Genomic DNA, 53,459 nt, shown 5'->3' with positions numbered 1-53,459 from the left:
CTAACGCCGCAACCCACTCAGCCGTGGTTTTGAACACGGTGGCCTGCCGGATTAACGGAATCAGCTCGGCACGATGTGCGACCCGCTGCTTATTCGTGGAAAAGCGCGGATCATCAGTCCACTGCGGATGCCCAGCCACTTCTGCGAATTTGCGGAACTGGCTGTCGTTCCCCACCGTGAGGATGAAATCGCCATCGGCAGTAGGGAAATCCTGATAGGGCACGATATTAGGGTGCGCATTACCCAGTCGCCTTGGCGATACGCCCGTCGTCAGGTAGTTCATCGCCTGATTCGCCAGGCAGGCGACCTGCACATCCAGCAACGCCATGTCGATGTGCTGACCAGGCCCTCCCTGATCCCGATGCGCCAGAGCAGCGAGAATCGCCGACGTCGAATACAGCCCTGTAAGAATATCCGTCAGCGCCACGCCGACCTTGACCGGTCCCGCGCCATCCTCCCCCTCGGGACGACCGGTAAGACTCATTAGCCCGCCGAGCCCCTGGATCATGAAATCGTAACCTGCGCGCTTGGCGTATGGCCCAGTCTGACCGAACCCGGTAATGGAGCAATAGATGAGCCTGGGGTTCTCCAGCTGCAGCGATTCGTAATCCAGACCATAGGCCTTCAGCCCGCCAACCTTGAAGTTCTCGATGACAATATCGGACTTCGCCGCCAGCTCCCGAACCAACTTCTGACCTTCAGGCTGAGTGAAGTCTATAGTGACGGACTGCTTATTACGGTTGGCTGACAGGTAGTACGCAGCTTCAGACGTATTTTCTCCACGCGGATCCTTCAGAAAGGGCGGCCCCCAGGCGCGCGTATCGTCGCCATTGCCCGGGCGCTCGATCTTGATGACCTCGGCGCCGAGGTCAGCCAGAATCTGCCCTGCCCACGGGCCCGCGAGCACCCGAGACAAGTCCAGCACACGCAAATGCGATAACGCGCCCATTGCAGGCTCCTTAGTAGAAGGCCTGGATGCCGGTCTGTGCGCGACCCAGGATGAGCGCATGGACGTCGTGAGTGCCTTCGTAGGTATTGACCACTTCCAGGTTAACCAGATGCCTGGCGATGCCGAACTCATCAGAAATGCCATTACCACCCAACATGTCACGCGCCATACGTGCGATGTCCAAGGACTTGCCGCAAGAGTTGCGCTTCATGATGGAGGTGATTTCGACCGCTGCGGTGCCCTCGTCTTTCATGCGGCCCAGACGCAGGCAGCCTTGAAGCGCCAGCGTGATCTCGGTCTGCATGTCAGCGAGCTTTTTCTGAATCAGCTGATTAGCTGCAAGCGGACGGCCAAACTGTTGACGGTCCAGCGTGTATTGACGCGCGGTGTGCCAGCAAAACTCGGCAGCCCCCAAGGCGCCCCAGGAGATGCCATAGCGGGCGGAGTTAAGGCACGTGAAAGGACCTTTGAGGCCACGGACATCCGGGAAAATATTCTCTTCCGGCACAAACACGTTGTCCATGACGATCTCGCCGGTGATCGAAGCGCGAAGGCCAACCTTGCCGTGAATCGCCGGAGCCGTCAGGCCTTGCCAGCCCTTTTCCAGTACAAAGCCGCGGATATCGCCAGCGTCATCTTTGCCCCAGACAACGAATACGTCGGCGATGGGGCTGTTGGTGATCCACATTTTGCTACCGGTCAGGCGGTAACCGCCTTCGACGCTCCGCGCACGGGTGATCATCGCACCCGGATCCGAACCATGATTGGGTTCGGTGAGGCCGAAGCAGCCAATCCACTCACCGGACGCGAGTTTGGGCAGGTACTTCTGTTTTTGCGCTTCAGTGCCGAATTCGTTGATCGGCACCATGACCAGGGAGGACTGCACGCTCATCATGGAGCGGTAACCTGAATCGACGCGCTCGACCTCGCGAGCGATCAAGCCGTAACACACGTAGTTCAGACCGCTACCGCCATACTGCTCCGGGATCGTGGCACCGAGGAGACCTATCTCACCCATCTCGCGGAAAATCGCTGGATCTGTCTTTTCATGCCGGAAGGCTTCAAGTACACGCGGCGCTAGCTTGTCCCTGGCGAACTGCTCGGCGCTGTCGCGAACCATGCGCTCTTCTTCGGTGAGCTGCTGGTCCAGCAACAGGGGGTCGATCCAACTGAAACTTGCCTTGCCGCTCATGATTCTCTCCTCACCAAGATGCGCTTCCGGACTCGCCGGAAAAGTAATGGAGCGAGCCTAGGCCTGGAACCATCAAGGGAGCAAACGACGATTTCGCATCGTCTTGTGCTAATTTGTCACTCCGAAGCACGCTAATCAGCAGCCTGTCCGTTCTTCTGAGTGAGGCAAAGGTACATGCGCCGTAAAATCCCGAGCACCACCGCGCTGGTAAGCTTCGAGGCCGCTGCGCGGCACGAGAGCTTCACAAAAGCTGCCGAAGAGCTTTCGCTGACCCAGAGCGCGATCTGCCGACAGATCGCCAGCCTGGAAGAGTTCTTGAATGTCGGCCTGTTCCGACGCTCGCGACGGGGTGTGAAGCTAACAGAGGCGGGCCTTTCCTACAGTCGGCGCATTGCAACGCAACTCGACGCCGTTGAACGTGACACGCTGTCAGTGATGGGTCACCAGGGCGTGAATGTGATCGAACTCGCGGTGGTGCCTACCTTCGGCACGCAATGGCTACTTCCGCGTTTAAAGGATTTTCAAAAGAAACACCCTGACGTCACTGTCAACCTGACGAACCGCACGCGGCCCTTTTTGTTCGCGGATACCGAATTCGACGCAGCGATTTATTTTGGCGATGCTGATTGGTCCGGTACCGAATCTCACAGACTGATGGGCGAGAACCCGATGCCGGTCTGCAGTCCGGCACTGCTTGGGGCACGGCACAGCATTAGCGCTCAAGAGTTGGCCGAGATGCCGCTGCTCCAGCAAACCACTCGGCCCTATGCCTGGCGGCAATGGTTCAACTCGCGAGACATGGGCGTGGCCCGCGACATGACAGGTCCTCGTTACGAGCTATTCTCCATGCTCGCGCAGGCAGCCATGCACGACATGGGTGTGGCGCTCATACCACCATTTCTAATTCAGCATGAACTGGCCGAGAAGCGCCTGGTGATTGCCAACCCCCATCAGCTTTCTAGCTCAAAGGCGTATTACTTGATGATTCCAGAGCGCAAAACGGAATCGGCGTCCCTGAAAGCGTTTCGGGACTGGCTGATTCAGCAGGCCGACACTTACTCGCTGCCTTAAACACCCATCTGCGTCTTGAAGACTTAATGTAGTACGCCTACTTCAGAACCTACAGATATCCTGAATTGTCGCATTGACGACACACTTCTCAGCTCTGACCTTAACGCCCCAATAGTCATACAAATAGGGCTCTCCAGCCGTTTTCAGGGCGTTTTATAATTTCGTCGTCGGAAGACCCCTGCGGGCTCATATTTCATAAAAGATCATGTACATCAGGCACTTGCGTGATTTTGTGCGTCAATCGGTCACAGGGTGACTTGTAGTACATTTTTCGTTCAGTTACAGAAACCCTTGAAGGCCTCTGACATCCCCTGCAAAATGCCGCGCCCGGCTGTTTTAACGGGCGTAGTGATCGCAATCCCAGCCCTCGGGCCGTAGCGCGCTGGCCTAATTAAGACAATAAGATCACGCAGGAGATTTGACGTGCACATTGGAGTCCCCCTCGAAACCCAGCTTGGTGAAACCCGGGTCGCCGCCACTCCCGAGACCATCAAAAAGCTCATCGCCCAAGGCCACACAGTGACCGTTCAGAACGGCGCGGGCATTGCAGCGAGCGTGACGGACAGTGCTTACGAGGCAGCAGGTGCATTGATCGGCAGCGCCGCCGATGCGTTCGGCGCTGAACTCATCCTCAAGGTCTCCGCTCCCGGCGATGCAGAGCTACCGCTGATAAAAAGCGGCGCCGTGGTAGTCGGGATGCTCAACCCGTTCAATAACGACATGATCGCCAAGCTGGCCGAACGCGGAATCGCCGCCTTTGCCCTCGAAGCTGCGCCACGCACCTCGCGCGCGCAAAGCCTTGACGTGCTTTCCTCCCAGGCCAATATCGCCGGCTATAAAGCTGTGTTGTTGGCGGCGCATCACTACCCGCGCTTTATGCCGATGCTGATGACTGCGGCCGGTACGGTGAAAGCAGCGCGAGTGCTGATTCTTGGCGCGGGCGTTGCGGGGCTGCAGGCCATCGCCACGGCCAAACGCCTGGGTGCAGTCATTGAGGCCTCTGACGTGCGTCCGGCCGTCAAGGAACAGATCGAGTCGCTAGGGGCCAAGTTCGTTGACGTGCCGTACGAAACTGACGAGGAGCGCGAGGCTGCTGTGGGCGTCGGCGGTTACGCCCGCCCGATGCCAGCCAGCTGGATGCAGCGTCAGGCAGTGGCCGTTCATGAGCGCGCCAGGCAGGCGGACATCGTGATTACCACGGCGCTGATCCCTGGTCGCAAGGCACCGGTGCTGTTGAGCGCTGAAACAGTCGCGCAAATGAAGCCCGGTTCGGTGGTGATTGATCTGGCTGCCGCGCAGGGCGGCAACTGCCCGCTTACGGTGGCGGATCAGGTGGTGGTCGAGCACGGCGTGACCATTGTCGGCCACACGAATCTCCCGGCCATGGTTGCGGCGGATGCATCGGCTCTTTATGCCCGCAACCTGCTGGACTTCATGAAGCTGCTTTTCAACCAGGAAGGGCAGTTCCAGATCAACCTCGAAGACGACATCGTTGCCGCGTGCCTTATGTGCCGCGATGGCCACGTCATCCGCAAGAACGGCTGAGGATAAAAATAATGGAAGAGTTCATCTCACCCGGCATCTACAACCTGATCATTTTCGTGCTCGCCATTTACGTCGGCTATCACGTGGTCTGGAACGTGACGCCTGCGCTGCACACGCCCCTGATGGCAGTTACAAACGCTATCTCGGCCATCGTTATCGTCGGCGCGATGCTCGCTGCAGCGCTGACAGTAACGCCACTGGGCAAAACCATGGGCACGCTGGCCGTCGCGCTGGCCGCCGTTAACGTCTTCGGCGGTTTTTTGGTCACCCGGCGCATGCTGGAGATGTTCAAAAAGAAAGCGCCCAGGGTTAAAGACGAGGTGGCCAAGTAATGAGCATGAACCTCGTCACATTGCTGTACCTCGTCTCCGCGATCTGCTTCATCCAGGCGCTGAAGGGCCTGTCTCATCCGACCACGTCGCGTCGAGGCAACCTGTTCGGCATGCTCGGCATGGGTCTGGCTGTTTTAACTACGGTCGGACTGGTCTTCAAACTGGCCGCGTTGTCCACGGACGGTGCCAGCGCAGGGATTGGTTATATCCTGATCGGTCTGCTGGTCGGCGGCACTGCCGGTTCGATCATGGCAAAGCGCGTCGAAATGACCAAGATGCCGGAACTGGTCGCCTTCATGCACAGCATGATCGGTCTGGCCGCCGTATTCATCGCCATTGCTGCCGTGGTCGAGCCACAGTCGCTGGGCATTGTTCACCACTTGGGTGATCCGATTCCGGCGGGCAATCGTCTGGAGTTGTTCCTTGGCGCAGCGATTGGTGCGATCACCTTCTCCGGCTCCGTCATCGCTTTCGGCAAGCTGTCTGGCAAATACAAGTTCCGCTTGTTCCAGGGCGCACCGGTGCAGTTTGCCGGTCAGCACAAGCTCAATCTGATTTTGGGTCTGGCGACGCTGCTGTTCGGCATCACGTTCATGCTGACGGGTAGCCTGTTCGCGTTCAGCATTATGCTGATCCTCGCGTTCGTGATTGGCGTGCTGCTGATTATCCCGATTGGCGGCGCAGACATGCCGGTCGTGGTGTCGATGCTCAACAGTTATTCGGGCTGGGCGGCGGCGGGTATTGGCTTCTCGCTGAACAACTCGATGCTGATCATCGCCGGCTCTCTGGTCGGCTCTTCCGGCGCGATTCTGTCGTACATCATGTGCAAAGCGATGAACCGCTCGTTCTTCAACGTGATCGGCGGCGGCTTTGGTGGCGCTGCGGATACCGGTGCTGCAAGTGGCACCCAGGAAGCCCGCCCGGTCAAATCCGGATCAGCTGACGATGCGACCTTCCTGCTGACCAACGCCGACACTGTAATCATCGTGCCGGGTTACGGGCTGGCGGTCGCTCGAGCGCAGCACGCGCTGAAAGAGCTGACCGAAAAGCTGACCCACGCGGGCGTCACGGTGAAGTACGCGATCCACCCGGTGGCCGGCCGGATGCCGGGGCACATGAACGTGCTGCTGGCGGAAGCCGAGGTGCCTTACGATCAAGTGTTCGAGATGGAGGACATCAACTCCGAATTCGGTCAGGCGGACGTCGTCCTGGTGTTAGGCGCCAACGATGTGGTCAATCCCGCGGCCAAGAACGATCCCAAGTCGCCAATTGCCGGCATGCCAATTCTTGAGGCGTACAAAGCCAAGACCATCATCGTCAACAAGCGCTCCATGGCCAGCGGCTATGCCGGCCTGGATAACGAGCTGTTCTATCTGGACAAAACCATGATGGTGTTTGGTGACGCCAAAAAGGTCATCGAGGACATGGTCAAAGCGATCGAATAACGGTTGCAACCCGCGATAAAACAACCCTCGGCGCAGGTGATGGCCGAGGGTTTTTTACACCCCGGGTAAAAGTGTTTCTCGCGCAGAGGCGCTAATTAGAGCCCTTAGTGCGACCTTGGTAGCGGGACGAACACACTTCAAATCTCTAGACTTCGCTCACGCATCTTTGTCATGAGATTAAACAACATGCACCGTGAACGAATCCGTCTGCCCTCGCTGATGAGCAAGATAATGAGCGCGGCCGACGCCGCTTCCTTGATCAAGGACGGCATGACCGTTGGCATGAGCGGCTTCACCCGCGCAGGCGAAGCCAAGGCCGTGCCCCAGGCGCTGGCTGAACGCGCCAAAGCAGTTCCGCTGAAGATCAGCCTGATGACGGGCGCAAGCCTGGGCAACGATCTGGACAAGCAACTGACCGAAGCGGGCGTGCTGTCCCGCCGCATGCCTTTTCAGGTCGACAGCACTCTGCGCAAGGCCATCAACGACGGCAGCGTTATGTTCATCGACCAGCATCTGTCGGACACCGTCGAGCAACTGCGCAATCGTCAGATCAAGGCCGTGGATATCGCCGTGATTGAATGCGTGGCGATCACCGAAGAAGGGCACCTGGTGCTCAGCACGTCAGTCGGCAACTCGGCGAGCTTCGCCATTCTTGCGGAACACGTGATCATCGAGATCAACCTCGCCCAGCCCCTGGAGCTGGAAGGGCTGCATGACATCTATATACCCACTTACCGGCCGACGCGGCTGCCGATCCCGGTGCTTAAGACCGATACCCGAATCGGCAGTCAGGCCGTGAAGATCGATCCGGCCAAGATCGTCGGCATCGTGATCAGCAATCAACCCGACTCGCCGTCGTCGGTATTGCCGGCAGACACCGACACTCAGGCTATCGCGGGCCATTTGGTTGAGTTCTTCAAGAACGAAGTGCGGCTGAACCGCCTGACCAATCAGCTGATGCCGCTGCAGGCCGGGGTAGGCACGATCGCCAATGCCGTCATGACAGGGTTGATCGATTCACCCTTTCACGGCATGACGATGTATTCGGAAGTACTGCAGGATTCGACGTTCGACCTGTTCGAGGCGGGCAAGCTGGATTTTGCCTCGGGCTGTTCCATGACGCTGTCCGAGCGCAAGCACTCTGCGGTCTACGACAATCTGGAACAGTACAGATCCAGACTGTTACTGCGCCCTCAGGAAATTTCGAACCATCCAGAGGTCGTCCGCCGCCTGGGCATCATCGGGATCAACACCGCTCTGGAGTTCGACTTGTACGGAAACGTCAACTCCACCCATGTGGGCGGCACACGGATGATGAACGGGATAGGCGGGTCAGGCGACTTTGCACGGAATGCCCATCTCGCCATTTTCGTAACTAAGTCCATCGCCAAGGCCGGGGCGATCTCAAGCGTGGTGCCCATGGTCAGCCATGTGGACCATACCGAACACGACGTGGACATCCTGGTGACAGAGATAGGACTGGCCGATTTGCGAGGTCTGGCACCCCGGGAACGTGCGCGGGTCATCATCGACAACTGCGTGCATCCGGCTTACCGCGAGGCGCTGAATGATTATTTCCGCCGCGCCTGCGCAATTGGCGGCCACACCCCGCATGTGCTGCGGGATGCACTCAGCTGGCACCTTAACCTCGAAGAAACGGGACACATGTTGGCGATCTGAAAACACAGTTTGTCAGTGGCGGCAACCTTTCGTCATCACAGTTGGCAGCTTGAACGCAAATCCTGCAAAAACTGTACTGCTGTACGGGTTATATCGGGTAGGCCAAACGGGAAATGACCAGCGCAATCATCCAAAAAGCACACTTATGGTGCAGACCCGTACAGTTGCCCCACTTCTGAACAAAACAGTGTTGTTTAACAGTTAACTGGAGCAGCACAATACAAATGAACTGTGTCTAGAGAGAGGAGGGCAATGAGAGGAATATTGTCACCAATCAAGTCACTCTCTAATCCCGCCACAAGCGGAAGGAAGATGCATCATGGAACGCACCGTCAGTTCCGAACTGTTCTACGAAGACACCGCAAAAACCGCACAAGCCTCTTTGCCGCTGCGCATGTTCGCCAACCTGATGCTCTGGCAGCGTCGTCTGTCCAGCCGCCATCAACTGGCTCGTCTGGATGCACGTTTGCTGGCTGACGCCGGTATCAGCGAATCCCAGCGTTACGAAGAGCTGAGCAAGCCGTTCTGGCGCTAATGTAGCGTCTGCTGGTCCCAGGCAAAGCGCCTCTCGCCAGCAACCCGAATTGTTCAAACAAAACCCGTCAGCAGGGCACTGCTGACGGGTTTTGTCGTTTCAGGCCAGCGTACAGCTTGGCAACCAAAACCAGTACAGTTTGATTTTCTTCACGAAAACCCATACAGACCAATGTTTTCAGGCGATTTCAGCAGTAATGGTCCGCACGCCGGCTACTTGCGTAAGGCGAGGATGGTTAGCGGGCTCGCTTATAAGCTAATCTTGCGCCACCTTGACCACGCACTCGCGAGACAGCTAAGGCTGAGCTTCCGATTTAAGCGTCAGTGGTTTTCGAGTCCCGTTATTTTGGAGTGCCTGTATGTCTCGCGTTCGCCTGTTGAGTGCCGCTTTCCTGATCGTTGCCGCTACCGGGGCCCAGGCTTCCAGTTTCGTTGTTACAACCGACACCATCGTCCGTGCGCTGGATGCATCATCCAATGCCACGTCGAAAATCTCGTCCTCCTTTCATGACGACAAGATTGTCCTGGCCGCCCGCGACGACGCAGCAAGCTTCGTTGCCAGCGAAGGCGAGATCCGTGGCGTGAAGCTTCAAGGCGCGTTGCAACACATCCGCGAGGTTGCGCCAAGCCTGCAAGCGTCGGACGCGCAACTCGCGCAGGCGATTCTTGCCATCTGATTCAGTATCGCGACAGGTTTCTCCCGCCTACGCCTGGGTCTTTGCACTAGCTCTGACCCGGGTGTTGCGCTAGCCTTGCGACTCGTTTCGCAGAACCTGAACAGCCCTGAATAGCCATGCATTCGTTGTCTCGCCTAGCGCTTGCCGTCATCGCCACCTTGAGTATTTCCACTCAGGTTCTGGCGTTCGACGTGACCACACAAAGCCTGGTCAAAACCGGATACGCCACCAGCCAGGTGACGACCGGGCCTTTCGATAGCAAGTTGATAATTGCCGCCCAGGATGATGCAGCAGTGTTTGTTGCCAGTGATGGCCAACTGCGAGGAGCACGACTGGAATCGGCGCTGGCATACCTGCGTCAATCCCGCCCGAAACTTCATGCAAGCGACCTTGAACTGGCGCAGGCAATCCTCGTCCAATAGTCACTTTTTTGTAACTTCCGTATTTTGGAGACGTTCCATGCGTACCCCGTTGATCGCTGCCGCCCTCGGCCTGCTCTTGCTGACTGATATGGCACAGGCACAAACCCTGAAGGCCACCAGTAACATCGTCGTTCGCGCCCTCGGCCGCAGCATCGATTTCACCTCCGACACCACCTCATCCGTACGTAACTGGAAACTCGTACTCGAAGCGCGCGACGACGCCGCCAGCTATGTCGCCAGCAACGGCGATATCCATGGCGCACTGCTCGACGCAGCTTTCATGACGCTGCGCGACCGCCTGCCGGAGGCCCGCAACGCCAGTGACCAGGACCTCGCCGAGGCCATCCTCGCACTGTGAAACGCCTCGCTGTCTGGCTGCTGACGTCGGCGCTGTCGCTGATTTGCACGGGCGCCTTCGCCGATCTCAGGCTGTCGTTGCATGCAGACGGGCTCAGCCCTGCGCAACAAAAGGCCAGCCAGACATTGCTCGACGAAGCGATGGAGCACCTGCCGCCACTTTTCGTCAGCAAGCTCGATAGAAAGGTCGAAGTGCATTGGACGGATGACATGCCGTCCAATGCCTACGGCCGTGCAGACGGCCCTTACCGGCTGGACCTCAATGAGCACTTGCTCGCCGGCCTGACCGATGGCAGCGCCGCAACAACCCGAACCAACCGTCCTCACGGCACCGTGCGCGAAGAAATGCTCGCCACGGTTCTGCATGAGCTGACCCATATTTATGATCACGCGCAGCTCTGGTCCCCTGAAGACCGCAAGTTGATCGTTGCATGTACCCGGCAGGGCAAGAGCGTGGGAAAGGTTGGCCTGCGTGACAGCTGTCGGGGGCAGACCGACCGACGCTTCACGTTAAGTGATGATCCCCGCCTTCTGGATCTGGCGGGATGGCCACAGTACGTCGGCCGCCGCGGTGACAGGGAAGAGCGCAACGGCCAGGTCGCGCGCAGTCCGGACATCTACGAAATCAGCAGCCCGCTGGAGTTCGTTGCGGTGAACATGGAGTACTTCCTCCTCGATCCGGCCTACGCCTGTCGCCGTCCGGCACTCTACGACTATTACAAAGCTCGGTTCGACTGGGCGCCCGCGACGAAAGATCAGTGCCCGACGTCCTATCCTTACCTCAACGCCGGGAACGACTTTGCCCGAGAGCCACTGGGCAAGCTGGACCCCGAACGTGTGTACGAAGTCGATTACCTGCTGGCCGAGGCCAACCAGAATCTGGCGAGCCGTTGGGGCCATAGCATGCTTCGGCTGGTGATATGCAAGCCTGGTCGGCCGCGTGGCCCGGACTGTCGGCTGGATCTGGATCAGCACCTGGTGCTGTCGTATCGCGCCTTCGTCAACGACCTTCAGCTGTCCAGCTGGAGCGGCTTGACCGGGAAGTATCCCTCGCGCCTGTTTGTCCTGCCGCTGGGTCAGGTGATCGATGAGTACACCAAGACCGAACTGCGCGGCCTGGCCTCTGTCCCGCTGAAACTGTCCCGAGAGGAGATCAACGGTCTGGTTCAGCACGCTGCCGAGATGCACTGGGCCTATGACGGGGATTACTGGTTCCTGTCCAACAACTGCGCGGTGGAAAACCTGAAGCTGCTGCGCAGTGGCACCAACGATCCGCGGCTTGTCGGGTTGGACAGCATCATGCCCAATGGGCTGCTGGAAGTCCTCAAGGGCAGGGGGCTGGCGGACACCAGCGTGCTGGACGATCCGAAGAAAGCGCTGCGCATGGGATACCGCTTCGACTCGTACCGCGATCGTTATCAGGCGATGTTCGATGTACTGCGCAAGACTACTAGCGTCAAGCAGACCACGGTCGAGGATTGGCTGGCACTGACGCCCCAAGAGCGGCGCCCGTATTTCGCCAATGCTGATTTACGCACCAGCGCGGCAATGCTGCTGCTGGAACAGGCCGGGCTCCGTCGTCAGTTATTGCTCGCGCAGGATGAGGTCAAGCAGCGCTACCTCAGTGCTGTGGAGCAGAAGGACAACGGCGTCTCCAGGGCGACCGGCACGCTGCAGGACATTCTCGCCAACAGCGGATTCCTGAGTCGACCCGCAGAATTGCTCGGCAGCGGCGGCTACGGTCTGCCGCAGGAAGGCGAGTGGAAGCGCTTGGAGGACGAGAGCAGCCAGCGGCAGAAACAGCTTCAGCGGCTCAGCGGCGATCTGGACAAAGAGGTGAGGGCGCTGCTCGATCCCGACCGCGCCGCCGAGATCGCTGCAACCGAAGACAACCTCAAGCAGGTCGGTGAACACCTGCGGGCGCTGCACAAGGCAGCAGGCGGGCTGGAGCTGCCCTGATCGCTGCGCGCCCCTAAATGACTCAGGCAGTTTCCCCAGACTCACCTGGCAGATGCTCGTCGAGGTGCAGCCAGGGCAGGCGGCTGTCGGTCCAGATGTGTCGATCGGCAGGCGTCAGCTCCGGATGATCAAGGGTGGCAATAGTCACATCCATGGTCTCCGGGCTGTTCCGGCTGAACAGCGCGACCTGTGCCCCACAGTTATTGCAGAAATACCGCACGCATGTCGGGCCTGAATCATAGGTAGTCGGACTTCCCGCCAGCCATTTGAAAGCCTCGACCGGCACGCTGGTCCACGTCACGACGATCCCACCTGACGTGCGGCGACAAATCGAACAATGGCAGTGGGCGACGTCATCCACGGGGCCATCGAGCTGGTAACGCAGATTGCCGCAATGGCATCCGCCGGTCTGCAATTCACTCATGAGCACTCTCCAGGTTATGTAGGGGTCTGACCGCATCCTGGGGTCGATAACTCAAACTCCCGCTCGTCAAATTGCGACATGCAACGAAAGCTGGCTGAAAGCTTCCCCGTTTAGCATCACCTCACCGCCGGCGAAAGACCGGTCGGCCAGGACGAACGCGCTTGACGTTCTCCGGCCCATCTACAACAACAATTAGGTGATTTCCGATGCTTGCATGTGCCCTGCAGTACCCCCTTCGTAATCCCCGACTCCACGCGCCGCTCGTTTTGAGCTGATCGATTCGTCTCGTCCGTTCCCACGCCGCGTAACGCTGGAGTAATTGCTATGTTGACCTTCCTCGGCTTCGCCATGGTCGTCGCCTTCATGTACCTGATCATGAGCAAGCGCCTGTCCGCGCTGATTGCCTTGATCATTGTCCCTATCGTTTTTGCCTTGTTCGGTGGCTTCGCCTCGGAAATCGGCCCAATGATGCTTGCGGGCATCACCAAGCTAGCGCCAACAGGCGTAATGCTGATGTTCGCCATCCTTTATTTCGCACTGATGATCGACTCCGGGCTGTTCGACCCGGCCGTGCGCAAGATCCTCAAGCTGGTGAAAGGCGACCCGGTCAAGGTGTCGGTCGGTACGGCTGTGCTGGCGCTGGTTGTCTCGCTGGACGGTGATGGCGCCACGACGTACATGATCTGCGTGGCCGCCATGCTGCCGCTGTACAGCCGTCTGGGCATGAGCCCGCGCATCATGGCGGGCCTGATCATTCTGGCCGGCGGCGTGATGAACATGACGCCATGGGGCGGCCCGACCGCGCGGGCAGCGAGTGCCCTGCATGTCGATCCATCCGACATCTTCGTGCCAATGATTCCGGCGATGCTGGCAGGCGTTGTGGCGATTCTGCTGATCGCCTACTTCTACGGCAAACGCGAGCGTGCGCGCCTGGGCGAACTGCACCTGCCCGGTGACGAGGGCGATCACAGCGACATCAGCGTTTCGCAGTTTCCTGAAGCCCGCCGCCCCAAGCTGATCTGGTTCAACGCCGCACTGACGCTGGTGCTGATGGTGGCGCTGATCATGGGCCTGCTGCCGCTGCCGGTGCTGTTCATGATCGCATTCAGTATCGCGATGATCGTCAACTATCCGTGCCTGCAAGCACAGAAAGACCGTGTAGCGGCCCACGCCGGCAGCGTGCTGGCAGTGGTCGGACTGATTTTTGCTGCGGGGATCTTTACCGGTATCCTGTCCGGCACCGGAATGGTCGACGCGATGTCGAAGAGCCTGCTGGCCGTGATTCCTGAAGCGATGGGCCCTTATCTGGCCGTGATCACTGCAGTTGTCAGCATGCCGTTCACTTTCTTCATGTCCAACGACGCGTTCTACTATGGTGTGCTGCCAGTGCTGGCCGAAGCCGCTTCGCATTACGGCATCAGCCCGGTGGAGATGGCACGTGCCTCGATCGTCGGCCAGCCCGTCCACCTGTTGAGTCCGTTGGTGCCGTCGACGTATCTGCTGGTGGCACTGGCGGGCATCGAGTTCGGTGATCACCAGCGCTTTACCCTCAAATGGGCCGTGCTGGTGTGTGTATGCATTCTGATCGCTGCGCTGCTGATGGGAATTTTCCCGCTTTACAGCAGCCTATAACGCAACTCAACGCTCCCTCTGGCGTAACTGTGCCGGAGGGAAGACAAACGCTCAAAGGAATACGTAATGGAATGGCTGACCAACCCTGAGATCTGGGTTGCTTTCTTCACGCTGACCGCCCTGGAAATCGTGCTGGGTATCGACAACATCATCATGATCTCGATCCTGGTCAGCCGCATGCCTAAGGCGATGCAGCCACGCACCCGTATCTTCGGCCTGGCGCTGGCGATGGTGACGCGGATTCTGCTGCTGCTGTCGATCACCTGGGTCATGCGCCTCACCGACGACCTGTTCGTGGTCCTCGGCCAGGGCATTTCCGGACGTGACCTGATCCTGTTCTTCGGTGGTCTGTTTCTGTTGTGGAAGAGCTCGCAAGAGATCTACCACGGCATGGAAGGCGAGGAAGAATCGCTGGATGAGCCGAAAGGCAAGGGCGGCATGTTTCTGTACACCATCCTTCAGATTGCAATCATCGACATCGTATTCTCGCTGGACTCGGTCATTACTGCCGTGGGTATGGTTTCCCACGTACCGGTGATGGTCGCGGCGATCATCGTGGCGGTGCTGATCATGATGCTGTGCGCGGGCGTCATCAGCGACTTCATCGAGAAGCACCCTTCGCTGAAAATGCTGGCGCTGTCGTTCCTGATCGTCGTCGGCACCGTGCTGATTGCCGAGTCGTTCGATGTGCATGTGCCGAAGGGCTACGTCTACTTCGCCATGGCGTTCTCGCTGGCGGTTGAGGCGATCAACATCAAAATGCGCACGTCGATGGCGAAGAAGCGCAAGATGCAGGACCCTGTGAAACTTCACAAGGACGTACCGGGGCAGTAACGTCCGCTGCGCGGATGTGGTGAAAACGGGGCCCTTTGAGTGCCCCGTTTTTTATCGGTGCGAATCAACGGGCGACCTTCAAATACCTGATTTATGACAGATTTGTTTCAAGAAATAATCCGCTGTGCCATGCTGGCATTAAGGCCACAGGCCGACTAAAGCTTTAGTTGAGCGCGCTGTTCGATGCACCTCATGCGCTTACGCTCGCTACACGCTGGACCTTTAACTTTGCCCGATGGGCAACCTACAGGGGGCTCTCCATATGCTGACCCTGCTCGATTTGCTGTCTGCCGTCGCGCTGTTGATCTGGGGCACACACATCGTTCGGACCGGCATTCTGCGTGTCTACGGCTCGCAGCTGCGCCGGGTCATTGGCCAGAACATGGCCAAACGCCCGCTGGCATTCGTTGCGGGGATCCTCGTCACCGCGGTGGTGCAAAGCAGTAACGCCACGGCGATGCTGGTGACGTCCTTCGTTGGCCAGGGTTTGATGGGGCTGACGCCCGCGCTGGCCATCATGCTCGGTGCCGACGTCGGTACTGCGGTGATGTCGCGAATCCTGACATTCGACCTGTCGTGGCTATCACCGCTGCTGATCTTTCTGGGCGTGATCTTCTTTCTGTCGCGCAAACAAACCCGCGTGGGTCAGTTGGGTCGTGTCGGCATTGGCCTGGGCCTGATCATTCTCGCCTTGCAGCTGATTGTCACTGCCGCTGCGCCCATCACCCAGGCGGCCGGGGTCAAGGTGCTGTTTGCGTCACTGACGGGTGATCTATTGCTCGACGCACTGGTCGGCGCCATGTTCGCGCTGATCTCCTACTCAAGCCTTGCGGCGGTGCTGCTGACGGCGACCCTCGCAGGCGCGGAAATCATCAGCCTGCCGGTGGCGATCGGTCTGGTGATCGGCGCCAACATCGGCAGTGGTCTGCTGGCGTTCCTCAGCACCAGCATGCAAAACGTCGCCGGGCGGCAGGTGGCCTTGGGCAGTCTGTTGTACAAACTGATCGGCCTGTTGCTGATCACCCCTGTGCTGACCCCGCTGGTGGCGTGGATGGACACGCTGAATGTCAGTCCGTCGAGCCTGGTCATCAGCTTTCATGTCATCTACAACTCCCTGCGCTGCCTGATCATGCTGCCGACCGTGGGACCGATGGGACGCCTGTGTGCGTCGATTCTGCCTCAGCAGGCCGAGATCAACGGCCAGACCAAGCCTCGCCATCTGGACCTGACCGCACTGGCCACGCCGAGTCTTGCGCTGGCGAATGCCGTGCGCGAAACCCTGCGCATGGGTGATCTCATCGACAGCATGCTCAATGCCATGCAAGAGGTGCTGCGTGGCAACCAGACGGCGGTCACTCAAGAGGTGCGTCGGCTCAACGATGATGTCGAGGTACTCTACAACGCCATCAAGTTATACCTGGCGCAGATGCCCCGCGACGACCTCAGCGATCAGGACAATCGCCGCTGGGCCGAGATCATCGAACTGGCGATCAATCTGGAACTGGCCAGCGGGCTGATCGAGCGCATGCTGCGCAAGGTCCAGCAGCAAAAGACCTCGCAGCGCCGTTCGTTTTCCGACGTCGGCCTGGAAGAACTGTCCGGGCTGCACGAGCAACTGATGGCGAATCTGCGTCTTGGCCTGTCGGTCTTCCTCAGCGGCGACCCGGAGAGCGCGCGCCAGTTGTTGCGCGAGAAGCGTCGTTTTCGGGCACAGGAGCGGCGCCTGGCCCATGCCCATGTCAGCAGACTGCAACGCAAGATTGTGCAGAGTATCGAGACCAGCTCCCTGCACCTTGAGCTGATTTCCGACATGAAACGCTTGAACTCGCTGTTCTGCAGCAGCGCCTACGTGGTCCTTGAAACCACTGACACAGGCGCCTTGTCCAGCGAGGGCAACCCGGAATAATCGTGGTGAACGCAGGCGCCGCTGCGAAGTCTGTTACACATATCGGCCCGCAAGGAAGCCCGTTTTTATGCGTTGCCTGCTGTTCGTTTGTCTGGTTCTGACATCCCTTTCTTCCATGGCCCTCGACCGGTTGCAGGTTGAGGGCTACGTGCTGCCCAACGGTTTGCAGTTGTTGCTCAAGCCTGCGGACAAAGGTCATGTCGCTATTCGCCTGGTCGTGGGTATTGGCTTCGATGACTTCAAATGCGAAGACAAAGAGCTGCCGCACCTGCTGGAGCACCTGCTATTCAGCGGGATCGACAACAGCGGGGAGGGCGGACTTGAGCAACAGATGCAGGCGCTGGGTGGAGAGTGGAACGCGTTCACCAGCAACACCGATACCACTTTCGTCATCGAGGCGCCGGCGCAGAATCAGCGCAAGGTGCTCGATCTGCTCCTCAATCTGCTGACTCACACGCAAATCAATCAGGCCAATCTGGACACTGCCAAGCGCATCGTCGCCCGTGAAGACGGTGGCCACTACTCGCATTTGCAACGCTGGCTGGACAAGCGTGATCTGGGCCACGGTGCCAGCAGTCAGCTTGCCGTTGAGCTTGGCCTCAAATGTCCGGAGCGGGCAGAGGTCGATCACCTCACGCTGGAGCAAGTCGAGAATATCTACAACAACTGGTACGCCTCCAACAACATGACGCTGATCATCGTGGGCGAACTCGACAAGTTGCTGCCGGCCTATCTGGAACGCACCTTTGGCCAACTTAATGCGGTGGATCCTACGGAACATCCGCCGCTTCGCTCGATGACCGAAAAGGCCGATCCCGAGCGCACCCTGATCCGCGGCGCGTTGGGCGATGGCGCGAAGCTGCATTTGCTGTTCCCTGAGCCGGACATGGGCGAGCAGCACGATGAAACCTGGGATCTGGTGAAAGCGTATCTGGACTGGGCGCTGTACAGCGAACTGCGTCTGGACAAGGGGTATTCCTACGGGCCATGGGCCGATCGCGAAGCGTTCGGGGACACCGGCTTTCTCAGCCTTAATGCCGATCTCAACCGCGAAGACGTCGATTCGGCCACGGCGGCAGTGCGCGCGATGCTCCAGCGGCTGCGCAAGGAAGGCATGGACCCGGCCACCTTTGCACGGCTGCAGCAGGCCTCGGTCGCCAAGCAAGCCTGGACGGTTCAAGGCAATAGCGCGCTGGCCGACTATTACTGGGGTGCGTTGAACGATTACGACGATGGCCGCTTCCAAGACCCGGCCAAGCGGACCCGGGGCGTGAGCCTGGATCTGGCCAATCAGGCGATGCGTCAACTGCTGGCGCAACCCGGGTATCTTCGCGTTGAGGAGCCACTGCTCAGTTACGACGAGCTATATGGGGCCGGATGCTTGCTGACAGGGCTGGTGGCGTTGCTGATTGTCTGGCGATGGCGGGTTTACAAGAAGCGTCCGTTGTAACGCCTATAGTCAGCGTATTGGATTCAGCGGGACCGTCAGACGCAAACGATCTACAACTTCATAGACCTAGCTTCATAAACGAAGAGTGACGCCCACCGATGCCGGACATCAACGCAATCATTCAGCACTCGCTCGTCCAGCGTGTGCTGGAGTTCATCAAGCGCTACCCCGGGCTGATTGCGTTTTTTGGGTTTTGCTCAGGCATCGGCAGTTTCATTCTGGTGGATCGCCAGGCCAAGCTGGCGACCTGGATTGCGGTCATTCTGCTGGTGAGCTGGATCTGGCTGATGGTGGAAAACAGCGCGGTCGCGCTGTTCGCGAAGATGTTCAAGCGCGAGATCCCGCAGCCGCTGCTGCGCTACGGCACTCAGATGATCCATCAGGAAAGCCTGTTTTTCGTACTGCCGTTCTTCTTCGTCACCACCACGTGGTACAGCGGCCAGCTGGCGTTCACCGGGCTGCTCGGGGCGGCAGGCCTGATTTCCATCATCGACCCGCTGTACTACAAATGGCTGGCGCCGCGCCGCTGGCTGTTCATGGCTCTGCACACCCTGACGCTGTTCGCCGCACTGCTCACGGCGCTGCCGATCATCGTTCACCTGACCACCGCCGAAAGTTACAAACTGGCGCTGGGCATTGCGATGCTGCTGTCATTTCCGAGCCTGGCATCGGGCTATCCGATCAACAGCTGGCAGCGCGGCCTTGGCGTGGTGGCCATGACACTGGCGATCGGCGGCGCGGGCTGGATGGCGCGATTCTGGGTGCCGCCGGCGACTCTCTGGCTGACCGAAGCAGCGATCAGCACCCGCTTCGATAATCAGAATCGCACCCCCGGCGAGAGCATTCAGGAGATCGGCGTCAACCAACTGCGCAGCGCCGGGCTTTACGCCTACACGTCGATCAACGCCCCGCGCGGTCTGAACGAGCGGATTTATCACGTGTGGCGCCACAATGGCGAGGAAATAGAGCGGATTGCTCTAGACATCAAGGGCGGTCGTGAGGAAGGCTACCGAGCCTGGACGCACAAGCAGAATTTTCCGCCGGATGTGTTGGGCAAATGGCAGGTGAGGGTGCTCACGGAGGACGGGCAGATGATCGGGGTGCTGCGCTTTGACGTTACCGAGCGTGATCAGCCGGCCGTCACTCGCAACAAGATCAAGCCCGCAGGCCTCAAGCCAGGCACCGACGCTGCAAAGCCGGATGATTCCGAGGCGAAAAAACCCGCAGACAGTGCCCCAGCCGAGAACTCATCTGCCCCGGCCAAAACCAACTAAGCTCGTCGCTATGACCCCACTGACCACCCAGGTTTCCTCCGCGCCCAAGGTTCCAGGACGCGTCTTACTGGACACTTCGAGCGATCCCGTGCAACTGCGGATTGCCGGAGACTGGACGCTCACCCATTACCGCGAACTCAAGCGACAGACCGATGCGTTAAGTACAGGATTCGGCCCAGCCACCCTGGTGGACATGGACCAACTTGGCGCGCTCGATACCGCTGGCGCTTCACTGCTCGTGGAGCTGCTCGGTGTGCAGCGCCTGCGTTTGCTGGCCGTGCAAGCGCCCAACCTGCCGGAATCCAGCCGCGCGCTGATGCAAACCATCCAGAGCGCACTGGCTGACTATTGCCAGCCCGTCCGAGAGCCTGAAGCGGCGGTCGGTATGCAGCTGCTGTCGCGAATTGGTTCGGCAGTGGAGGTGATCTGGAAGGACACGCTGCAACTGTTGGGCTTTATCGGGCTGATACTGCAGACCTTCGCCTCCACGCTGTTTCGCCCTAGGCGCTGGCGCACCACTTCCGTCATTGCCCACATCGAGCAAATCGGCCTGGACGCAGCGCCCATTGTGGCGCTGCTGACGTTCATGGTCGGCGCCGTGGTGGCCTTTCTCGGCGCCACGGTGCTGAAGGCTTTTGGCGCGACCATTTTCACCGTAGACCTGATTGGCTTCTCGTTCCTGCGGGAATTCGCCGTGCTGCTGACTGCCATCTTGTTGGCCGGTCGTACGGCCAGCGCCTTCACCGCGCAGATCGGCTCGATGAAAGCCAACGAAGAGCTGGATGCGCTGCAGACACTGGGGCTGAGCCCTACGGAACTGCTGGTGTTGCCCCGCGTTCTTGCGTTACTCATCTCCCTGCCCATGCTGACCTTTCTCGCGATGATCTGCGGCATTGTCGGTGGCGGCGTGGTCTGCGCTCTGTCCCTGGGCATCTCGCCGGCGATGTTTCTGTCGTTGATGCAGGCCGACATCGGCGTGCAGCACTTTCTCGTCGGCATCGCCAAGGCGCCGATCTTCGCGTTTTTCATCGCAGCGATCGGTTGCCTGGAGGGCTTCAAAGTCGAGGGCAGCGCTGAGTCCGTCGGGGCTCACACGACATCGAGCGTGGTGCAGTCCATTTTTGTGGTCATCGTGCTGGACGCACTGGTCGCGATGTTCTGCATGGAGATCGGCTGGTGACCCGCCGTTGCGTACAACCCGTCGAGACGGTGATTGAGGTCCGCGGCTTGAGCAATCGCTTTGGCCCGCAAGTGGTGCATGAGAACCTCGATCTGGAACTGTATCGCGGGGAAATTCTCGGGGTGGTGGGCGGCTCCGGCGCAGGCAAGTCAGTGTTGCTGCGCAGCATTGTCGGGCTGCAAAGACCTGCCTCGGGCAGTGTCCGCGTTTTGGGTCAGGATTTGCTGAATTTGTCCGATAAAGCGCGCTCTCAGGTGGAACGACGTTTCGGTGTGCTGTTTCAGAAAGGCGCGCTGTTCTCCTCGCTGACCATCACGGAGAACGTTGCGCTGCCGCTGATCGAACACGCCGGGCTGAGCCGCGAGGAGGCCGAGCATCTGGCCGGAATCAAAATGGCGTTGGCCGGACTGCCGTTGTCGGCGGCGCATAAATACCCCGCGTCGCTCTCCGGTGGCATGATCAAGCGCGCGGCGCTGGCGCGAGCACTGGCGCTGGATCCGGACATCCTGTTTCTGGACGAGCCCACTGCCGGGCTCGATCCGATTGGCGCCGGCGCGTTTGACCAGTTGATCCTGACCCTGCGCGACGCCTTGGGACTGAGCGTATTCATGGTCACCCACGACCTCGACACGCTTTATACAATCACCGACCGCGTCGCCGTGCTGGCGCAGAAGCGCGTGCTGGTTGCCGACACCATCGACAGGGTGTCCGCGACCAAGGACGCCTGGATTCACGAATACTTTCATGGCCCGCGTGGCCGCTCGGCCTATTCGGCGGCCACCCACCCACACGAGGTCTCATGATGGAAACCCGCGCCCATCACGTTTTGATCGGCCTGTTCACGGTCATCGTGGTCGCTGCCGCGCTGCTGTTTGGTCTGTGGCTGGCCAAATCCAGCGTCGACTCGGCGTTCAAGGACTATCAGGTTGTCTTCAACGAGGCGGTCACCGGTCTGTCTCGCGGCAGTCCGGTGCAATACAGCGGGATCAAGGTCGGTGACGTCGTGCAGTTGCGCCTCGATCCCCAAGACCCGCGCCGCGTGCTGGCGCAGATCCGCGTTGCCGGCGAAACCCCGATCAAGCGCGACACCTTCGCCAAACTGGCATTGGCCGGCATCACTGGCACCTCGCTGATCCAGCTCAGTGGCGGTACACCGCAAAGCGAGGCGTTGAAGGGCGAGGGCGGCAACCTGCCAGTGATCATCGCCTCGCCGTCGCCCATTTCGCGGCTGCTGAATGACAGCGATGATCTGCTCAGCGGCAGCACCGCACTGCTGCACAACGCCAACGCCATGTTTTCTTCCGAGAACGTCGAGACGCTGTCGCGCACGTTGCAACACTTGGAGCAGACCACGGGCGCGATCTCCGATCAGCGCGACGACATTCGTCAGGCCTTGAAGCAGATGACGCTGCTGAGCAAGCAAGCCGGCGCGACCCTGGAGCAAACCTCTACGCTGATGCGCAACGCTAACCAGTTGCTGACCAGCGATGGCAGGCAAACCATCGCCAGTGCGCAGCAGGCGATGAAGTCCCTCGAACAGAGCAGCCAGACCATCAATACGCTGCTCAAGAACAATCAGAATTCGGTGAATGATGGCCTGCAAGGCTTGGGCGAACTGGGCCCGGCGATTCGCGAGCTGCGTGAAACCCTCAGCTCGTTGAAAACCATTTCCCGCAGCCTGAATGCCAACCCGAGCGGCTACTTGCTGGGTAACGAAAAGAATAAGGAGTTCGAGCCATGAGGCTTTTCGGTCAGTCCGTCACTGGGCTGTTGTTGACGGCAACGCTGCTGTCACTCGGCGCCTGTTCGATACTCCCGGAGCAGGCGCCGTCGGACGTCTACCGTTTGCCGACAGCATCGACCGCCAGCAAAGGGACGTCGCCCGTGTCGTGGTCGTTGAGGGTAGTCCGGCCTAAATCCAGCGAGGCGCTGGACAGTCCGCATATCGCCGTCATACCCGAGGGCAATGTCATCAGTAGCTACAAGGGCGCGCGGTGGAGTGATCCCGCGCCGGTTCTGCTGCGAAACCGCCTGACCGACGCCTTTTATCGCGATGGCCGGGTGCAGTCGATCAGCACCGACGACAGTAATCTGCAGGCTGATTTTGAATTGGGCGGGGAGTTGCAGGCGTTCCAGAGCGAGTATCGGGGAACCGCCATTGAAGTGGTGATCCGCCTTGATGCGCGGCTGGCCGACGATCGCCAGCGGATCGTGGCGAGCCGGCGCTTTGAAGTGCATCAGCCGGTGGCTGACAAGCAGGTGCCGGCGGTGGTCTCGGCATTTGGTCAGGCCAGCGATACGCTGGCCGCCCAAGTGTTGCAATGGAGCGTTGAGCAGGGCGAGAGGCGTTACACCGCCGCGCCGAAGAACCAGTAACAGACAGCAATCGCCGCAACTACACCGGCGAACTCGGCCAGCAGCGCGCAGCCCACGGCGTGTCGTGCGCGCTGGATGCCCACGGCGCCGAAGTACACCGCCAGGACGTAGAACGTGGTTTCGGTGCTGCCTTGAATCGTCGCCGCGACGAGGGCCGGGAAGCTGTCGACGCCTTGGGTCTTCATGGTTTCGATCAGCATCGCCCGCGCCGCGCTGCCGGAGAACGGCTTGACCAGCGCAGTCGGCAGCGCGTCGACAAAGCGCGTGTCCATGCCCAGCCATTGAATACCGTGTCGAATCCCCTCAAGAATCAGATCCAGCGCGCCCGACGCTCGCAGCACGCCCACGGCGCAGAGCATCGCGACCAGATAGGGCAGCAGGTTCTTGGCGACGTCGAAGCCTTCTTTGGCCCCTTCGACAAAAGTTTCGTACACCTTGACCTTGCGCAGCGCGCCAATCACCAGGAACAGCATGATGATGCCGAACAGCGTCACGTTGCCCAGCACCGACGACAGACTCGACAGCGCAGCGGCGGACAGCCCGGCCAGTACCGCCATGAAACCGCCCAGCAGCAACGCGCCGGGAATCAGATAAGCGAGCACCACCGGGTCCCACAACTTCAGGCGCTGCATAAAGGCGACCGACATCAGACCGACCAGTGTCGAGGCGCTGGTGGCGAGCAGGATCGGCAAGAACACCATGGTGGGATCGGCGGCACCTTGCTGGGCGCGGTACATGAAGATGGTCACTGGCAGCAGCGTCAGCGAAGAGGCATTGAGCACCAGAAAGAGGATCTGCGCGTTACTGGCGATGGTCTTGCTGGGATTGAGCTCTTGCAGCGACCGCATGGCTTTGAGGCCGATGGGTGTGGCGGCGTTATCCAGACCCAGCGCGTTGGCGGCGAAGTTGAGGGTGATCAGGCCCAGCGCCGGGTGGCCGCGCGGCACTTCAGGCATCAGGCGATGAAACAGCGGCGCCAGGACTTTGCCCAGCCAGTCGACGATGCCGGCCTTCTCGGCGATGTTGAGAAAGCCCAGCCACAGGGTCAGGGTGCCGAACAACAGCACCATGACTTCCACCGACAGCTTGGCCATGGCGAAGATGCTCTCGACCATGGCGGCAAAAACGCCGGCATTGCCTCCCACCAGCCACTGCGCCAGCGCAGACATTGCCGCGACCACAAAAAACCCAAGCCATAGGCCGTTCAGCATACAAATCCCCTCGCAAGATGCGGCGATGATAACGGCGGGGCCAGAAACAACAAACCCCGGCCGGGGCCAGGGTTTGATGATTCACGCCAGACAGTGATTACTCGACCGTCGATTGACCCGCCGGCAGAGGGTCCTTGCCACGCCAGTGCGGCAGGGAGTTCCAGTAGCGCTCGCCCTTGGCGTCGTCGTACATGCCTTCCCAGCGCGAGATCACCAACACCGCAAGCGCGTTGCCGATCACGTTCAGCGCGGTGCGCGCCATGTCCATGATGCGGTCGACGCCAGCAATGAACGCCAGGCCTTCCAGCGGAATGCCCACGCTGCCCAAGGTTGCCAGCAGCACGACAAACGATACGCCCGGCACACCGGCGATGCCCTTGGACGTCACCATCAGGGTCAGCACCAGCATCAACTGCTGGCCGATCGACAGATCAATGCCGTACAGCTGAGCGATGAACAGCGCCGCGATGCTTTGGTACAGCGTCGAGCCGTCGAGGTTGAACGAGTAGCCGGTCGGCACCACGAAGCTGCTGATGGCTTTCGGCGCCCCGTACGCTTCCATCTTCTCGATCACGCGCGGCAGCACGGTTTCGGAACTGGCGGTGGAGTAGGCCAGCACCAGTTCGTCTTTGAAGATGCGCATCAGCTTGAGCACCGAGAAGCCAAACAGGCGCGCGATAAGTCCCAGCACCACGAAGGCAAAGAAGGCGATGGCGACGTACACCAGAATCACCAGCTTGGCCAACGGCAGCAGCGAGGCGAAGCCAAAGTTGGCAACAGTCACGGCGATCAGGGCGAACACGCCAATCGGCGCGTAATTCATGATCATGTGGGTGACCTTGAACATGGTCTCCGACACACCCTGGAAGACCTTCACCAGCGGGTCACGCACGTCGGCATTCAGGCTCGACAGACCCAGCCCGAAGAACACCGAGAAGAAGATGATCGGCAGCATGTCGCCACGGGCAACGGCCGCAAAGATGTTCGACGGGATGAGGTTGAGGATCGTCGCGACGAAGGCATGGTCATGCTGCACTTCGGAGGTCGTCTTTTCGTACTGCGAGATGTCCACCGTGCCCAGCGAGCTCATGTCGATGCCGGTGCCGGGATGGAAGACATTGGCCAGCAACAGGCCCACTACGATGGCAATCGTGGTGACGACTTCAAAATAGAGGATGGTCTTCAAACCGATGCGGCCCAGCTTCTTGGCGTCGCCGACGCCTGCGATGCCGACCACCAGGGAAGAGATCACAATCGGGATAACGATCATTTTGATCAGGCGGATGAAGATGTCGCCCGCTGGCTGCAGGATGTTGCTGATCCACCAGGCTTTCTCGGCGCTGAAGTGGTTCAGGACGGCGCCAATGGCGATACCCAGGACCAGGCCGATGAGGATCTGCCAGGCGAGGCTCAGTTTTGCCTTCTTCATGTCATTACCTTGTTGTCATTGCCGGGACATCCCCCAACCACACGTTCATCATTGCGCTTGCTAGCAAGCGTGATACCGCGGTCGCCGTCAGGACTGTCTCGTAAGTGGCCGCAGGCGAGCATCCGAGCTCTGAGCAGGCGAAAAAGGCGCAACTATTCCCACGGTGACTTGCATCGTCTAATGCCGTAAACGACTACCCTATGCCGAATCGGCATGATGCAAATCAATCACTTACAGTGAACCGCGCCAAAAAAGGGCGAATTCGCTCGACGCTCGAATGCTGAGAAGTGGCTAAAACGTCGCCTGTAGCGGATTTACGCAAGACGTGATGGCAGAGTGACAGATCGGTCATGGATGGCCGACAAGCCATTTGCACGGGGAATTTTTGGCGATATACGGTCGTAGGAAACGTAGAAGGGGATATGTAGGACTTTTGAGATGCAGAGACTTTGAAGAAAATAACGATCATTTGCGCCTCGCAAGTCCACTGCCGGATAAAGGTTGAAGCTCTATCGGACGATGGACTTGCAATGCGGCTTGCCTGACCCGGCCCACATGTGGGAGTACTCCCTGTACCCCTAGGACGCTTCAATCACTCCCTTGATCGCAACGCCCCGGCCCCTTAGTCATACGCGCACCGTCTTCGGGCTGCGCGCCTATCAGGAAGGTCTGTCAGGGACAGGTCTCCCATCATTCAAATCAGTACCAGTTAGGATCTTTCTTGAGCTGTTCTTTCAGAAGGCCTTGCATGCCTTCGTCCGGCTTGCCCAAAAACCGGTAATCCGCATGGCGCGTCGGGGATTTGTCTGCGGGAAGTCCCGCTGGCACTTCAACCAACATGGCGTACGCATGGGACCTGTCCAGACTAAACGCCACGATGAGTCGCTTGTTGCGGCAAGTGTCCTGGGTTTCGCAGAGCGGCCCTACAAGATACTTGTCACCGTCCTCAGTCACGGCGTTCATCTGCTCCGCGGCGCCGGACAGATTGATTACCCAATCGGGCAGTCGCTCTTCCTTCTTCACCACGCTCGACCACGTTTCGCGGTACTCAGCATTCGAACTTAAAAGCTCGTTCGCTCGAGACTGACCGTCGTTGGCCGCCATAGCTGAGACACTGGCGCTCCCCAGGAGCGCCAGTGTCAGTGCATGGAGATGCTTCAAGCCCATATTCAGCCTCGGCCACGACGGCCAAAGAAGAACGACACCACGAACATGACCAGGAAGACCACGAACAGGATCTTGGCAATGCCGGTAGCAGTACCTGCGATACCACCAAAACCAAGGACGGCTGCAACGATAGCGATGATCAAAAATGTGATTGCCCAGCTCAACATGGTGAATCTCCTTACTGTTTATTGATTTTTTGCTACGTCGAGGCGTCGGGATGACCCTCGGGGTAGATCGCGTCTTCGACCCGAAGGATCAGAAAACCCAGCTTTGCTGACGTGGCGCTTCATCAGGAGTAGCGGCCGCATCATCAACTTGCATGCTCAAGGCGACGTCCGAGGCTTTAAGCGCACTTGCCTTGGCAAAAGGTGCGGTGTGAGCGTGGGAGTAGTGAACCTGAGTCACTTTCTGATTCTGATTCCAGTGATTGAACTGCTGCACAACAATGAGCGTAATCATCAGCGCCAGACTGGCAAACAAGACCTGCTGCAAATGCAGAGGAGAGATACGCAGTTTGTTGGCGAGATGTTGAGCGTTCATTCAGCTGACTCCTGGCAATCTTGTCGGCCGTCTGTTCAGGCCTTTGTTATCAGGGATATTGCACGCTGTGTGCCAGCTTTTTGTGAACGATTTAATCCTTATAAATCAATGGGTTAGATAGACAATTCAGAAGTGTCGTACACGCAAGCTGCACGATTGAACATTTGTCATCGTGCGGAATGCACGAATGGGCGGACATCACCTTAGCGGCCGAATTCATTTCAGGTTCAAATACTGATCTGAAAACCCTGTCCGACCGCCAAGTAACGCTCTAGCCCGCGCTGCGCGCTGTAACGCGCAGGGTGTCGGCATCGACGCCTTTAACCCCGCGAATGTTGCGCGCGATCTCGACAGCCAGTTCCTTCTCGGCGTAGTTGGCCACCACACCGTCCAGCGTGACTACACCGTTCTTGGTGTCGACCTTGATGTTCAAGCCATCGAGGGTGCGGCTATATATAAGGCTGGATTTCACTTTGCTGGTGATCCATGCATCGCTGAATTCCTCGCGAACGGCATTAGCCTGAAGTTCGCTCTGCTCTTTGATGGCCTGTGTATCTCGCGCACTGACACTGATCAGGTTGTTAACCTCCGTGACGCCGTCCGTATTGGTGGCCAGGCTTCCGGCTAGCTGCTTGGCATCGGCGTCTTTCGCCTGCCCTTTGAGGGTGACGACACCCTGAGCGGCGCTGACATCGATGTTCAATGCCTCGGTCACGCTGTTCCACAGCAGCTTGGATTTGATGGTTGCGGTCAGCGTCGCGTCATCGAAACGCTGGGCCATAGTGGCTTTAGTGCCCGGATCGGCAGCGACCTGCGGGTCAATCTCAAGCTGGTTGTCGACCTTGTTGATCCCCTGTATGTCGCCCGCTATCTGCGACGCCAGATCCTTGTCGACCTGGTTCTCGACTTTTCCCTTGAGGATGGCAGTGCCTTGTTCCACGTCCACGCTGATCTTGAAAGGACTCAAATGCCGATTCAGGGCAAAAGCGGTCCAGATCGATCCCTCCTGGCGCGCTTCGGCCAGTTGGGTCGGCAGATCGGCGGCTGCGGCCTGGGCGATGACGGGGGTCAGTCCAAGCAGGCTGGCGGTGGTCATGGCCAGGGCGATCTTCTTCAACGGGGGCATGGGAATCTCCAGACAATTGCAAAAGGTACCTCTGGACAGACTGGTCTTTGGCCCAGATGTTCGGCGCGGCCTGATTTTGCTCACGCGAGGATTCGAGCCGACGGATAGGGCAAGTGAGCTGCCATGGATCAGCACACGACGGGTTTTTCAGAAGATCGCTACCATGCAGCGCAAAGAATCAATCAGAATGAACCATGCAACTTGCCCGATGTTTCCGGGACTAACACAGACTATTCATTGAGGAGCGTAGGAAAAATGGAAGCAGCCGCTGAGAATCAGGGCCGTATTCTGCTCGTGGATGATGAATCCGCCATCCTTCGCACCTTCCGTTACTGCCTGGAAGATGAAGGCTACAGCGTAGCCACCGCCAACAGCGCAGCGCAGGCAGAGGCGCTGTTGCAGCGTCAGGTATTCGACGTGTGTTTCCTGGATTTGCGTCTGGGTGAGGACAACGGGCTGGATGTTCTGGCGCAAATGCGCGTGCAGGCGCCGTGGATGCGAGTGGTAATTGTGACTGCGCACTCGGCGGTCGACACCGCAGTGGACGCGATTCAGGCCGGTGCAGCCGACTACCTGGTCAAGCCCTGTAGCCCGGATCAACTGCGCCTCGCCACCGCCAAGCAGCTCGAAGTCCGCCAATTGTCGGCGCGACTCGAAGCCCTTGAAGGCGAAGTACGCAAACCAAAAGACGGCCTGGATTCACACAGCCCGTCGATGATGGCGATTTTGGAAACAGCCCGCCAGGTTGCCAACACTGACGCGAACATCCTTATCCTCGGCGAATCCGGTACGGGTAAAGGTGAATTGGCGCGAGCGATTCACGGCTGGAGCAAGCGCGCCAAGAAGGCCTGCGTGACCATCAACTGCCCGTCGCTCACTGCCGAGCTGATGGAAAGCGAACTGTTCGGCCATAGCCGTGGCGCCTTCACCGGTGCCAGTGAAAGCACACTCGGTCGGGTGAATCAGGCAGACGGCGGTACGTTGTTCCTTGATGAAATCGGCGACTTCCCGCTCACGCTGCAGCCAAAACTGCTGCGCTTCATTCAGGACAAGGAATACGAACGCGTCGGTGACCCGGTCACCCGTCGCGCCGACGTGCGCATTCTGGCGGCGACCAACCTGAACCTCGAAGACATGGTCCGCGAAGGACGCTTCCGCGAGGACCTGCTGTATCGCCTGAACGTGATCACCCTGAACTTGCCGCCGCTGCGCGAACGAAGCGAAGACATCCTGACGCTCGCGGACCGCTTTCTGGCGCGCTTCGTCAAAGAGTACAGCCGCCCGGCGCGTGGCTTCAGCGAACAGGCGCGCAGTGCGCTGCTCAACTACCGCTGGCCCGGCAACATCCGTGAACTGCGTAACGTCATTGAGCGGGCGAGCATTATCTGCCCGCAGGAAAAAGTCGAAATCACGCATCTGGGTATGGCCGAACAACCGGTCAACAATGCCCCACGTGTGGGCGCAGCGCTGAGCCTTGACGAGCTGGAGAAAGCCCACATCGGCGCGGTACTGGCGACCAGCGATACGCTGGATCAGGCCGCACGCACGCTGGGCATCGACGCCTCCACGCTGTACCGAAAACGCAAGCAGTACAACCTGTGACAGGGCGCCGATGATGTTTGCGATGAAGTTGCGCACCCGACTCTTCCTGAGTATTTCCGCCCTAATCACCGTCGCCCTGCTGGGCTTGGTGCTGGGGCTTGTCAGCGTCATGCAGATGGCAAAATCTCAGGAGTCGTCGATTCGGCATAACTTCATCACCCTCGATATTGGCCTCAAGCTGCGACAGAATCTGGGCGACCAATTGGTCATGATGCTCCAGGACAATCCCGATCAGGTGGCGATCAAAGGCAATCAGGAAGCGTTCCAGAATCTGCTCGATCAGGGCATTGATCATGACCAGCAGACCGGCGTTCCGAGCGGGTTCGAAACGGCTCGGGTGAACTACGCCCGGTTCGTCAAAACCATCGAGCAATCCAGCGAACATGGTGAGGCGATCCGCGACGATGAGGCCGTGACAGAGGCGTTCAACACGTTGCGCAATGGCCTGCTCGACGCTCATCGGCAGGCGCTTGAAAACATCAGTCAGGCCGAGAGCGCCTCAAGGTCGCGAGCCCTCTGGGTTTCAGCACTGCTGGGGCTGGTGGGGCTGGCGGTGCTGGTTATCGGCTTCGTCACCGCCCACGGCATCGCCCGCCGTTTCGGCGGTCCCATCGAACAGTTGGCCAAGGCGGCGGACCGGATTGCTCAGGGGGATTTCGACGTAACGTTGCCCACGTCCTCATCGGACGAAATGAATTTGCTCACCCACCGCTTTGGCATGATGGCCGATGCGTTGCGCCAGCATCAGAAAACCAACGTCGATGAACTGCTCGCTGGCCAGCAGCGGTTGCAGGCAGTGCTGGACAGTATCGACGACGGTCTCTTGATGATTGATCGCCAAGGGCGGCTTGAACACCTGAACCCGGTCGCGCAACGGCAGTTGGGTTGGGAAGAAAGTCGCCTGGGCCAAGGGCTTGGCGAAGCATTGCAGCGCCCCGAGCTGGACGAGCAGCTGTATCTGGTATTGCGCGGCGGCACGCTGGAACGGGCACCTGATGACCTCTCCATCGAGATCGACGGCGAAGTCCGCCTGCTCACCTACAGCCTCACCCCGGTCAGCCACACCAAAGGGCACATCGTCGGCGCCGTGATGGTGCTGCATGACGTCACCGAGCAGCGGGCATTCGAACGCGTGCGCAGCGAGTTCGTGCTGCGCGCTTCTCACGAGTTGCGCACGCCTGTCACCGGCATGCACATGGCCTTCGGTCTGCTTCAGGAACGCGTGCATTTCCCGCCGGACTCGCGTGAAAAGGACCTGCTCGACACCGTCAACGAAGAAATGCAGCGCCTGATGCAGCTGATCAACGACCTGCTCAACTTCTCGCGGTATCAGAACGGACTGCAGAAGCTGACGCTGGAGCCCTGTGACATCAACGAGTTGCTCGAAGCGGCGCGCCAGCGCTTTGCCGACACCGCCCACGATCAGGACGTTATGGTGCTGCTGGAAACCCAAGAGCCACTGCCACGGGTGCAGGCCGACAAGGCGCAGCTCGACCGCGTGCTCGACAACTTGCTTGATAACGCCCTGCGCCACACCCCGAAATCCGGCCTGATCCGCTTGCAGGCGCGGCGTCATGGCGAGCGGTTGATCATCAGCGTGGAAGACAACGGCGAAGGCATTGCCTACGGCCAGCAAGCCCGGATCTTCGAGCCATTCGTGCAGGTCGGCCGCAAGAAAGGCGGTGCAGGCCTGGGGCTGGCCCTGTGCAAGGAGATCGTTCAATTGCACGGCGGGCGAATGGGCGTCTACTCCCGACCGGGGCAGGGCACGCAGTTCTATATGGCCCTGCCACTCTAGAACAGCACTGGTGCGCTACGCGACATCATCCGCACGCCGCCCGGCGCTGCGTCTGCCGCCGGTCACCAGTTCAGTGAACTTGGTCGCGCTCAGCGGCCGGGCGAACAGCCAGCCCTGGCCGTAAATCACCCCTTCGCTTTTCAGCAGCATCGCCTGCGACTCAAACTCGATGCCTTCGGCGATCACCCGCAGTTGCAGCGCATGAGCCATGCGAATGATATGCGGCGCCACGCCACTGCTGGCGGCATCGTGACCGAGGGCGTCAATGAAAGCCTTGTCGATTTTCAGACAATCCACCGGCAGCGTCTGCAGGTACGCCAGGCTGCAGTAACCGGTGCCGAAGTCATCAATCAGCACTTGATGGCCCCGATCTCGCAGCGCCTGGAGATGATTGCGCGCGACCACTACGTCCACGAGGCCGCGCTCAGTGACCTCGAACGCAATCTGCCGAGGCGCGACGCGGTGCAATGCCAGCAGCTTGGCGGTCACTCGACCGATGCGTGGGGCCATGACATCGCACGCTGCCAGATTGACCGACACGTACAGGTGCGGATTGGCGCGTAACAGATGGCCCAACTGTTCAAGCAACTGCTGAAGCACGAAATCAGTGATCTGGCGGATCTGCCCGGTGTTTTCCGCCAACGGAATGAAAAGGTCAGGGCTGGTCAGTGTGCCGTCCGGTCGTCGCCAGCGCACCAGGGCCTCAGCCCCCACGCACAGCCGGGTATTGAGGTCGAAAATGGGCTGATACAAAACCTTCAACTCGCCCCGACGCAGGGCTCCGTGCAGCTCGCCGCCCAGGGACAGACGCTGACGCACCAGTTGCAGGACAAGAATTCCGAGGCACAGCGAGATCAGCAGGCTGGCCGGGACCAGCAACCACCATGCGCCGGTGACCTTCTGTTGCAAACCACTGCGCGGCGTGATCAGGACCAATTGGTATTCCGGGCTCTGAGTCGGCATCCGGTAGACCAGTTTGTCCTGAGTGGTCATCAGCGTTTCGGTGGAGGTCGGCGACCAGTCGGGGGTAGGCGGCCATGTTTGAGGCGGGCCCAGGACCGGGACTGCTTTGGACCCGCGATCCAGCACCACTACCAGGCTGCCGCCCGCCGGCAGGTCGACAACATCCGTCAGGTGACCGCGGGAGGTGGATACACGAAACTCCCCGCGCCCGAGCATCAATGAAGCGAGGTTGTCGTCAGGCTGGGTGGAGGTGTTGAGCCAGTAATCGTAAGTAGGGCCGCGAATGTCCGGTGGCCTCGGCTTGCCTATCAGGCTCTGGCGCGTCCAGCTGGAGCAGAACTGGCCTTCATTGATGTAAGCCACTTCATAGATAAAACGGTAGCGTGAGTTCACCTGACGCAACTGCTCGATCATCTCTGGGCTGCAGCCACGCAAGGGCTGCGCTTCAAGCTGATCGAGCCCGGCCCTCAACTGGCTGAACAACTGCTCCAGTCGCACCAGAAAGCGCTCGCCCTGTGCATTCATCTGCGCACGTTCGTCCTGCCGGGCCTGATGCATCGCCAGCCCAAAGCTGCCCGCCAGCAAGACGGCCGCGCTTAACAGCGCGGCCACTAATGCCAGAATCCATGGACGGTAGAGAAAAGAGCGCAGTCGCGGCGTCGCCGTGAGCATCGACAGTCATCCAGGTGGTGGGATTGCGTAACCACTGAGGTATAGCAACAAGCGCAGAAATAGTCTGGAAAAAACTGACAATTAGTGGAATTTAGTGCCTTAAGTTAAGCACTTGCAGCATCGCTGCACTTTGCAGGTCCGGCTCACCGTCAAATTTTTGTGGTCGAAAATGCATTTGGAACGCAGCCAGCGTGTGACGTGTTGCGATGTCCAGCTCTCCGGTCTGGGGTGTCGAATAACCCAGCAGCGCCAGTTGTTGCTGGAACCACACAATATTCGGCACGACGCCCATCAACTGGGTTTGACGTTGTGCAACCTGCTGCTCATCCGGCCAGATTCCCAGGCCTTCCTGAGCCAGCCGCTTCCACGGGAACAACGGCCCCGGATCAAGTTTGCGCAGGGGCGCGATATCACTGTGGCCAATGACGTGGCGCGGTTCGATATGATTGCGTTTGACGATGTCTTTGAGCAGGACGATCAGCGCCTGAATCTGCGCCTCGCTGTAGGGATACCAGAGCCGACCCGTCGGCGTGTCACGGTAGCCCGGATTGACGATCTCGATGCCGATGCTGCTTGAGTTGAGCCAGGTGCGCCCGTCCCATTCGCTTTCACCGGCGTGCCACGCGCGTTGGGACTCGTCGACCAGCTTGTAGGTGGTGGCCGGGCCGTCGCCGATCAGGTAGTGCGCGCTCACTTCACCGTGGGTCAGCAGCTCCAGTGACCGGTCGAGGGAGGCGGAGGTGTAATGAACCACCACAAACTGCACACGGCTGTCGAAATTCACAGAAGGGTGGCTGGTGTCGATCTTCGGACCGCTGCTACAAGCGCTTAGCAGCAACAGCAGAAATAGGGCACAAATAGACTTCATGGCGGCACGACGTGTAGGCAAATAATGCAACAGTGTAACGTAACGCCCGTTGCGCATTCAAAAATGCATCATGCCCACGCTGCCAACCAGACGAAACGTTCAGCCCTGCTCGATGCGGTTTCGCCCCTCATGCTTGGCGCGATACAGCGCCTGATCCGCGCGTTTGAGCACAACGTCGCTGCGCTCCCCCGGAGCGAACCGCGTGATACCCGTGGACACCGTGACCGTGACAGGCTCGCCCTTGAAGTGAAACGGGCACTGTTCGATGCCCTCGCGCAGACGCTCCAGCAGCGCCAACCCCTCATCCATCGGCGTGGTCGGAAGCAGAATCACGAACTCTTCGCCGCCAAATCGCGCAATGAAGTCAGAAGCCCGCAAGCGCTTTCGCAGCTGCCCGGCGATGATCTTCAGAACCTTGTCACCCGCCAGGTGGCCATAGCCGTCGTTAATGCGCTTGAAGTGATCCAGGTCGAGAATGCCGAGCAGCAGGCTTGAGCGCTTACGCTGCAACTGGTCGATCTCATGCTCCAGCCGCTCGTTCCACGCCGCGCGGTTGGGCAGGCCTGTCAGCGTATCGATGAGTGCCTTTTGTCGTTGCTCTTCCAGATGAACCCGGAAGCCCAGCGCCTCCTGCTCCATCGTGGCCACGCGGCTGGAAAGGGCTTGCAGGCGGGTGGCGACTTCCTGTTCGCGCTGATCGCGTTGCTGCTGATGATGATCCATGGTGCCAATCAGCCCTTCGAGACGGCTTTCCAGCACGTGCTTCAGGCTGTCCAGATCGGACGCCTGCTGCACACTGGTTTGCAGGTCGCCAACATGTTCGCGCAATTGATGGTCCAGTTGCCGCGATGCCGATTGCTGATCGGCATGGTTTTCGCTGGCTGCCAGCAAGCCACTCTGAAACGACTCAAGGCGCTCATTGAGCTGCTTGAGATAGGCCTCAAACTCATGCTGTCCGCTGTCATTGACGGCGAGCATCAGCACGGCGAGATCGTCGAGGATCGGCAACAGTTCGTACCAGTTCAGCCCATGCTCAAGCCGGACGCGCATGGCTTCGGCTTGCGGACGATGGTGTTCGGGCAGCGTCAGCTCATCGAGAAGCCCTAGCAGGGTTTCTTCGATGTGGGCGGCAACGGAGCTGTAACTGGGCTCGGGCGAAGAGGGCAGTGCATAGGGGCTGTCTTCTTCTGCAGCGGTCTCGTCAGGCGCATTGTCTTCAGCGACCATCTCGGTGTCGTCGGCAATAACAACTGCTTCAGCAGTCTCTTGATGATCCGGAGCGGGGGCTTCAGCCGCAGGCTCGGATGCTTCGTCGTGAGAAGACTCGTCGGCGGAGGCCTGTGGCACGTGACCGGTGTGGAGCGGCGCCTCGGGTTCTTCGTCTGGCTGGGCCGGCTCTGGCTCTGGCTCTGGCTCTGGCTTGGACTCGGGCATTACCGGCTGGACTGCAACGTCGGAGTGGGGCGTCGGGATGGAGCGCTCGGGCTCTTCGGCGACAGGCTGGGGAACGGGCGGGACGGTGCTGCGAAGTTCTGCCTCCAGCTCGGTGTTCTCAGGGACAGCTTCGGGCACGGCGGCTGAGTGCTGAAGCGCTTCATCAGAAGCTTGAATCCCGCCCGGCTCGCTAACTGAGTGGGGCACATCACCCTCGCCGTCAGCCTCACGGTGACTGCCGAACAATCGCTGGAGAAAACCCGGGCGCGACGCTTCATCCGGGTGTTCGATCTGCGACAGCGCCTGCCCTTGAAGTCCGCTCAACTCACTTAATAGCAGCGGCAGCTCACGGGCTTGAGTGATGCGATCTTCAAGACTCTTGGCGAATCGCTTGAGCGGCTTGCTGACGTCTTTGGGCAGCGGCAACGCCTGCAACTGCGCGACCAGCGACGTCAACGCCGTGCCCATTTGCTCGACGCGCTGTTCGCGACGCTGTTCGGAGTCCAGCACCGCCTTTTCAAGGCGCGGAATCAGAGCGGCAAGGCCTGCGTCCATGTCGTCCTTGCGAACGATTTCGCGCATTTCCTTCATGCACGCGTCAACCGCCTTGTCGGCGCCTTCGGCCGCCAGGCTGCTGCGCACAAGGCCTCGACGCAGCAAGTCGAGCCGCGCGTTCCAGCGCCGCTCCAGTTTGTCTTGCTGCTCGATGCTCTTGAGGTACTTTTCTTTCCAGCGCTGCGCTTCGTCGGTCATTCCACAGGTCCGCGAGGAGATGTGCTTGTTATCGGCAGCGAGTCACCGATTAATGAGGCCGGCAAGCGAATCTCCACCGCGACGGGCAGATGATCGGAAATGGGATGAGCGAGCACCTGCACTTTTTCAAGGGTCAGGGTCGGGCTCAGGAGGATGTGGTCCAGGCATCGCTGCGGACGCCAGCTGGGGAAAGTGGCCTCGACCTGCGGTGCAAGCAGGCCGAGATCTCGCAGCGGCGAGGTTTGCAGCAGGTCATTGGCGTGGGTGTTCATGTCGCCCATCAGCACCTGATGGCGATAGCCGCCAATCAGCTCGCGAATGTAGGCAAGCTGTCGCGTGCGAGTGCGTGCGCCCAGTGCCAGGTGCATGACCACCACCACCAGCGCGTCCGGACCTTCGCCGAAGCGAACGAGAATAGCGCCACGCCCGGCCGGACCTGGCAGCGGATGATCTTCGATGTCCCACGGGCGCAAGCGGCTGAGCACGCCATTGCTGTGCTGGGCGAGGCGTCCGAGGTTGCGATTGAGTTGCTGATGCCAGTACGGAAACGAACCGAGCTGGGCAAGGTGTTCAACCTGGTTGATATAGCCCGAGCGCATACTGCCGCCATCGGCTTCCTGCAAGGCGACCAGATCATAGTCGCGCAGCAGATCGCCGATCTTCTGAAGATTCCCGGCTCTGCCATTGTGGGGCAGCAGATGCTGCCAACCCCTGGTCAGGTAATGCCGGTAGCGTTCGGTGCTGTTGCCGACCTGGATATTGAAGCTGAGCAGGCGAAGCCGACCGTCGGCCGGCAGGCCTGTCTCGTGAAGATGATGCTCGTTGACCTTCGGCGTGTGCCGGGCAACGACCCGTTCAGTAGCTCCCCAGCGCGCCATGGTCAGCGCTTACTTGGCGGTCAGCGTTGCGCGTTCTTTGGCGATCAACTGATCGGCCACCTGTAACGCCTGCTCGGGACCACCAGCAGTGCCGAGGTCAAAGCGATACTTGCCGTTGACGATCATGGTTGGGACGCCAGTAATCTCGTACTTCTTGGCCAGTTCCTTGTACTGAGCGATCTTGCCCTTCACAGCGAACGAATTGAAGGTTTCAAGGAACTTGGTCTTGTCAACGCCCTGGGTGGCGACGAATTCGGCCATGTCATTCGGGTCAGTCAGACGCTTGCCGCCTTTTTGAATGGCGTCGAACACGGCGGTGTGGACCTTCTTCTCTACGCCCATGGTGTCGAGGGTAATGAATAGCTGGCCGTGAGCGTCCCAAGGGCCGCCGAACATGGCGGGAACGCGGATGAAGTGGACGTCAGCGGGAAGTTTTTCGACCCATGGATTGATGACCGGCTCGAAGGCGTAGCAGTGCGGGCAGCCATACCAGAACATTTCGACGACTTCGATCTTGCCCGGCTCGGAAACAGGAACAGCGCTTTTCAGCTCAACGTATTGCTTGCCGGCTTCGATGGGCTCTGCTGCTTGAGCGGTCAGACCGAACAGGCTGGTAAAAATCAGAGCGGCGCTGAGAATCAGATTACGCATGCTTAACTCCTGGGCATGGAAGGTCACTTCGGTGGCCGCAGTTCGACCGGCCGAGGTGATATGAGTTCGCAAGTGTAACGCCTGCGGCCACAAAAAAGCGCAGCCGTTCGCTACCCTTTTTGGCCCGTCCGGGCAGCTCTGTCGGCATTTGTTTTACCAACCGTGTCCGTCAGTATCGCGGTCCCGACGCTCAATGGAGGCCTTGAATGTAAGCCGCGAGCGCTTCGATATCCTTGTTGCTCAGTTTCGCGGCAATGGTGCGCATGACCCGCGTGTCGCCGTCGTTGCTGCGATCACCTTCGCGGAACGCCGTGAGCTGTTTCTTGATGTAGTCGGCGTGCTGCCCACTCAGGTGCGGAAAACCTGCCGTTGCAATCCCCGCACCGTCTGGAGAGTGGCAGCCGGTGCAGGCAGGCATGCCCTGATCGAGCTTGCCAAAGCGAAACAGCGCTTCACCAAGCGCGACGAGATCGGGATCGGCAGTGCCGACGCTGCCTTTCTGGCCGGCGTAATAAGCGGCGATGTCGGCCAAGTCCTGATCGGTGAGCGGATTGAGCACGCCAGTCATTTCCAACACAACCCGTTTGCCGTCCTTGATGTCGTGCAGTTGGTTGAGCAGATAGCGCTCACCCTGGCTGGCGAGCTTCGGGAAAACGGGGACCAGGCTATTGCCGTCAGGGCCATGGCAAGCGCCGCAAACCGCTGTTTTCGCCTGGCCGGCGACCGGATCGCCCGCTGGCGAGTCAGCGGCCTGCACGAGGCCATTGAGGCTCAGGGTCAACAGCAGGCTCGACAGAAATGCGTTCATGGGTTGATCCGATGCGGCTGAAAGTGCGGCCCTCATGATGGGCTGTCTTGAGAGGAAGCGGCCTGTTTTTGGACGTTTCAGTGCACAGGCCAGGCGGGTTCTCGCGTCGGCAACACCCTTGCGGGGGCAGGACAAGGCACACATGAAAATCCGCGGCATTATATACTCGCGCCCATTGAACGGAAAAAGACACCCCGTTGCCGCGCACGTCGCAACGCCCTCACCGGATATCCCATGCAACTCAAGAACCCTATTCTCGGCCTGTGCCAACAAGCCAAGTTCATGCTCAGCGCTGCCAAAGTCGACCAATGCCCGGATGACGAAGGCTTTGAAGTCGCATTCGCCGGCCGCTCCAACGCCGGTAAATCCAGCGCGCTGAACACCCTGACTCACGCCAGCCTGGCGCGCACGTCAAAAACCCCCGGCCGTACCCAGTTGCTGAACTTTTTCAGCCTGGACGACGACCGCCGTCTGGTCGACTTGCCCGGCTACGGTTACGCGAAGGTGCCGATCCCGCTGAAGCTGCACTGGCAGCGCCACCTCGAAGCCTACCTGGGCGGCCGTGAAAGTCTGAAGGGCTTGATCCTGATGATGGACATCCGCCACCCGATGACTGACTTCGACCTTCTGATGCTTGACTGGGCGATCGCCAGCGGTATGCCGATGCATATTCTGCTGACCAAAGCCGACAAGCTGACCTTTGGCGCGGCGAAAAACACGCTGCTCAAAGTCCATTCGGAAATACATCGCGGTTGGGGTGACGCAATCACCATCCAGCTGTTCTCGGCACCCAAGCGCATGGGCCTGGAAGAGGCTTACACCGTGCTGGCCGACTGGATGGAACTGGAAGACAAGGCACCGGCGACCTGAATCGCAGGCAAAAAAAACCCCGGACTTCATGTGGGGAGGGGAAGTTCGGGGTACAAGTCCAGACCTCTCGGGAGGGGTCCGGATATCTGCCAACACTTAACACAACATAGGAGCATGAATGGCTACGTCAGCCATTCGCAAACTCAGACCGGGTTTTGTCCGCCGAAGTTCAAAACCGGCGGAAATTTAATGGGATAGCGGTTCCGATCCTGCGCAGAATCGGAACGTCAAGGTTGTTAATGGGCCTCGTCCCAGTTGTTCCCGACACCCACTTCGACCAGCAGCGGAACATCCAGCTCGGCCGCGCCGCTCATGTGCACGCGGATGTCTTTGCTGATCTGCTCGACCAGATCTTCACGCACCTCCAGCACCAGTTCATCGTGAACCTGCAGGATGACGCGAGCATCCAGACCTGACGCATCCAGCCAGCCGTTCACCGCCACCATCGCCCGCTTGATGATGTCAGCCGCCGTACCTTGCATCGGCGCGTTGATCGCCATGCGTTCGGCACCTTTGCGCAGCGCCTGGTTCTTCGCGTTGATGTCCGGCAGGTACAGGCGACGGCCGAAGATGGTCTCGACGTATCCTTGTTCTGCCGCCTGAGCGCGGGTGCGCTCCATGTAATCCAGCACACCGGGATAGCGCGCGAAATAGCGATCCACGTACGCCTGGGACTGCTTGCGATCGACACCAATTTGCTTGGCCAGCCCGAACGCGCTCATGCCGTAAATCAGCCCGAAATTGATCGCCTTGGCGCTGCGGCGCATGTCGTTGGTCACGTCCGGCAGTTCGACACCAAATACCTCGCCCGCGGTCGCCCGATGCACATCCAGGTCGTTGCGGAAGGCATGCAGCAAACCTTCGTCCTTGGCCAGATGCGCCATGATCCGCAGCTCGATCTGCGAGTAGTCCGCCGCCAGCAGCTTGTAGCCTTGAGGGGCGACAAACGCCTGACGAATGCGACGGCCCTCGGCGGTGCGGATGGGTATGTTCTGCAGGTTCGGGTCGCTGGAGGACAGACGGCCGGTCACCGCCACCGCCTGATGATAGGAGGTGTGAATTCGCCCGGTGCGCGGGTTTATCTGCTCCGGGAGGCGATCGGTGTACGTGCTCTTCAGTTTGCTCATCGAGCGGTACTGCATCAGCACTTTCGGCAGCGGATATTCTTGCTCGGCCAGTTCCGCGAGCACCGCTTCAGCCGTGGACGGCTGGCCGGTGGCGGTCTTGCTGATAATCGGCATGCCGAGCTTTTCGTAGAGAATCACCCCGAGCTGCTTGGGCGAGCCGAGATTGAACTCCTCACCGGCGATGGCGAACGCTTCGCGCTCAAGCTCGGTCATCTTGTTGCCCAGCTCGACGCTCTGATTGCCGAGCAGGTTGGCATCGACCAGCGCGCCTTGACGCTCGATGCGCGCCAGTACGGGCATAAGCGGCATTTCAATGTCGTTGAGCACAGGGGCCAGACTCGGCGTCTTGGCCAGCCTGTCCTGCAGCACCTCGTGCAGGCGCAGCGTCAGGTCAGCCTCTTCAGCCGCATAGGTGCCGGCCTGCTCCAGCGCGATCTGGTCGAAACTCAGCTGTTTCGCACCCTTGCCCGCGATGTCCTGGAAATTGACCGGCGTGTGGTCCAGGTACTTGGCGACCAGGCTGTCACGGTCGTGACGCGTCGCAGTGGAGTCGAGCACGTAGGATTCGAGCATCGTGTCGAACTTGATGCCCTGCACGTTGATGCCTTGGCTCTGGTCGCCATCGATGGCGCAGTTGGCCAGCAGGTTAATCGCGAACTTGGCGTGCTGGCCGACCTTGATTTTGCTCGCGTCCTCCAGCATGGGCTTGACCGCTTTCAGCACCGCTTCGCGGTCCAGTTGCCGCTGCACGCCCATATAGGAATGGGTGAGCGGGATATAACAAGCTTCGTGGGTCTTGATCGCAAACGACAGGCCGACGATCTGCGCGCGCTGGGCGTCAGTGCCGTTGCTCTGCACCACGAAGGCGAATAGTGGCGCGGCTTCGAGCTTTTTCAGCCAGTCATCGAACTGGGTCTGCTCAAGAATGAGCTCGTACTTGGCCTCGATGATCGGCGCCGGCTCGGCAGCAGGGACGACTTCAGCACCTTCCTGGCGGGCGTCACGCTGCAGATCGGTGATCCAGCTCTTGAATTCCAGCTCGGTGTACAGCGCCATCAGCGCTTCACGATCAGGCTCGCCGCAGTGCAGAGCGTCGAGTTCGATGTCCAGCGGTACGTCGATCTTGATGGTCGCCAGCTCGTAGGACAGGAATGCCATCTCCTTGTGTTCTTCGAGCTTGGCTGGCAGGGATTTGGCGCCCCGAAGCGGCAGCGTTGCCACTTTGTCGAGGTTCGCGTAAAGCTCTTTCAGGCCACCGTTGATGCCCACCAGCAGGCCCGCTGCGGTTTTCTCACCGACACCCGGGACACCGGGGATGTTGTCGACTTTGTCGCCCATCAACGCGAGGTAATCGATGATGTGTTCCGGGCCGACGCCGAACTTCTCTTTCACGCCGGCGACGTCCAGCACGCTGCCGGTCATGGTGTTGACTAGGGTGATGTGGCCATCGACCAGCTGCGCCATGTCTTTGTCACCGGTGGAGATAACCACCGGACGATCCGCGGCCGCGCTGCTGCGCGCCAATGTGCCGATCACGTCATCGGCCTCAACGCCTTCAACGCACAACAGTGGGTAGCCGAGGCCTCGCACGCAGTTGTGCAAGAAGTCGATTTGCACCCGCATGTCGTCCGGCATGCTGGGGCGGTTGGCTTTGTACTCGCCGTACAGCGCGTCGCGGAACGTTCCGCCCTTGGCATCGAAAACCACGGCAAACGGGCTTTCGGGATATTGCCTGCGCAGGCTTTTGAGCATGTTCAGCACGCCCTTGACCGCACCGGTGGGCAGGCCTTTGGAGGTCATGAGCGGCGGCAGCGCATGGAACGCGCGGTAAAGATAAGAAGAACCGTCCACCAGGACGAGGGGCGCAAGACTCATGTGCAAGATCAACCTTTTCGGCGGGGTCGGCGCTAGAATACGCGGACCGTTGACGACAAAGGCACAAGGTTATCATGCGCGCGCTGAATCGCCTGTTACTGCTCGGCGGGTTGATTGCCTGTCCGTGGCTGGCGGTCGCGGCGGATGACGAAGCGCCATCGGCAGAGCCTGATGTGACCATCCGTCAGGACAGCGACGGCTTCATCAAGGAGTATCGTGCGAACGGATTCGTGTACGCCGTAAAGATCACGCCCAAACACGGCAAGCCTTATTATCTGGTGCGCGCCGACGGCACAAGTGGTCAATTCATCCGTTCGGATCAACCGGACATGCTGATACCCCAATGGGTACTATTCAGCTGGTAACGCCCTACATTCACTCTCTTGCTGGCAGTCTTCTATGTCCGTTTTTACTCCCCTGGCTCGGCCCGAGCTGGAAGCTTTTCTCGCCCCGTACGGGCTTGGCGCCCTGCGTGATTTTCAGGGCATCGCCGCTGGAAGTGAAAACACCAATTTCTTCGTCAGCCTTGAGCAAGGCGAGTTCGTGCTGACTCTGGTCGAGCGCGGCCCGGTTCAGGAGATGCCGTTTTTCATTGAATTGCTGGATGTCCTCCACGACGCCAATCTGCCTGTGCCCTACGCACTGCGCACCACCGACGGCCAGGCCCTGCGCGAGCTGAAAGGCAAGCCGGCGCTGCTGCAACCGCGCCTGTCCGGCAAGCACCCGGCTGAGCCCAATACTCAGCACTGCGTGCAGATCGGCGAATTCATGGCGCACATGCACATGGCCACGCGCAGCGAGACTATCGAGCGCAAAACCGACCGTGGTCTGGACTGGATGCTGGAGGAGGGCGGTAATTTCATCTCCCACCTGGACGAAACGCAGGGCGCGCTGCTGACCAAAGCCGTTGAGGAAATTCAGCGTCGCAAGGCTGCTATCATGGCGCTGCCGCGGGCCAATCTGCACGCCGACCTGTTCCGCGACAACACGCTGTTCGAAGGCACTCACCTGACGGGCGTGATCGATTTCTACAATGCCTGTTCCGGGCCGATGCTGTACGACGTGGCGATTGCCGTGAATGACTGGTGCTCGTTTGAGGATGGCACCATCGATGGGCCGCGAGCCCGGGCGTTTCTGGGTGCCTATGCCGCGCTGAGGCCGTTCACCGCCGCCGAAGCCGAGCTGTGGTCGACGATGCTGCGCGTGGGTTGCGTGCGCTTCTGGCTGTCACGCCTGATCGCCGCCGAAACCTTCGCCGGGCAGGACGTGCTGATCCATGATCCGGACGAATTCCGCAAACGCCTGGAACAGCGGCAGGAAACCCACATTCCGTTGCCGTTCGCGTTGTAAAAGTCGAGAAGCAAGGTTGGAGCGCCACCCCATTTACTCCCACACATCACCGTCCATGTGGGAGTGAGCTTGCTCACGAAGGCATTGGTCCAGAGCTTACAAACCTTCCAGACACCCCGCCAGATCATCCGCCAGCTTGCTCAGCAATTGCTCATAACCCTGGGCGGTGGCGGGTGTGTAGCCGCCCAACCCGTCAAGCTCGGCCAGCTTGACCGGCAGACCTGCACTCAACGTGTCGGCCAGACGCGGGCGAAGGGGGGGCTCGCTGAACACGCAGGTCTTGCCGAATTCGGTCAACCGCGCGCGCATGGCGGCGACGTGCTGAGCACCCGGCTGAACCTCGCTGCTGACGGCAAACACGCCGGCATGCCTCAACCCATACGCCTCTTCGAAATAATCAAACGCCTCGTGGAACACGAAATACTGCTTGCTCGAAATCCCGGCGACCCGCTGTTTGATTTTGGCGTCCAGCGCGTCAAGGCGTGCGTCGAAGGCTTGAACGTTGCTCTCGTAACGCGCCGCATTGGCCGGATCGGCCTGGCTCAAGTCAGCGGCCATCTTCGCCGCAATCACCCGCGCATTGATTGACGACAGCCACAAATGCGCATCGACGCTGCCCGGGCGGTGGTCGTGATCATGCTCGTCTTCGTCATCATCGTGGTGCTCGGCGCTGGCCGTGAAGTGACGCAGGTGCATACCCGGCAACGACTCAACCGGGACAGAAGACTTACTGCGCCCGGACAGCACGCGGGGCAGGAATGTCTCCATGTTCGGGCCGATCCAGTAGAGCAGATCGGCTTCCTGCACGCGCCGTACGTCGGACGGTCGCAGCGCATAGTTGTGAGGGGAAGCGCCCGGCGGGAGCAGGACTTCCGGCACCGCGATTCCGTCCTGCACAGCCGCGGCGATCAGCTGCAGCGGCTTGATGCTGGTCAAAACGCGGACGTTGGCATCGGCGGCAGTGACGGTTGAAAAACCAGTAATAAATACGACAAAAAGTAAAAAAAGTCGGGACACGATAACCACTCATGGGGGCAGGAACGGGTAACATAATAACGTCTCTCTCAAAGGCCGTCGCCGCTCATGTCTAAAACACCCCTGGCCAGTCGCCCCCACGATCACTCCCACTGCGTGCACAGTGCGCTCACTGAAGCCGACACGCTGTGCGCGGGCAAAGGCCTGCGGCTGACCGCCCTGCGTCGTCGCGTGCTGGAACTGGTCTGGCAGAGCCACAAGCCGCTGGGCGCCTATGACATCCTCGCCGTGCTCAGCGAAGAAGACGGCCGCCGCGCCGCACCGCCTACCGTGTACCGCGCGCTGGACTTCCTGTTGGAAAACGGCCTGGTGCACCGCATCGCATCGTTGAACGCCTTCGCCGGTTGCAACCACCCTACCCACGCGCATCAGGGCCAGTTCCTGATCTGCCGCGAGTGCCATGCCGCGATCGAGTTGCAGCACGCCACCATCAGCGCCGCCATCGTCGACGCTGCCAACGAGGTCGGCTTTGACGTTGAAGCCCAGACCGTCGAAGTCGTTGGTGTGTGTGCCGGATGCAAGGCCGCCTGATGAGCGATGCACTGATCCGCCTGAAGGACGTTAGCGTGACCCGCGCCGGCCAGAGCGTGCTGGAACATATCCAGCTGAGCGTCAGTTCAGGTGAAATCGTTACTCTGATCGGCCCCAACGGGGCGGGCAAGACCACGCTGGTGCGCGCCGTGCTCGGGCTGCTCAAGGCTGACTCGGGCGAAATCTGGCGCAAGCCGAAGCTGCGTGTTGGTTATATGCCGCAGAAGCTGCACATTGATGCCACGCTGCCGTTGTCGGTCCTGCGTTTCCTGCGTCTGGTGCCCGGCGTCGATCGCGATACCGCACGGGCGGCGCTGGTCGAGGTCGGCGCCGAAAAGGTCATCGACAGCCCGCTGCAAGGGATTTCCGGTGGCGAGATGCAGCGCGTGTTGCTGGCGCGAGCGCTGTTGCGCAAGCCGGAGCTGCTGGTGCTCGACGAGCCGGTGCAGGGCGTTGACGTGGCCGGGCAGGCCGAGCTGTACGCGCTGATCACTCAGCTGCGCAACCGGCATCAGTGCGGCGTGCTGATGGTTTCCCATGACCTGCATCTGGTCATGAGCACCACCGATCAGGTGGTCTGCCTCAATCGCCACGTGTGCTGCTCCGGTCACCCCGAGCAGGTCAGCAACGATCCTGCCTTCGTGGAGCTGTTCGGCCTGAACGCGCCGAGCCTGGCGATCTATCACCACCATCACGATCATGCGCACGACCTGCATGGCGAAGTCTGCCAGCCGGCGCCCGTCCACGATCACGTTCATACCCACAATCACGACCACGGGGACAGCTGCAAGCATGGCTGATTTTCTTCTTTACGCCTTGCTCGCAGGCCTTGCGTTAGCGGTAGTGGCAGGCCCTTTGGGGTCTTTCGTGGTCTGGCGGCGCATGGCTTATTTTGGCGACACGCTGTCGCACGCCGCGTTGCTCGGCGTGGCGCTGGGCTTTCTGCTGGACATCAGCCCGACGATCGCCGTGACCGTGGGCTGCCTGCTGCTCGCAGTGTTGCTGGTAACCCTGCAGCAACGTCAACCGCTGGCGTCCGACACGTTGCTGGGGATTCTCGCGCCAAGCACATTGTCGTTGGGTTTGGTGGTGCTGAGCTTCATGCGGGACGTGCGCATTGATTTGATGGGCTATCTGTTCGGCGACCTGCTGGCCATCAGCCCGAACGATCTGGCGTGGATCCTCGCAGGCAGCGCGTTGGTGCTGGTGTTGATCTGCGCGCTGTGGCGGCCGCTGCTGGCGATCACTGTGCATGAAGAGCTGGCGACGGTCGAAGGACTGCCGGTGGCAACGCTGCGGATGACGTTGATGCTGCTGATCGCCGTGGTCATCGCGGTGGCCATGAAGATCGTCGGCGTGTTGCTGATCACCTCGTTGCTGATCATTCCCGCCGCTGCGGCACAACGTCACGCCCGTTCGCCGGAGCAAATGGCCCTGGGTGCGAGCATCATTGGCGTCATCGCGGTATGCGCGGGGTTGGCGTTGTCCTGGTTCAAAGACACCCCTGCAGGCCCGTCCATCGTGGTCGCGGCGGCGGCGCTGTTTCTGCTCAGCTTCCTTTTGCCCAAGCGGTAGAACCTTGGGTGGCGGGTAGAGTCATACTCCGCAATAATCTAATGGCGGCAATGTGCAATGACTCTTTGCCCGCCTACCGATAGTGATCAGTTATTTTCGGGGCAAGCCACTTGTGTGTAGACTTGCTCGTTTTTTGCGCAAATAGAGAATCGCAGGAATGAAGCCGTTCGCATCCCGTTATCTGCTGCTTGCTGCATTTTCCGTTCTGTTGAGCGCTTGCCAGAGCAAGCCCGTCGACCAGCCCGCGCCTGTGGCTGTACCCGATGCCTATCAGCAGCTGGAACAGAACATTGCCAGCAGCGAGTTGGCCACCGCGGAAGATCAACTCGCCGCGCTGCAAGGCAAATCCCCGGACGATCCTCGACTCGAGCAATACCAGCGCCAATTGGCTGAGGCTTATTTGAGTCGCAGCCAGATCGTGCTGCAAAAGGGCGACATGAACGCTGCCGCCACCGCGCTCAGCCGTGCTCGTGCCCTGATGCCAAAGGCTCCGGCGCTGACCAGTGGCGTCAACGGTGCCATCGCCCACGCCCGTAAAGCCGAGCTGGAAAAGGCGGAAGCCGATCTGCGGGCTGCCGAAGCCAAGCGCAAGGCGAAGGTAATCGACCCGAGCGCCGAGAGCACAACCATCGAGCTGAAGCTTGGAGACATGAAGCAGCTACGCCGGCAGCTGAGTGACATCGCTGAAGACGTGACAGCCTTCAACTGCGACGTCATCGTGCAAGTGCCACGCACCGACGACTACCCTTGGCTGGCGACCTTGCTGACCAAGCGTGTCACGAAGATCAACCCGGATTTCGAGCTGCAGATGCAGCGTGAAATCGAGCGCACCGAGCCTGCGAAGATCGTGCTGAAACCCGCTCAGCTCTGATCGATTTTTGATCAAAAGAAAAGGCGTTGCCCTCGCGGGTAACGCCTTTTTTTGCGCTTGCTTGCCTCCCTTCCCACGGGAAAGTCGCGGGATCGACTGCGCAAGAAGTTGCGCAGTCGATTGTGAGTTCCGGGATGCTTTCTGCGCTGTAAGCCATGTCTTCTGTGGCCTGCAGGCGAGTGTGCAAGAAGTTGCGCAGGGGTGCGCAACTTCTTGCGCACTTTTTATGGGGTTTCGGGTTTAGCGTTCGCTAAAACCTGTCGTTTTATTTCTTAAGCTTTTGTTTTTGTTTGGTTAATTTGTAGCTGGCACAGCCCTTGATATCTCCGTAGCCCCCGGATTGGCATTCACGCCTTTTCGGATGGTTTTTTAAGCACGGAGAGCATCCTTGGCGACCCCCCCAAATCCGCCCGTTGGTGGCGAGCAACGCGAACCGCAAGTGGCGATCGTTCCGCTTGATCTGATTCAGGTTGAAGACGTTGGTCTTGGTGCGGCCAGTTTCGATGCCTGGCTGCAGGAAATCAGTGGCGGGGTTGTTTCGCTCGATCGAATCAAGGCAGTGGCCGGCGGGCTGCCGGTGGTGGGCAACATCATGGCGCTGGTCGATGCGCTGAATGACATTGTCCGGCTGGCGACCAGTGACAAGCGCGACCCGCTGGACTGGGTCAGTTTGGGCATCAATCTGATCGGCATGATCCCCATTCCGCCGGGCATGGCGGCAGCGCGAATGACCTTGCGGCCGATCCTGTTTCTGGTGCGTCAGGAGATGCGTCAGGCCGGGAAGATGGTGTTGGGGGATGCGCTGATCGAGGTTCTGATCGGGCATCTGAATGCCACCATCGTCGGGCCCCTTGATGACTTTGTGAGCCAGGCGCAGGGCAAGCTTCCCGGAATTCTCGAGGATGCGGGCAAGCTTGGGGAAGGCGTACTTTTTCAGATCGCTGATGGTCTGGAGAAGCTGGTTAACCCGGAGCTGAACGCCAAGGCTGACTTGCTGGAAGCGGAGCAGTTGGTTCATGCCGCTGGAGATCTCTGGGCTTACGACCCTAAGGCGGCGATTGGCAACATCTTTGCGGCGGCTGCGGAGGTTTGCGCTGCTGCGGGCAAGGGTGCGGTAAATGGCGCTGTTGAACATCTTGTGCCTGAAGCAGTTAAAAAAGAGGTCGTCAAACAGGCCGATTTGTTGCGTGCGATGGGGCCGGAGCTTCGGACCCAGATCAAAGGGCTGGCGGATCCTGGGGCTCAGAACTCGCTTGGTTCTTTGCTGCTAACGTTGGACGGCGCCGTTGTCAGTTGGCGGGCGCGCAACGGGCATGGTCAATCGTTCAACATCAAGCCTGGGGTGACTAATCAGGCCAAGCGCAGGGCCGGGGAAGGCAAGCTTGAGAAGGTTCAGCGTGAGACGCCAGCAAAGGGCCAGCCCAACCCGAAGATAAACTGTGTCTGTGCTGCTACGGGCAACAGCATTAGTTTTGCGATGGGTTCGGAGTCGGTGCGGCATACCGATTTCAGTCTGCCGGGGCCGTTTCCGATTGAGTGGACGCGGACTTATTGTTCGAGTCTGGATGCCTACGATCAGGACATCATCGGCGCACGCTGGATCACGCCGTTTACTACGCGCTTCGATCTCGTCGGCGACGGTCTGGTGTTTCATGACTCCGATGGGCGTAGCCATGAATTTCCTCTTCCCAAGTTAAAACTCTTTCACTTCAACGCCATTGAGAACCTGACCGTCGTTCGCCTCAGCAAAGATCGGTTATTGCTGATGCGTGGCCTGGATCACAGGGAGACCTATGTTCGGCGGGGCAAGCGCTTTGTTCTGATCAACAAGATGTTGCCCAACGGCGCCGGGGTGATGCTGCATCATGAGTATCGTCATGATGGGCAGTTGGTGCTCTCCGAATTGGTGACTTACTCGGAGAAGGATCTCAACAAAGTCCATCTTCGCCTGGGCACTTTGATTGATGATCAGGGGCGGTTGACGGGTCTTTGGGAAGTCCGGGACGGCGACGTCAAACGCCAACTCTGCGCGTATCAGTACGATGATTTCGGCGATCTTGTTCTGGCTCAGGACGAGAACGGTTCGGCCTGGCGTTATCAGTATCAGAACCATCTGATCACCCGCTACACCGACCGCACTAACCGTGGGCTGAATTTGCAATGGCAGGGATCAGGCCCTGACGCGAAAGCCGTGCGCGAATGGGCCGATGACGGCAGCTTTGATACTCGGTTGGCTTGGGACGAAAACATCCGTCTGACCTACGTCACGGATGCTTTGGGCCATGAAACCCGGCATTACTACGACAGCTTGGGTTACACCTATCGCATCTACCACGCCGATGGGCGTTCGGAATGGTTCTTCCGCGATGCGGCGAAGAACATCATCCGCCACGTCCACACCGACGGCAGTACTGACCGGTATCGTTACGACAAGCTGAGCAACCTCACCGAGCACACCCGCGCTGATCACAGCGTGATGAACTACGCGTATGACGATAAAAGCCACCTGATCAAGATCAGCGATGGCGAGGGCGGGCTGTGGAAACGGGATTACGACCTTCGCGGAAATCTGATCGAGGCGATTGATCCGCTAGAGAACGTTACCGAATACGCCTACAACTCGTTCGGCCTTCCTACGGCGATCAAGGATGCCAACGGGAATACCAAGAAACTTGAGTACAACGCTGCGGGCCAGTTGCTGAAATACGTCGATTGCTCGGGGAAAACTAGCAATTGGGAGTACGACGAACGCGGCCAAATGATCTGCTTTACCGATCCGGTCGGGCACAGCACCACGTACGAATACAAAGCCGGTCAGCTTGTCCTGATCAAACATCCGGACAAGACCGAAGAACGCTTTAGCCGGGATGCCGAAGGCAGACTTCTCGCCCACTCGGATGGTCTCGAACGATGCACCACCTGGCGTTACACCGCCGCCGGTTTTATCGCCGAGCGCGTCGACGCCGCCGAGCAGACCTTGCGCTACCGCTGGGATAAGTTAGGCCGCCTCGTTTCGTTGGAAAACGAAAACGAACGCAGCGCGCATTTTCACTACGACCCGGTTGGGCGCCTGCTGGAAGAGCGCAGCTTCGACAATCGCTCGACCCGCTATCAGTACGATCCGGAAACCGGGCGTCTTGCCGAGATTATCAACGTCCAACGCAGCATTGCTCTGACCTTCGACCCCGTGGGCCGCCTGACCGAACGCCGCGCCACCCTCGGCGAACAGTCCCAGAGCGAAACCTTCGCCTACGACGGCAATGGCCATCTGGTCATGGCGACCAACGCGATCAGCAAGCTGCAATGGTTTCACGACCCGGCCGGCAATCTGCTGCGCGAGCACCAGCACTACACCAGCCTGATAGAACCGCTGGTTGCGGTCTGGCAGCACGAGTACGACGCGCTCAACAACCGCGTCGCCACCATCCGCCCGGATGGACACCGCGTCAGTTGGCTCACCTACGGCAGCGGTCATCTGCTCGGCCTGAAGCTCGATGAGCATGAACTGCTCAGCTACGAGCGCGACGACCTCCACCGCGAGATCAGCCGGCACCAAGGCAATAACCTGCTGCAAACCCAGCAATGGGACCCGGCGGGACGCCTCCAAGAACAACTACTGGGCCGAGCAGACGATAAATCCACGCTCATCAAACGCGCATACACCTACGACGCCGCAGGCCAACTTACCTATATCAATGACAGCCGTCGCGGCCCGCTCTCCTATCGCTACGACCCGGTAAGCCGCCTGCTAAGCGCCACCAGTCGCCTCGGCACCGAAACCTTCGCCTTCGACCCTGCAAGCAACCTGCTCAACGAAACCGCCGCGCCGGTCCGCCGCCCACTAGACCCCAAACCGACTCAAAACAAACTCGTGGACAACCTCCTGCGCGACTACGCAGGCGGCCACTACGAATACGACGAACGCGGCAACCTGACCGAGCGCTGGACCAATGGCCTGCGCAGCGAACTGCACTGGGACCTCTTCGATCGTCTGGTGCACTTCTGCGATCCGCGCCTTACCGTAGACTTCGGCTACGACCCCCTCGGACGTCGCCTCTACAAATTCTCCAAAGCCCACTACCGCCCACGCCCCGAAGCCGGCACCGGCTGGAACGAGAACGAACACGCGCGAAAAGAACGCGAGCTGGGCTGCGGCTTCACCTTGTACGGCTGGGACGGCGACAACCTCGCCTGGGAAAGCAGCCCGCCGCCCTACGCTGGCGCGCTCGGCCGAACGGTGCATTACATCCACGAGCCCGGCACTTTCGTCCCCGTGGCCCAGGCCATCCGCCACGAAACGATTCGGCTCGTCAGCCAGCCGACATACGAAGGTCGCTACAACTTCAAAGAAGATCCGCTGTGGAACTACAAACCGGTTGCGCTGCCAATCGACGCACTCGCCTGGTACCAATGCGACCACCTCGGCACCCCGCAGGAAATAACCGACCAAAACGGCAACACCGCCTGGAGCGCGCAATACAAAGCGTGGGGGGAGGCAACTGAAAAGCGCTCCGAATTCGCTCACCAGATCGGCCTGACCAACCCAATCCGCTTCCAAGGCCAATACTACGACCACGAAACCGACCTGCACTACAACCGGCATCGGTACTATGATCCAAGGGTCGGGCGGTTTATTAGCAAGGATCCGATTGGCTACAGTGGTGGGCTAAACTTCTACCAATACGCGCCTAACCCAGTGCTATGGGTAGATCCGCTTGGTTTATCGTACGCAGAAGATGCTGCAGATGCAGCGTTTGCCGCAGGTAAGGAGTCGGGGGCGGCGAGTGAGTTACTCATCGGTGGAAAGGTTTTCACAGGTGTGAGTGGAGACGTGGTTCCACATAATACAAATGTAACCGGCGCCCTAATGGGTACTCCCGCTTCCGCTCGTGAGGAATGGCATGGAGGGTGCGCTGAGGTAGTCTGTCTCGATAAGGCTTTAAACGCTGGAGTGGATCCTGCGGGAGGAACTAGTCGAGCAGTGAACATTGGAGTGTCTGGAGATGGACACAAAACGCCCAAAAAAGCGTGTGGCTCGTGTCGCGACCTTTTGGGTTATTTCGGAGTTGGTGAATGAGTCTATCAA

Annotated in this window: 47 protein-coding genes and 1 pseudogene (2 of these 48 only partly in view); 31 read left to right on the top strand and 17 right to left on the bottom strand. The window is 59.6% G+C overall.

Features of this window, described 5'->3' with window-relative positions; genetic code table 11:
- Together AC3ISG_RS00510 and AC3ISG_RS00505 are read right to left on the bottom strand one after the other, a co-directional pair.
- A protein-coding gene (locus AC3ISG_RS00510) for a CaiB/BaiF CoA transferase family protein (protein ID WP_489298275.1) crosses the window boundary here: on the bottom strand, window positions 1-949 show its 5' portion. The gene continues 272 nt to the left of window position 1, outside the view; only the first 949 of its 1,221 coding nucleotides appear in the window; the start codon lies at window positions 947-949; the stop codon falls past the left edge of the window.
- Between the two features lie 10 nt (window positions 950-959).
- Window positions 960-2,141, bottom strand: a complete 1,182-nt coding sequence (locus AC3ISG_RS00505) for an acyl-CoA dehydrogenase (RefSeq protein WP_122534346.1) — start codon at window positions 2,139-2,141, stop codon at window positions 960-962.
- 174 nt (window positions 2,142-2,315) lie between these two features.
- Between AC3ISG_RS00505 and AC3ISG_RS00500 the strand changes: the two genes are divergently transcribed.
- The 10 genes from AC3ISG_RS00500 to AC3ISG_RS00455 all read left to right on the top strand — a co-directional run bounded on the left by AC3ISG_RS00500 (window position 2,316) and on the right by AC3ISG_RS00455 (window position 12,163).
- A complete protein-coding gene (locus tag AC3ISG_RS00500) occupies window positions 2,316-3,212 on the top strand; it encodes a LysR family transcriptional regulator (RefSeq protein WP_122534345.1) in 897 nt (298 codons plus the stop codon).
- 423 nt (window positions 3,213-3,635) lie between these two features.
- Window positions 3,636-4,757, top strand: coding sequence for a Re/Si-specific NAD(P)(+) transhydrogenase subunit alpha (locus AC3ISG_RS00495; protein ID WP_489298274.1), 1,122 nt, complete (start codon window positions 3,636-3,638; stop codon window positions 4,755-4,757).
- 11 nt (window positions 4,758-4,768) lie between these two features.
- Window positions 4,769-5,089 (top strand): NAD(P) transhydrogenase subunit alpha part 2, encoded by a 321-nt coding sequence (locus AC3ISG_RS00490; protein ID WP_122534343.1) that lies wholly within the window; start codon window positions 4,769-4,771, stop codon window positions 5,087-5,089.
- Window positions 5,089-6,534 (top strand): NAD(P)(+) transhydrogenase (Re/Si-specific) subunit beta, encoded by a 1,446-nt coding sequence (locus tag AC3ISG_RS00485; protein WP_122623697.1) that lies wholly within the window; start codon window positions 5,089-5,091, stop codon window positions 6,532-6,534. The genes AC3ISG_RS00490 and AC3ISG_RS00485 overlap by 1 nt, the downstream gene beginning before the upstream one ends.
- Before the next feature lie 186 nt (window positions 6,535-6,720).
- Window positions 6,721-8,214 carry a succinyl-CoA:acetate CoA-transferase ScpC gene (gene scpC, locus AC3ISG_RS00480; protein ID WP_489298273.1) on the top strand — a complete coding sequence of 498 codons (1,494 nt, stop codon included), beginning with the start codon at window positions 6,721-6,723 and terminating at the stop codon, window positions 8,212-8,214.
- 319 nt (window positions 8,215-8,533) lie between these two features.
- Entirely contained in the window at window positions 8,534-8,749 is a 216-nt protein-coding gene (locus tag AC3ISG_RS00475; protein ID WP_093466716.1) for a DUF1127 domain-containing protein, read from the top strand.
- A gap of 358 nt (window positions 8,750-9,107) precedes the next feature.
- Window positions 9,108-9,425: a DUF2388 domain-containing protein gene (locus tag AC3ISG_RS00470; protein ID WP_122623695.1), complete on the top strand. Its 318-nt coding sequence runs from the start codon at window positions 9,108-9,110 to the stop codon at window positions 9,423-9,425.
- A gap of 116 nt (window positions 9,426-9,541) precedes the next feature.
- A complete protein-coding gene (locus tag AC3ISG_RS00465; protein ID WP_122534339.1) occupies window positions 9,542-9,847 on the top strand; it encodes a DUF2388 domain-containing protein in 306 nt (101 codons plus the stop codon).
- Window positions 9,848-9,884: 37 nt separating this feature from the next.
- Complete coding sequence (locus AC3ISG_RS00460; protein WP_065987895.1) at window positions 9,885-10,205, top strand: DUF2388 domain-containing protein; 321 nt, start codon at window positions 9,885-9,887, stop codon at window positions 10,203-10,205.
- The gene (locus AC3ISG_RS00455; protein WP_489298272.1) at window positions 10,202-12,163 is read left to right on the top strand and encodes a DUF7844 domain-containing protein; all 1,962 of its coding nucleotides are present in this window, start codon (window positions 10,202-10,204) and stop codon (window positions 12,161-12,163) included. The genes AC3ISG_RS00460 and AC3ISG_RS00455 overlap by 4 nt, the downstream gene beginning before the upstream one ends.
- A 22-nt stretch (window positions 12,164-12,185) precedes the next feature.
- On the opposite strand, the gene AC3ISG_RS00450 is transcribed toward AC3ISG_RS00455, so the two are convergent.
- A complete protein-coding gene (locus tag AC3ISG_RS00450; protein WP_272635250.1) occupies window positions 12,186-12,587 on the bottom strand; it encodes a GFA family protein in 402 nt (133 codons plus the stop codon).
- 324 nt (window positions 12,588-12,911) lie between these two features.
- Here AC3ISG_RS00450 and AC3ISG_RS00445 point away from each other — a divergent pair, with 324 nt between their 5' ends.
- From AC3ISG_RS00445 to AC3ISG_RS00405, 9 genes are all read left to right on the top strand, one after another.
- Complete coding sequence (locus tag AC3ISG_RS00445; protein WP_122534336.1) at window positions 12,912-14,219, top strand: CitMHS family transporter; 1,308 nt, start codon at window positions 12,912-12,914, stop codon at window positions 14,217-14,219.
- 66 nt (window positions 14,220-14,285) lie between these two features.
- Window positions 14,286-15,053, top strand: a complete 768-nt coding sequence (locus tag AC3ISG_RS00440; protein WP_122534335.1) for a TerC family protein — start codon at window positions 14,286-14,288, stop codon at window positions 15,051-15,053.
- Between the two features lie 262 nt (window positions 15,054-15,315).
- Window positions 15,316-16,959, top strand: coding sequence for a Na/Pi cotransporter family protein (locus AC3ISG_RS00435; protein ID WP_272635249.1), 1,644 nt, complete (start codon window positions 15,316-15,318; stop codon window positions 16,957-16,959).
- Between the two features lie 67 nt (window positions 16,960-17,026).
- Window positions 17,027-18,409, top strand: coding sequence for a M16 family metallopeptidase (locus AC3ISG_RS00430; protein WP_489298271.1), 1,383 nt, complete (start codon window positions 17,027-17,029; stop codon window positions 18,407-18,409).
- Window positions 18,410-18,507: 98 nt separating this feature from the next.
- Window positions 18,508-19,683, top strand: a complete 1,176-nt coding sequence (locus AC3ISG_RS00425) for a DUF5924 family protein (RefSeq protein WP_122623688.1) — start codon at window positions 18,508-18,510, stop codon at window positions 19,681-19,683.
- A gap of 10 nt (window positions 19,684-19,693) precedes the next feature.
- On the top strand, window positions 19,694-20,863 hold the full coding sequence (locus AC3ISG_RS00420; protein WP_122534331.1) for an ABC transporter permease: 1,170 nt from the start codon (window positions 19,694-19,696) through the stop codon (window positions 20,861-20,863).
- Window positions 20,860-21,666 (top strand): ABC transporter ATP-binding protein, encoded by an 807-nt coding sequence (locus tag AC3ISG_RS00415; protein ID WP_489298270.1) that lies wholly within the window; start codon window positions 20,860-20,862, stop codon window positions 21,664-21,666. Before AC3ISG_RS00420 ends, AC3ISG_RS00415 begins: the two co-directional genes overlap by 4 nt.
- Entirely contained in the window at window positions 21,666-22,604 is a 939-nt protein-coding gene (locus AC3ISG_RS00410; RefSeq protein WP_485619883.1) for an MlaD family protein, read from the top strand. Before AC3ISG_RS00415 ends, AC3ISG_RS00410 begins: the two co-directional genes overlap by 1 nt.
- Window positions 22,601-23,239, top strand: coding sequence for an ABC-type transport auxiliary lipoprotein family protein (locus tag AC3ISG_RS00405; protein ID WP_489298269.1), 639 nt, complete (start codon window positions 22,601-22,603; stop codon window positions 23,237-23,239). The genes AC3ISG_RS00410 and AC3ISG_RS00405 overlap by 4 nt, the downstream gene beginning before the upstream one ends.
- On the opposite strand, the gene AC3ISG_RS00400 is transcribed toward AC3ISG_RS00405, so the two are convergent.
- The 6 genes from AC3ISG_RS00400 to AC3ISG_RS00375 all read right to left on the bottom strand — a co-directional run bounded on the left by AC3ISG_RS00400 (window position 23,212) and on the right by AC3ISG_RS00375 (window position 28,712).
- Window positions 23,212-24,450: a nucleoside recognition domain-containing protein gene (locus tag AC3ISG_RS00400; protein ID WP_489298268.1), complete on the bottom strand. Its 1,239-nt coding sequence runs from the start codon at window positions 24,448-24,450 to the stop codon at window positions 23,212-23,214. The two genes, AC3ISG_RS00405 and AC3ISG_RS00400, sit on opposite strands and share 28 nt — an antisense overlap.
- Before the next feature lie 97 nt (window positions 24,451-24,547).
- Window positions 24,548-25,879, bottom strand: coding sequence for a glutamate/aspartate:proton symporter GltP (gltP, locus tag AC3ISG_RS00395; protein ID WP_489298267.1), 1,332 nt, complete (start codon window positions 25,877-25,879; stop codon window positions 24,548-24,550).
- A gap of 699 nt (window positions 25,880-26,578) precedes the next feature.
- Entirely contained in the window at window positions 26,579-27,046 is a 468-nt protein-coding gene (locus AC3ISG_RS00390) for an inhibitor of vertebrate lysozyme family protein (RefSeq protein ID WP_489298266.1), read from the bottom strand.
- A 2-nt stretch (window positions 27,047-27,048) separates the two neighbouring features.
- Entirely contained in the window at window positions 27,049-27,213 is a 165-nt protein-coding gene (locus AC3ISG_RS00385) for a DUF1328 domain-containing protein (protein WP_002555679.1), read from the bottom strand.
- Between the two features lie 88 nt (window positions 27,214-27,301).
- A complete protein-coding gene (locus AC3ISG_RS00380) occupies window positions 27,302-27,586 on the bottom strand; it encodes a hypothetical protein (protein WP_489298265.1) in 285 nt (94 codons plus the stop codon).
- Between the two features lie 271 nt (window positions 27,587-27,857).
- Window positions 27,858-28,712: a BON domain-containing protein gene (locus AC3ISG_RS00375; RefSeq protein WP_122623680.1), complete on the bottom strand. Its 855-nt coding sequence runs from the start codon at window positions 28,710-28,712 to the stop codon at window positions 27,858-27,860.
- 255 nt (window positions 28,713-28,967) lie between these two features.
- Between AC3ISG_RS00375 and algB the strand changes: the two genes are divergently transcribed.
- The 3 genes and pseudogenes from algB (at window position 28,968) to AC3ISG_RS00360 (ending at window position 32,112) form a co-directional block, all read left to right on the top strand.
- Window positions 28,968-30,314 carry a sigma-54-dependent response regulator transcription factor AlgB gene (algB, locus tag AC3ISG_RS00370; protein ID WP_037017110.1) on the top strand — a complete coding sequence of 449 codons (1,347 nt, stop codon included), beginning with the start codon at window positions 28,968-28,970 and terminating at the stop codon, window positions 30,312-30,314.
- Window positions 30,315-30,324: 10 nt separating this feature from the next.
- Window positions 30,325-31,726, top strand: a pseudogene (locus tag AC3ISG_RS00365) (KinB sensor domain-containing domain); the annotation flags it as partial.
- A 20-nt stretch (window positions 31,727-31,746) separates the two neighbouring features.
- Entirely contained in the window at window positions 31,747-32,112 is a 366-nt protein-coding gene (locus tag AC3ISG_RS00360; protein ID WP_407073261.1) for a sensor histidine kinase, read from the top strand.
- A 15-nt stretch (window positions 32,113-32,127) separates the two neighbouring features.
- Here AC3ISG_RS00360 and AC3ISG_RS00355 read toward each other — a convergent pair whose 3' ends face one another.
- The 6 genes from AC3ISG_RS00355 to AC3ISG_RS00330 form a co-directional block, all read right to left on the bottom strand.
- Entirely contained in the window at window positions 32,128-33,747 is a 1,620-nt protein-coding gene (locus AC3ISG_RS00355; RefSeq protein WP_122534321.1) for an EAL domain-containing protein, read from the bottom strand.
- A gap of 91 nt (window positions 33,748-33,838) precedes the next feature.
- The gene (locus AC3ISG_RS00350; RefSeq protein WP_272635241.1) at window positions 33,839-34,615 is read right to left on the bottom strand and encodes an N-acetylmuramoyl-L-alanine amidase; all 777 of its coding nucleotides are present in this window, start codon (window positions 34,613-34,615) and stop codon (window positions 33,839-33,841) included.
- A 99-nt stretch (window positions 34,616-34,714) separates the two neighbouring features.
- Complete coding sequence (locus tag AC3ISG_RS00345) at window positions 34,715-36,802, bottom strand: GGDEF domain-containing protein (RefSeq protein ID WP_489298264.1); 2,088 nt, start codon at window positions 36,800-36,802, stop codon at window positions 34,715-34,717.
- Window positions 36,799-37,680 carry an endonuclease/exonuclease/phosphatase family protein gene (locus tag AC3ISG_RS00340; RefSeq protein ID WP_489298263.1) on the bottom strand — a complete coding sequence of 294 codons (882 nt, stop codon included), beginning with the start codon at window positions 37,678-37,680 and terminating at the stop codon, window positions 36,799-36,801. The genes AC3ISG_RS00345 and AC3ISG_RS00340 overlap by 4 nt, the downstream gene beginning before the upstream one ends.
- A gap of 9 nt (window positions 37,681-37,689) precedes the next feature.
- Window positions 37,690-38,331 carry a thiol:disulfide interchange protein DsbA/DsbL gene (locus tag AC3ISG_RS00335; protein WP_108121293.1) on the bottom strand — a complete coding sequence of 214 codons (642 nt, stop codon included), beginning with the start codon at window positions 38,329-38,331 and terminating at the stop codon, window positions 37,690-37,692.
- 190 nt (window positions 38,332-38,521) lie between these two features.
- Window positions 38,522-39,139: a c-type cytochrome gene (locus AC3ISG_RS00330; protein WP_489298262.1), complete on the bottom strand. Its 618-nt coding sequence runs from the start codon at window positions 39,137-39,139 to the stop codon at window positions 38,522-38,524.
- A 234-nt stretch (window positions 39,140-39,373) separates the two neighbouring features.
- Here AC3ISG_RS00330 and yihA point away from each other — a divergent pair, with 234 nt between their 5' ends.
- The gene (gene yihA / locus AC3ISG_RS00325) at window positions 39,374-40,009 is read left to right on the top strand and encodes a ribosome biogenesis GTP-binding protein YihA/YsxC (RefSeq protein ID WP_489298261.1); all 636 of its coding nucleotides are present in this window, start codon (window positions 39,374-39,376) and stop codon (window positions 40,007-40,009) included.
- Between the two features lie 236 nt (window positions 40,010-40,245).
- Here the strand turns inward: yihA and polA are convergent, their stop codons facing one another.
- Window positions 40,246-43,011 (bottom strand): DNA polymerase I, encoded by a 2,766-nt coding sequence (gene polA / locus AC3ISG_RS00320; RefSeq protein ID WP_489298260.1) that lies wholly within the window; start codon window positions 43,009-43,011, stop codon window positions 40,246-40,248.
- Between the two features lie 74 nt (window positions 43,012-43,085).
- Between polA and AC3ISG_RS00315 the strand changes: the two genes are divergently transcribed.
- Together AC3ISG_RS00315 and AC3ISG_RS00310 are read left to right on the top strand one after the other, a co-directional pair.
- On the top strand, window positions 43,086-43,376 hold the full coding sequence (locus tag AC3ISG_RS00315) for a DUF2782 domain-containing protein (RefSeq protein ID WP_065987944.1): 291 nt from the start codon (window positions 43,086-43,088) through the stop codon (window positions 43,374-43,376).
- Between the two features lie 34 nt (window positions 43,377-43,410).
- Complete coding sequence (locus AC3ISG_RS00310) at window positions 43,411-44,361, top strand: homoserine kinase (protein WP_489298259.1); 951 nt, start codon at window positions 43,411-43,413, stop codon at window positions 44,359-44,361.
- A gap of 96 nt (window positions 44,362-44,457) precedes the next feature.
- Here the strand turns inward: AC3ISG_RS00310 and AC3ISG_RS00305 are convergent, their stop codons facing one another.
- Complete coding sequence (locus tag AC3ISG_RS00305; protein WP_489298258.1) at window positions 44,458-45,387, bottom strand: zinc ABC transporter substrate-binding protein; 930 nt, start codon at window positions 45,385-45,387, stop codon at window positions 44,458-44,460.
- 57 nt (window positions 45,388-45,444) lie between these two features.
- On the opposite strand from AC3ISG_RS00305, the gene AC3ISG_RS00300 reads away from it, so the two are divergent.
- The 6 genes from AC3ISG_RS00300 to AC3ISG_RS00275 form a co-directional block, all read left to right on the top strand.
- Window positions 45,445-45,927 carry a Fur family transcriptional regulator gene (locus tag AC3ISG_RS00300; RefSeq protein WP_122534313.1) on the top strand — a complete coding sequence of 161 codons (483 nt, stop codon included), beginning with the start codon at window positions 45,445-45,447 and terminating at the stop codon, window positions 45,925-45,927.
- Window positions 45,927-46,727 carry a zinc ABC transporter ATP-binding protein ZnuC gene (gene znuC / locus AC3ISG_RS00295; RefSeq protein WP_122534312.1) on the top strand — a complete coding sequence of 267 codons (801 nt, stop codon included), beginning with the start codon at window positions 45,927-45,929 and terminating at the stop codon, window positions 46,725-46,727. The genes AC3ISG_RS00300 and znuC overlap by 1 nt, the downstream gene beginning before the upstream one ends.
- Complete coding sequence (znuB, locus tag AC3ISG_RS00290; RefSeq protein WP_489298257.1) at window positions 46,720-47,502, top strand: zinc ABC transporter permease subunit ZnuB; 783 nt, start codon at window positions 46,720-46,722, stop codon at window positions 47,500-47,502. The genes znuC and znuB overlap by 8 nt, the downstream gene beginning before the upstream one ends.
- 157 nt (window positions 47,503-47,659) lie before the next feature.
- A complete protein-coding gene (locus AC3ISG_RS00285) occupies window positions 47,660-48,373 on the top strand; it encodes a PA5502 family lipoprotein (RefSeq protein ID WP_489298256.1) in 714 nt (237 codons plus the stop codon).
- 388 nt (window positions 48,374-48,761) lie between these two features.
- Complete coding sequence (locus AC3ISG_RS00280; protein ID WP_489298255.1) at window positions 48,762-53,450, top strand: RHS repeat-associated core domain-containing protein; 4,689 nt, start codon at window positions 48,762-48,764, stop codon at window positions 53,448-53,450.
- Window positions 53,447-53,459 carry the 5' portion of a hypothetical protein gene (locus AC3ISG_RS00275; RefSeq protein WP_489298254.1) on the top strand. It continues 407 nt past the right edge of the window, so 13 of the gene's 420 nt are visible here — the first part of the coding sequence; its start codon is at window positions 53,447-53,449; the stop codon falls past the right edge of the window. The genes AC3ISG_RS00280 and AC3ISG_RS00275 overlap by 4 nt, the downstream gene beginning before the upstream one ends.

The organism is Pseudomonas sp. GL_135, from assembly GCF_057834665.1.
This window is presented reverse-complemented; position numbering and strand designations above follow the sequence as displayed.

Excerpts from the sequence above, each read along its gene's own strand:
- AC3ISG_RS00505 (WP_122534346.1), bottom strand. The coding sequence starts at position 2,141 with ATGAGCGGCAAGGCAAGTTTCAGTTGGATCGACCCCCTGTTGCTGGAC.
- AC3ISG_RS00500 (WP_122534345.1), top strand. The coding sequence starts at position 2,316 with ATGCGCCGTAAAATCCCGAGCACCACCGCGCTGGTAAGCTTCGAGGCC.
- AC3ISG_RS00490 (WP_122534343.1), top strand. The coding sequence starts at position 4,769 with ATGGAAGAGTTCATCTCACCCGGCATCTACAACCTGATCATTTTCGTG.
- AC3ISG_RS00485 (WP_122623697.1), top strand. The coding sequence starts at position 5,089 with ATGAGCATGAACCTCGTCACATTGCTGTACCTCGTCTCCGCGATCTGC.
- scpC (WP_489298273.1), top strand. The coding sequence starts at position 6,721 with ATGCACCGTGAACGAATCCGTCTGCCCTCGCTGATGAGCAAGATAATG.
- AC3ISG_RS00475 (WP_093466716.1), top strand. The coding sequence starts at position 8,534 with ATGGAACGCACCGTCAGTTCCGAACTGTTCTACGAAGACACCGCAAAA.
- AC3ISG_RS00470 (WP_122623695.1), top strand. The coding sequence starts at position 9,108 with ATGTCTCGCGTTCGCCTGTTGAGTGCCGCTTTCCTGATCGTTGCCGCT.
- AC3ISG_RS00465 (WP_122534339.1), top strand. The coding sequence starts at position 9,542 with ATGCATTCGTTGTCTCGCCTAGCGCTTGCCGTCATCGCCACCTTGAGT.
- AC3ISG_RS00460 (WP_065987895.1), top strand. The coding sequence starts at position 9,885 with ATGCGTACCCCGTTGATCGCTGCCGCCCTCGGCCTGCTCTTGCTGACT.
- AC3ISG_RS00450 (WP_272635250.1), bottom strand. The coding sequence starts at position 12,587 with ATGAGTGAATTGCAGACCGGCGGATGCCATTGCGGCAATCTGCGTTAC.
- AC3ISG_RS00445 (WP_122534336.1), top strand. The coding sequence starts at position 12,912 with ATGTTGACCTTCCTCGGCTTCGCCATGGTCGTCGCCTTCATGTACCTG.
- AC3ISG_RS00440 (WP_122534335.1), top strand. The coding sequence starts at position 14,286 with ATGGAATGGCTGACCAACCCTGAGATCTGGGTTGCTTTCTTCACGCTG.
- AC3ISG_RS00435 (WP_272635249.1), top strand. The coding sequence starts at position 15,316 with ATGCTGACCCTGCTCGATTTGCTGTCTGCCGTCGCGCTGTTGATCTGG.
- AC3ISG_RS00430 (WP_489298271.1), top strand. The coding sequence starts at position 17,027 with ATGCGTTGCCTGCTGTTCGTTTGTCTGGTTCTGACATCCCTTTCTTCC.
- AC3ISG_RS00425 (WP_122623688.1), top strand. The coding sequence starts at position 18,508 with ATGCCGGACATCAACGCAATCATTCAGCACTCGCTCGTCCAGCGTGTG.
- AC3ISG_RS00420 (WP_122534331.1), top strand. The coding sequence starts at position 19,694 with ATGACCCCACTGACCACCCAGGTTTCCTCCGCGCCCAAGGTTCCAGGA.
- AC3ISG_RS00410 (WP_485619883.1), top strand. The coding sequence starts at position 21,666 with ATGGAAACCCGCGCCCATCACGTTTTGATCGGCCTGTTCACGGTCATC.
- AC3ISG_RS00405 (WP_489298269.1), top strand. The coding sequence starts at position 22,601 with ATGAGGCTTTTCGGTCAGTCCGTCACTGGGCTGTTGTTGACGGCAACG.
- AC3ISG_RS00400 (WP_489298268.1), bottom strand. The coding sequence starts at position 24,450 with ATGCTGAACGGCCTATGGCTTGGGTTTTTTGTGGTCGCGGCAATGTCT.
- gltP (WP_489298267.1), bottom strand. The coding sequence starts at position 25,879 with ATGAAGAAGGCAAAACTGAGCCTCGCCTGGCAGATCCTCATCGGCCTG.
- AC3ISG_RS00390 (WP_489298266.1), bottom strand. The coding sequence starts at position 27,046 with ATGGGCTTGAAGCATCTCCATGCACTGACACTGGCGCTCCTGGGGAGC.
- AC3ISG_RS00385 (WP_002555679.1), bottom strand. The coding sequence starts at position 27,213 with ATGTTGAGCTGGGCAATCACATTTTTGATCATCGCTATCGTTGCAGCC.
- AC3ISG_RS00380 (WP_489298265.1), bottom strand. The coding sequence starts at position 27,586 with ATGAACGCTCAACATCTCGCCAACAAACTGCGTATCTCTCCTCTGCAT.
- AC3ISG_RS00375 (WP_122623680.1), bottom strand. The coding sequence starts at position 28,712 with ATGCCCCCGTTGAAGAAGATCGCCCTGGCCATGACCACCGCCAGCCTG.
- algB (WP_037017110.1), top strand. The coding sequence starts at position 28,968 with ATGGAAGCAGCCGCTGAGAATCAGGGCCGTATTCTGCTCGTGGATGAT.
- AC3ISG_RS00360 (WP_407073261.1), top strand. The coding sequence starts at position 31,747 with ATGGTGCTGCTGGAAACCCAAGAGCCACTGCCACGGGTGCAGGCCGAC.
- AC3ISG_RS00355 (WP_122534321.1), bottom strand. The coding sequence starts at position 33,747 with ATGCTCACGGCGACGCCGCGACTGCGCTCTTTTCTCTACCGTCCATGG.
- AC3ISG_RS00350 (WP_272635241.1), bottom strand. The coding sequence starts at position 34,615 with ATGAAGTCTATTTGTGCCCTATTTCTGCTGTTGCTGCTAAGCGCTTGT.
- AC3ISG_RS00345 (WP_489298264.1), bottom strand. The coding sequence starts at position 36,802 with ATGACCGACGAAGCGCAGCGCTGGAAAGAAAAGTACCTCAAGAGCATC.
- AC3ISG_RS00340 (WP_489298263.1), bottom strand. The coding sequence starts at position 37,680 with ATGGCGCGCTGGGGAGCTACTGAACGGGTCGTTGCCCGGCACACGCCG.
- AC3ISG_RS00335 (WP_108121293.1), bottom strand. The coding sequence starts at position 38,331 with ATGCGTAATCTGATTCTCAGCGCCGCTCTGATTTTTACCAGCCTGTTC.
- AC3ISG_RS00330 (WP_489298262.1), bottom strand. The coding sequence starts at position 39,139 with ATGAACGCATTTCTGTCGAGCCTGCTGTTGACCCTGAGCCTCAATGGC.
- yihA (WP_489298261.1), top strand. The coding sequence starts at position 39,374 with ATGCAACTCAAGAACCCTATTCTCGGCCTGTGCCAACAAGCCAAGTTC.
- polA (WP_489298260.1), bottom strand. The coding sequence starts at position 43,011 with ATGAGTCTTGCGCCCCTCGTCCTGGTGGACGGTTCTTCTTATCTTTAC.
- AC3ISG_RS00315 (WP_065987944.1), top strand. The coding sequence starts at position 43,086 with ATGCGCGCGCTGAATCGCCTGTTACTGCTCGGCGGGTTGATTGCCTGT.
- AC3ISG_RS00310 (WP_489298259.1), top strand. The coding sequence starts at position 43,411 with ATGTCCGTTTTTACTCCCCTGGCTCGGCCCGAGCTGGAAGCTTTTCTC.
- AC3ISG_RS00300 (WP_122534313.1), top strand. The coding sequence starts at position 45,445 with ATGTCTAAAACACCCCTGGCCAGTCGCCCCCACGATCACTCCCACTGC.
- znuC (WP_122534312.1), top strand. The coding sequence starts at position 45,927 with ATGAGCGATGCACTGATCCGCCTGAAGGACGTTAGCGTGACCCGCGCC.
- znuB (WP_489298257.1), top strand. The coding sequence starts at position 46,720 with ATGGCTGATTTTCTTCTTTACGCCTTGCTCGCAGGCCTTGCGTTAGCG.
- AC3ISG_RS00285 (WP_489298256.1), top strand. The coding sequence starts at position 47,660 with ATGAAGCCGTTCGCATCCCGTTATCTGCTGCTTGCTGCATTTTCCGTT.